The organism is Aquimarina agarivorans (assembly GCF_000218485.1).
GTDB classification, from domain to species: Bacteria; Bacteroidota; Bacteroidia; order Flavobacteriales; family Flavobacteriaceae; genus Aquimarina; species Aquimarina agarivorans.
Genome location: NZ_AFPB01000089.1, coordinates 57,672 through 115,342 on the forward strand (window position 1 = coordinate 57,672; position 57,671 = coordinate 115,342).

Annotated in this window: 51 protein-coding genes, 1 tRNA gene, 1 other RNA gene and 1 pseudogene (2 of these 54 cut by a window edge); 18 read left to right on the forward strand and 36 right to left on the reverse strand. The window is 31.7% G+C overall.

The window, feature by feature from the left end; genetic code table 11:
* The 6 genes and pseudogenes from GMC_RS0104880 to GMC_RS0104905 all read right to left on the reverse strand — a co-directional run.
* Positions 1-741 carry the beginning of a S8 family peptidase gene (locus GMC_RS0104880; protein ID WP_010521084.1) on the reverse strand. Its footprint begins 987 nt before the window's first position, so only the first 741 of its 1,728 coding nucleotides appear in the window; its start codon is at positions 739-741; its stop codon lies beyond the left edge, outside the window.
* Between the two features lie 450 nt (positions 742-1,191).
* Positions 1,192-2,079: a tetratricopeptide repeat protein gene (locus GMC_RS0104885; protein WP_010521085.1), complete on the reverse strand. Its 888-nt coding sequence runs from the start codon at positions 2,077-2,079 to the stop codon at positions 1,192-1,194.
* Between the two features lie 247 nt (positions 2,080-2,326).
* The gene (locus GMC_RS0104890) at positions 2,327-2,686 is read right to left on the reverse strand and encodes a hypothetical protein (RefSeq protein WP_010521086.1); all 360 of its coding nucleotides are present in this window, start codon (positions 2,684-2,686) and stop codon (positions 2,327-2,329) included.
* Positions 2,687-3,039: 353 nt separating this feature from the next.
* A pseudogene (locus tag GMC_RS19090) lies at positions 3,040-3,666 on the reverse strand (carbonic anhydrase family protein).
* Positions 3,667-3,695: 29 nt separating this feature from the next.
* A complete protein-coding gene (locus GMC_RS0104900) occupies positions 3,696-5,267 on the reverse strand; it encodes a SulP family inorganic anion transporter (protein WP_010521089.1) in 1,572 nt (523 codons plus the stop codon).
* Between the two features lie 218 nt (positions 5,268-5,485).
* Positions 5,486-5,785: a hypothetical protein gene (locus tag GMC_RS0104905; protein WP_010521090.1), complete on the reverse strand. Its 300-nt coding sequence runs from the start codon at positions 5,783-5,785 to the stop codon at positions 5,486-5,488.
* A 400-nt stretch (positions 5,786-6,185) separates the two neighbouring features.
* Between GMC_RS0104905 and GMC_RS0104910 the strand changes: the two genes are divergently transcribed.
* The 3 genes from GMC_RS0104910 (at position 6,186) to GMC_RS0104920 (ending at position 8,396) form a co-directional block, all read left to right on the forward strand.
* Positions 6,186-7,349: a PQQ-dependent sugar dehydrogenase gene (locus GMC_RS0104910; protein ID WP_010521091.1), complete on the forward strand. Its 1,164-nt coding sequence runs from the start codon at positions 6,186-6,188 to the stop codon at positions 7,347-7,349.
* A 6-nt stretch (positions 7,350-7,355) separates the two neighbouring features.
* Entirely contained in the window at positions 7,356-7,781 is a 426-nt protein-coding gene (locus GMC_RS0104915) for a c-type cytochrome (protein ID WP_010521092.1), read from the forward strand.
* A 108-nt stretch (positions 7,782-7,889) separates the two neighbouring features.
* On the forward strand, positions 7,890-8,396 hold the full coding sequence (locus GMC_RS0104920) for a peroxiredoxin-like family protein (RefSeq protein WP_029489606.1): 507 nt from the start codon (positions 7,890-7,892) through the stop codon (positions 8,394-8,396).
* Positions 8,397-8,594: 198 nt separating this feature from the next.
* Here the strand turns inward: GMC_RS0104920 and GMC_RS0104925 are convergent, their stop codons facing one another.
* The 9 genes from GMC_RS0104925 to GMC_RS21625 form a co-directional block, all read right to left on the reverse strand.
* The gene (locus tag GMC_RS0104925; protein WP_010521094.1) at positions 8,595-9,131 is read right to left on the reverse strand and encodes a GNAT family N-acetyltransferase; all 537 of its coding nucleotides are present in this window, start codon (positions 9,129-9,131) and stop codon (positions 8,595-8,597) included.
* 118 nt (positions 9,132-9,249) lie between these two features.
* Positions 9,250-11,169: an acetate--CoA ligase gene (gene acs / locus GMC_RS0104930; protein ID WP_010521095.1), complete on the reverse strand. Its 1,920-nt coding sequence runs from the start codon at positions 11,167-11,169 to the stop codon at positions 9,250-9,252.
* A gap of 110 nt (positions 11,170-11,279) precedes the next feature.
* The gene (locus tag GMC_RS0104935; protein WP_010521096.1) at positions 11,280-13,835 is read right to left on the reverse strand and encodes a TonB-dependent receptor domain-containing protein; all 2,556 of its coding nucleotides are present in this window, start codon (positions 13,833-13,835) and stop codon (positions 11,280-11,282) included.
* Between the two features lie 291 nt (positions 13,836-14,126).
* Positions 14,127-16,712 carry a TonB-dependent receptor gene (locus tag GMC_RS0104940; RefSeq protein ID WP_010521097.1) on the reverse strand — a complete coding sequence of 862 codons (2,586 nt, stop codon included), beginning with the start codon at positions 16,710-16,712 and terminating at the stop codon, positions 14,127-14,129.
* Between the two features lie 279 nt (positions 16,713-16,991).
* Entirely contained in the window at positions 16,992-17,654 is a 663-nt protein-coding gene (locus GMC_RS21095; RefSeq protein WP_238527930.1) for a FecR family protein, read from the reverse strand.
* Positions 17,540-17,914, reverse strand: coding sequence for a hypothetical protein (locus GMC_RS22115; RefSeq protein WP_010521099.1), 375 nt, complete (start codon positions 17,912-17,914; stop codon positions 17,540-17,542). Before GMC_RS22115 ends, GMC_RS21095 begins: the two co-directional genes overlap by 115 nt.
* Positions 17,915-17,925: 11 nt before the next feature.
* The gene (locus GMC_RS22120; RefSeq protein WP_238527931.1) at positions 17,926-18,093 is read right to left on the reverse strand and encodes an RNA polymerase sigma factor; all 168 of its coding nucleotides are present in this window, start codon (positions 18,091-18,093) and stop codon (positions 17,926-17,928) included.
* Positions 18,077-18,445, reverse strand: a complete 369-nt coding sequence (locus GMC_RS19100; protein ID WP_010521100.1) for an RNA polymerase sigma factor — start codon at positions 18,443-18,445, stop codon at positions 18,077-18,079. Before GMC_RS19100 ends, GMC_RS22120 begins: the two co-directional genes overlap by 17 nt.
* A 61-nt stretch (positions 18,446-18,506) precedes the next feature.
* A complete protein-coding gene (locus tag GMC_RS21625; RefSeq protein WP_010521101.1) occupies positions 18,507-19,763 on the reverse strand; it encodes a hypothetical protein in 1,257 nt (418 codons plus the stop codon).
* Positions 19,764-19,993: 230 nt separating this feature from the next.
* Between GMC_RS21625 and GMC_RS0104970 the strand changes: the two genes are divergently transcribed.
* The 3 genes from GMC_RS0104970 (at position 19,994) to GMC_RS0104980 (ending at position 21,744) form a co-directional block, all read left to right on the forward strand.
* Positions 19,994-20,533, forward strand: coding sequence for an RNA polymerase sigma factor (locus GMC_RS0104970; protein ID WP_010521102.1), 540 nt, complete (start codon positions 19,994-19,996; stop codon positions 20,531-20,533).
* A gap of 105 nt (positions 20,534-20,638) precedes the next feature.
* The gene (locus GMC_RS0104975) at positions 20,639-21,127 is read left to right on the forward strand and encodes a hypothetical protein (RefSeq protein WP_010521103.1); all 489 of its coding nucleotides are present in this window, start codon (positions 20,639-20,641) and stop codon (positions 21,125-21,127) included.
* Between the two features lie 182 nt (positions 21,128-21,309).
* Complete coding sequence (locus GMC_RS0104980; RefSeq protein ID WP_010521104.1) at positions 21,310-21,744, forward strand: hypothetical protein; 435 nt, start codon at positions 21,310-21,312, stop codon at positions 21,742-21,744.
* A 56-nt stretch (positions 21,745-21,800) separates the two neighbouring features.
* On the opposite strand, the gene GMC_RS0104985 is transcribed toward GMC_RS0104980, so the two are convergent.
* From GMC_RS0104985 to modA, 3 genes are read right to left on the reverse strand one after another with little or no spacing between them, the layout of a single operon-like run.
* A complete protein-coding gene (locus GMC_RS0104985; protein ID WP_010521105.1) occupies positions 21,801-22,490 on the reverse strand; it encodes an ATP-binding cassette domain-containing protein in 690 nt (229 codons plus the stop codon).
* Positions 22,491-22,521: 31 nt separating this feature from the next.
* The gene (modB, locus tag GMC_RS0104990; protein WP_010521106.1) at positions 22,522-23,214 is read right to left on the reverse strand and encodes a molybdate ABC transporter permease subunit; all 693 of its coding nucleotides are present in this window, start codon (positions 23,212-23,214) and stop codon (positions 22,522-22,524) included.
* Positions 23,201-23,920 (reverse strand): molybdate ABC transporter substrate-binding protein, encoded by a 720-nt coding sequence (gene modA / locus GMC_RS0104995; protein WP_157998136.1) that lies wholly within the window; start codon positions 23,918-23,920, stop codon positions 23,201-23,203. Before modA ends, modB begins: the two co-directional genes overlap by 14 nt.
* A gap of 340 nt (positions 23,921-24,260) precedes the next feature.
* Between modA and GMC_RS21800 the strand changes: the two genes are divergently transcribed.
* The 3 genes from GMC_RS21800 (at position 24,261) to thrC (ending at position 26,742) form a co-directional block, all read left to right on the forward strand.
* Positions 24,261-24,413, forward strand: a complete 153-nt coding sequence (locus GMC_RS21800) for a hypothetical protein (RefSeq protein WP_193361477.1) — start codon at positions 24,261-24,263, stop codon at positions 24,411-24,413.
* A 584-nt stretch (positions 24,414-24,997) separates the two neighbouring features.
* On the forward strand, positions 24,998-25,366 hold the full coding sequence (locus GMC_RS0105005) for a RidA family protein (protein WP_010521108.1): 369 nt from the start codon (positions 24,998-25,000) through the stop codon (positions 25,364-25,366).
* A 68-nt stretch (positions 25,367-25,434) separates the two neighbouring features.
* Positions 25,435-26,742: a threonine synthase gene (thrC, locus tag GMC_RS0105010; protein WP_010521109.1), complete on the forward strand. Its 1,308-nt coding sequence runs from the start codon at positions 25,435-25,437 to the stop codon at positions 26,740-26,742.
* Between the two features lie 314 nt (positions 26,743-27,056).
* On the opposite strand, the gene capB is transcribed toward thrC, so the two are convergent.
* The 8 genes from capB to GMC_RS19105 form a co-directional block, all read right to left on the reverse strand.
* A complete protein-coding gene (gene capB, locus GMC_RS0105015) occupies positions 27,057-28,316 on the reverse strand; it encodes a cysteate-C-fatty acyltransferase (RefSeq protein WP_010521110.1) in 1,260 nt (419 codons plus the stop codon).
* A gap of 111 nt (positions 28,317-28,427) precedes the next feature.
* Complete coding sequence (locus GMC_RS0105020; RefSeq protein WP_010521111.1) at positions 28,428-29,003, reverse strand: hypothetical protein; 576 nt, start codon at positions 29,001-29,003, stop codon at positions 28,428-28,430.
* On the reverse strand, positions 28,996-30,186 hold the full coding sequence (locus GMC_RS0105025) for a THUMP-like domain-containing protein (RefSeq protein ID WP_010521112.1): 1,191 nt from the start codon (positions 30,184-30,186) through the stop codon (positions 28,996-28,998). Before GMC_RS0105025 ends, GMC_RS0105020 begins: the two co-directional genes overlap by 8 nt.
* 140 nt (positions 30,187-30,326) lie before the next feature.
* Positions 30,327-31,415 (reverse strand): AI-2E family transporter, encoded by a 1,089-nt coding sequence (locus GMC_RS0105030; RefSeq protein WP_010521113.1) that lies wholly within the window; start codon positions 31,413-31,415, stop codon positions 30,327-30,329.
* Positions 31,408-31,920 (reverse strand): TrmH family RNA methyltransferase, encoded by a 513-nt coding sequence (locus GMC_RS0105035; protein WP_010521114.1) that lies wholly within the window; start codon positions 31,918-31,920, stop codon positions 31,408-31,410. The genes GMC_RS0105030 and GMC_RS0105035 overlap by 8 nt, the downstream gene beginning before the upstream one ends.
* Positions 31,920-32,570: a DUF4159 domain-containing protein gene (locus GMC_RS0105040; RefSeq protein ID WP_010521115.1), complete on the reverse strand. Its 651-nt coding sequence runs from the start codon at positions 32,568-32,570 to the stop codon at positions 31,920-31,922. Before GMC_RS0105040 ends, GMC_RS0105035 begins: the two co-directional genes overlap by 1 nt.
* 99 nt (positions 32,571-32,669) lie before the next feature.
* Positions 32,670-33,473 (reverse strand): lysophospholipid acyltransferase family protein, encoded by an 804-nt coding sequence (locus GMC_RS0105045; protein WP_010521116.1) that lies wholly within the window; start codon positions 33,471-33,473, stop codon positions 32,670-32,672.
* A gap of 39 nt (positions 33,474-33,512) precedes the next feature.
* On the reverse strand, positions 33,513-34,079 hold the full coding sequence (locus GMC_RS19105; protein WP_010521117.1) for an NUDIX hydrolase: 567 nt from the start codon (positions 34,077-34,079) through the stop codon (positions 33,513-33,515).
* Between the two features lie 73 nt (positions 34,080-34,152).
* Between GMC_RS19105 and GMC_RS0105055 the strand changes: the two genes are divergently transcribed.
* Both GMC_RS0105055 and GMC_RS0105060 read left to right on the forward strand, forming a co-directional pair.
* Positions 34,153-34,842 (forward strand): peptidylprolyl isomerase, encoded by a 690-nt coding sequence (locus GMC_RS0105055; protein WP_010521118.1) that lies wholly within the window; start codon positions 34,153-34,155, stop codon positions 34,840-34,842.
* A 206-nt stretch (positions 34,843-35,048) separates the two neighbouring features.
* Positions 35,049-35,510: a hypothetical protein gene (locus tag GMC_RS0105060; RefSeq protein WP_010521119.1), complete on the forward strand. Its 462-nt coding sequence runs from the start codon at positions 35,049-35,051 to the stop codon at positions 35,508-35,510.
* A 597-nt stretch (positions 35,511-36,107) separates the two neighbouring features.
* Here the strand turns inward: GMC_RS0105060 and rny are convergent.
* The 4 genes from rny to GMC_RS0105075 all read right to left on the reverse strand — a co-directional run bounded on the left by rny (position 36,108) and on the right by GMC_RS0105075 (position 38,469).
* On the reverse strand, positions 36,108-37,670 hold the full coding sequence (gene rny / locus GMC_RS0105065) for a ribonuclease Y (RefSeq protein ID WP_010521120.1): 1,563 nt from the start codon (positions 37,668-37,670) through the stop codon (positions 36,108-36,110).
* Between the two features lie 52 nt (positions 37,671-37,722).
* Positions 37,723-37,831: non-coding RNA, 6S RNA (gene ssrS / locus GMC_RS20960), on the reverse strand.
* Between the two features lie 39 nt (positions 37,832-37,870).
* Complete coding sequence (locus GMC_RS0105070) at positions 37,871-38,170, reverse strand: cell division protein ZapA (protein ID WP_010521121.1); 300 nt, start codon at positions 38,168-38,170, stop codon at positions 37,871-37,873.
* Between the two features lie 8 nt (positions 38,171-38,178).
* Positions 38,179-38,469 (reverse strand): hypothetical protein, encoded by a 291-nt coding sequence (locus GMC_RS0105075; protein ID WP_010521122.1) that lies wholly within the window; start codon positions 38,467-38,469, stop codon positions 38,179-38,181.
* Between the two features lie 243 nt (positions 38,470-38,712).
* On the opposite strand from GMC_RS0105075, the gene GMC_RS0105080 reads away from it, so the two are divergent.
* Positions 38,713-40,401 carry a M23 family metallopeptidase gene (locus tag GMC_RS0105080; protein WP_010521123.1) on the forward strand — a complete coding sequence of 563 codons (1,689 nt, stop codon included), beginning with the start codon at positions 38,713-38,715 and terminating at the stop codon, positions 40,399-40,401.
* Positions 40,402-40,415: 14 nt separating this feature from the next.
* Positions 40,416-42,914 (forward strand): TonB-dependent receptor, encoded by a 2,499-nt coding sequence (locus GMC_RS0105085; RefSeq protein WP_010521124.1) that lies wholly within the window; start codon positions 40,416-40,418, stop codon positions 42,912-42,914.
* 843 nt (positions 42,915-43,757) lie between these two features.
* Here the strand turns inward: GMC_RS0105085 and GMC_RS0105090 are convergent.
* Entirely contained in the window at positions 43,758-44,993 is a 1,236-nt protein-coding gene (locus GMC_RS0105090) for a M12 family metallopeptidase (RefSeq protein ID WP_010521125.1), read from the reverse strand.
* 303 nt (positions 44,994-45,296) lie between these two features.
* Complete coding sequence (locus tag GMC_RS0105095) at positions 45,297-46,343, reverse strand: M28 family metallopeptidase (protein WP_010521126.1); 1,047 nt, start codon at positions 46,341-46,343, stop codon at positions 45,297-45,299.
* A 160-nt stretch (positions 46,344-46,503) separates the two neighbouring features.
* Between GMC_RS0105095 and GMC_RS0105100 the strand changes: the two genes are divergently transcribed.
* Positions 46,504-46,588 (forward strand) — tRNA-Ser (locus tag GMC_RS0105100).
* A gap of 197 nt (positions 46,589-46,785) precedes the next feature.
* On the opposite strand, the gene GMC_RS0105105 is transcribed toward GMC_RS0105100, so the two are convergent.
* From GMC_RS0105105 to GMC_RS0105115, 3 genes are all read right to left on the reverse strand, one after another.
* Positions 46,786-48,054, reverse strand: a complete 1,269-nt coding sequence (locus GMC_RS0105105; protein WP_010521127.1) for a type II toxin-antitoxin system HipA family toxin — start codon at positions 48,052-48,054, stop codon at positions 46,786-46,788.
* A 3-nt stretch (positions 48,055-48,057) separates the two neighbouring features.
* On the reverse strand, positions 48,058-48,321 hold the full coding sequence (locus tag GMC_RS0105110; protein WP_010521128.1) for a helix-turn-helix domain-containing protein: 264 nt from the start codon (positions 48,319-48,321) through the stop codon (positions 48,058-48,060).
* 320 nt (positions 48,322-48,641) lie between these two features.
* Complete coding sequence (locus GMC_RS0105115; RefSeq protein ID WP_010521129.1) at positions 48,642-49,217, reverse strand: YceI family protein; 576 nt, start codon at positions 49,215-49,217, stop codon at positions 48,642-48,644.
* A gap of 655 nt (positions 49,218-49,872) precedes the next feature.
* Here GMC_RS0105115 and GMC_RS20530 point away from each other — a divergent pair.
* Positions 49,873-52,344, forward strand: a complete 2,472-nt coding sequence (locus tag GMC_RS20530; RefSeq protein WP_010521130.1) for a T9SS type A sorting domain-containing protein — start codon at positions 49,873-49,875, stop codon at positions 52,342-52,344.
* Positions 52,345-52,511: 167 nt separating this feature from the next.
* Here GMC_RS20530 and dnaK read toward each other — a convergent pair whose 3' ends face one another.
* On the reverse strand, positions 52,512-54,428 hold the full coding sequence (gene dnaK, locus GMC_RS0105130) for a molecular chaperone DnaK (RefSeq protein WP_010521131.1): 1,917 nt from the start codon (positions 54,426-54,428) through the stop codon (positions 52,512-52,514).
* A 497-nt stretch (positions 54,429-54,925) separates the two neighbouring features.
* On the opposite strand from dnaK, the gene GMC_RS0105135 reads away from it, so the two are divergent.
* The 3 genes from GMC_RS0105135 to GMC_RS0105145 form a co-directional block, all read left to right on the forward strand.
* Positions 54,926-55,603: a hypothetical protein gene (locus GMC_RS0105135; protein WP_238527926.1), complete on the forward strand. Its 678-nt coding sequence runs from the start codon at positions 54,926-54,928 to the stop codon at positions 55,601-55,603.
* A gap of 30 nt (positions 55,604-55,633) precedes the next feature.
* Positions 55,634-57,127: a zinc-dependent metalloprotease gene (locus tag GMC_RS0105140; protein ID WP_010521133.1), complete on the forward strand. Its 1,494-nt coding sequence runs from the start codon at positions 55,634-55,636 to the stop codon at positions 57,125-57,127.
* Positions 57,128-57,264: 137 nt separating this feature from the next.
* Positions 57,265-57,671 carry the 5' end (the start) of a sugar nucleotide-binding protein gene (locus GMC_RS0105145; protein WP_010521134.1) on the forward strand. The gene runs 412 nt beyond the window's last position, so 407 of the gene's 819 nt are visible here — the first part of the coding sequence; the start codon lies at positions 57,265-57,267; its stop codon lies off the right edge, out of view.

Sequence of the window (57,671 nt, forward strand, 5' to 3'; positions counted from 1 at the left end):
ACCATCAAAAAAACCTGCCATAACACTTAAAACTCCTATTCCATGTATAAAATCTATTTCATCAATTTTATTAATAAAATTATCTGATCGTTTATTGAAGTCATAACCTCCCAAAAACAATCCTTTACCTCTCATTCTTTGAGTAAGAATATCATTATTAAATTCTGTAAAATCAGAATCCATAATAGCTATAGTAATTCCCTTACCTGTAAAACCTTCGTTATGGAGAGCCTGAACATTAATTTGCTTATTTTGATCCTCAGAAAAACCATAATCAAAAGTTTCAGTAGATTTATTTTTTTCGACATCAATTTTAGTAGGCTCACCTAACCCCATTCTATATTTAAACTTTGGTATTTCATTTTTAACATCTTTGGGATTTAAGCTACGATCCATAAAAAATAGACTTTTGACAAAAGAAAGAGATAATAAAGTTTCGATATCAGATTTTTTACCCTCAACAAATATTCCGTTAAACCACTTAGAAGATGCTAAAAAAGTAATTCCTGACTGGTTTTTTATTTTAGTTATGTACTCTTGCTCTAACGGTAAATCTCTGTCATCAACTTTGATTTTATGCCTTCGTTTTCTTTCGATAGCTTTTAGTGTTAAAAATTTTTCTGGGGTATTAATTCTGCTTTCAGCATCTGGTTTTTCATTAAAAAAAACCCATGCTAATTCACTTTGAGCTGCTACTATTTCACCTAACAATATACAGCCAAATAAAAATATTTTTTTCATATTATTTTTTTGTGCAATATATAAATTAAGTAATATTTTTTACTATAATGTACTGTAGTCCAAATATATCCTTAATCTATAATACCCGAAATACTTAGAATATTTTAAAAGGTTTTTTTAATTTTGAGTATTTTCCCTAAAGACAAAACTAAATTTAAACATAACTAAAACACTAATTTTTAATGATTTGAAAAAAAAAGAAGAATTTGTGTAATTTGATATAAGATCCTAACAAACGTTTTTTTTTAGTAAGAATAAACTTTTAATAAAATAAATTGACACTTTATTAACTTATTATTAAGCAGTTACATTTAAATAATCGATAATGATATATACAATATGAATAGGATTTTTTCACAGGTACTAAATTATACCCTCCAGACCCCCTATTTCAATATCATTAACATCTTATTTTTTAATATTCTGTCCTAAACATACCTACACTCTTCATTAATTAATGCCTCTCAATTTTTTAAGTTGCTTTTTTATTTCAATATTACCACCATCTAATATTAACGCTTTCTTGTAGTTTTTAATTGCTTTTTTAATTTGACCTGAAGCAGTCAGTGCCTTAGCATAGTTTGCATATATTTTAGATTCATTTTCAAACAATTGGGTGTTAAAATAAAAAACAACCAAGGCTTTATCTATTCGGTTTGATTCTAAATACACCCTTGCTAATGTATTCAACTCACTTGAATTTTTTACTATCTTGCGCAGCTGTTCTATGCTATTGCTATCACTCATTAGACTTTCTATTGGGGTGGTTTTTAATAACTGAATCATTCGGTTAGCAGTGCGGTAGTTTGGCTCCGAAGGAACTCCTAATGCAATTTGAGCTACATCGGTTCTTAAACTGTTAATTGGTGACTCAATTATTCTTCCCAATTCCTGATCATCTTTATTAAAAATTATAGTTGGTAATCTGTGCACTTCCCAATCTTTTTCTTGTCCATTTGGGCTTTGTTTGTATTTGCCTTCAATAGAATCATACAAGGCAACAAAATTTAATTGTGTCCGCTTTAAGCCCAATTCATCCCAAAGTTTTACGAATTTTGGTACCCACTTTTTACTATCACTACACCAAGTTCCCATAAAAATTTGTACAGTAACATCTTTAAAGCGATTTGCCCAATCCTCTTTTATTTCAGAGGTCTTATATGCTGTATAATTTTTTACAAACCATTTTTTAAATTCAGGATCTTTTTCTAAATCTTCAATTTTAAAATTACCGCTCAAATGACTTTCCCCGTTGTTATTTGTGTAACGCACTAAATCTTGTGAAAAAGTGGCACTAAAAATTAGTAAGCTTAGTAAAAAGGATAATGTTAACTTCATTGTATATAATTATCGTGATGCCTGTTTTCACAGGACAAATTTAGCTATTTAATGCACTCACTTCCTGCGTAAGCGAAATACATCATAAAATGAATTACCACCCATATTATGAACTGAAAAGGCTATAATATTCATGTTTCAAATTTACTTATTTTGATGCGTGAATGATATAAATACTCATTGGAATAAAACGTAAATACGCTACATATTTACCACATCTTTTAATTCTATAATTTGCCAGTCAGGATTAAGACTTATCATATTTTCGGGTTGATCCAGAAGTTGAATACAAATTATACAAAGAATCTAACTGGGGTTGGTATGAAAGTGGCCTTTCCACAAAAATCTTATCGGGCTGAAATTGTGCTATTTTTTCTGATATTAACTCAAGTTCTTTCTGATATCTATCGGATATAATATCAATCTCGTTGGTTTGAGTAACATCTATTCCTCCTGTCTCATAATTATCCCAATGTGATGATCCAATAAGTAATACTTTCAATTTATGCCTATTATCTTTGCTTGTATCGTTTTCACCACTTTCTATTGTTATCCACGAAATCAACGATACAACTATTGCAAAAGGTAGTAAATAGTATTTTCCCATTAACATTTTTTATTAAAGTTAGTTTGTATTAAAAATACATACTCCTAAATCTATAGTATTACATAATAAGCACCATTTTAATTAAAATAAATTTAACCCATTGTTTTAATTTGATAGTAAACTTACTATCCTCTAAGTATTTAAAGCACTCCCTAAGATCTTCAAATTTAGCTTGTCTTATAATGCTTGTTTCACCAATTTATTTGATATGTAGTTGATGTTGAATTTCAGGCGAAACGATTCATCTATTAATGGACTGGATGACTTTTAAAAAGTATTTATTACTTCATTGATTGTTAAGTGTTAATCGTATAGCAAAATTTAATGTATAATCGGTGTAGTGCTATGTATTACTAACAAAAAGCAACCACACCAGTACTAATGTCATACATGCCACCAATAATTTGTAATTCGGCAATGGCTTCCAACTCTTTTAAAACTGGACTCTTTTTTCTGATAGCTTCCAGTGTCATTTCCACATTTTTTTGGGCAACTTTATTAACAAAATCTATATTTTTTGAAGTTCGCGAGGCTTCGTTCTTAGGTTCTTTTACTGCTTCAACATCAGGTTCTATCCTATTAATAAGTTCGGTCAAGTTACCTAACCGAACATGATCACAGGCTCCTTTTACGGCTCCACAAGCAGTATGCCCTAAAACCACTAAAATTTTAGTCCCTGCCAATTTACAGGCAAATTCCATGCTTCCTAAAATATCTTGATTAACAAAATTTCCTGCAATACGGATGCTAAATAAATCGCCAATACCTTGGTCAAAAATTAGCTCTGCGGACACTCTGGAATCAATGCAATGCAATACGGTTGCAAATGGATATTGACCCGAAGCCGTTTGTGCTACCTGATCATTTAAATTTCAATGCAGCATTTTATTAATTACAAAGCGCTTATTACCTTCTTTTAAAGCAGTCAGTGCACTCGATGGCGTCATCAGTGCTTGTGATTCTTTTGTATGTGCTTTCATAATTTTTTTATTAAATTATTATCACCAGACTAAGATTTGCTTTTAAAAATTTCAATAAAACTACTTGGGTTATCCAATACACCTTGATCTGATATCAATTTTATTTGAATATTTCTGTTTTTTGCTTTTTCAATAAAGTCTTCCAAAACCTCAATAATATCATTATCTAAATACCGTGTTTTTACAGCGTCTATTTCTAAATATGTATCTTTTGGAAGTGCTTCTAACTCCCTCATAATTGCCCCTTTATTGAAAAAGGTAAGCTCTTCAGCCAAATCCATTTTTACTTTATGAAATTTAGTATCCGTTTCCTTAATGTGCAAAAAATGAGAGTTTTGGTAACTCTTTACTAGCACAATAATAATTCCCACGGCAAGCCCTACTCCAATTCCCAAAAGTAAATCGGTAGCTACAATAAGAATAACAGTAATTAAAAATGGCACCCACTGTTTCCACCCCAAAGAAAACATCTTTTTAAATTTTGAAGGATGTGCCAGTTTATAACCTACAATAAGTAAAATAGCGGCTAATACTGAATAAGGGATTAGGTTTAATAAATTAGGAATGGTTATGACAGAAATTAGTAACAAAAATCCGTGAATTATTGCAGATAATTTAGTTTGTCCTCCAGATTGAATATTTGCTGAACTCCTTACTATTACCTGAGTTATGGGCAATCCACCAACAAGACCAGACAATATATTTCCTGCTCCTTGCGCCAGCAACTCCCTATTAGTTGGTGTAACACGCTTTCGAGGGTCAATTTTGTCTGTAGCCTCAACACATAGTAATGTTTCTAAACTAGCTACTAAAGCAATAGTAAAGCCGGTAACCCATATTTCCGTTTTAGTAATTACACTAAAATTTGGAAATCTGAATTGTCCCAAGAACGAATCAAAACTATCTGGAATAGGAACTTTAACCAAATGATTGCTTAAAATGCCCCAAGTTTCATTGCCCATGGTTATTACAGTATAAAGGACACCTAATACCACAGCTGCAAAAGGACCTTGTATCAAGGTAAAAATTTTGGCTTTTTTTGCCAATACGTTGTCCCAAAAAATAATTAATAACAAAGCAAAGACACCAATAAACAATGGACCCAATGAAGGGTTTCCTATTGAATTTATGATGGGCGTAAATAACGATTCAAATTCTACTTTAAAAAATGAAAATTGCCCCCCGGTCGCCTTGTCGTATCCAAAAAAGTAAGGAATTTCTTTTAGAATTATAATAATACCAATTCCAACCAACATTCCTTTTATCACGGAATTTGGAAAATAATATCCAATAACCCCTGCCTTTAAAATACCAAAAACTATTTGAATTACGCCACCTATTACTACTGCTACCAAAAAATTTTCGTATCCTCCTAAACTTGTAATTGCTGTTAAAACAATAGCTGCTAAACCTGCCGCTGGCCCACTAACACCTATTTGAGAACCACTTAAAGTTCCAACAACTATACCACCAATAATACCTGCTATCATTCCTGCAAAAGGCGGCGCACCACTGGCTAATGCGATACCTAAACACAAAGGCAATGCCACAAAAAATACAACAATACTTGCTGGTATATCGTTTTTTAAATACTTGAACATAGACTTACTTTTTCTGAGAATTTATACTGAATTTAACTTTTACTAACTGTATTACTTTAATTTTACAATACTTTTAAAACCACTGCTATTCCTAAAAGAATAGTAATTTGCTTGTCTGAAAATTTTAAAATTAAACCGTTGAAGTTACACATTAACACGACTTACAACAAGTTTTTTTTAACAGAAACAGAAATATATTAAGTAAAAAATTAATTATTCTAAATATAAAATTTAGGCGGAGGAGGTATAATTTCACTTGCAAAAAGTGAATGTCTAAAAAGATAATGGTCTATAATATTAATCTGAAGATGAACTATTTGTATGTGTTCAGGAGCTACTTTATTTCTAAAAAAAACATCGTTTATCTCTAATTCCGTCTTGGTTTCATTTTGATCTTCTTCTCCTACCTCATATAAAACAACAGTGTCCTTTGTAAATTCAAGTAAATTCAACACCAATGGCGTAAAAACAGCCAAAAATAGCACTATTGAGGCAATATGTAGGAGTTTTTTTTTCAATTTACCAAAGTTTATTTCTTGTAAATTTAGTATTTGTTTAAGAATTATTATGTTAAATATACATTAAAAATAACTTTTATTTATGTTACTCATAATAATATTTTATGTAAAAACTTACATTATACACAATATTGCTCATTACAACATAACAAAATTATAAGGGGCATAACTCTTAAAGTTTTTGTGAGCATTGTTACACTTTATCTAATTGTAAACTTAAAACTTAACCTCTATAAATTTTCAATTAAAAAATTACATAATAGCTTGTTAACTTACATAAGTTATTTAACGATCAGATTTGGAGTAAGCATTAATGATCGATAATTTCTGAGAATTTAAAGTTGAATAGTACTTTATATACCAGTAGCTAACTAATAAAAATTACCGTATTTTTATCCCTATGTATAGCTTTAGAACTTTAAAAAACAACAACTATCAGCTGAATGAAACGCTATTTTTCGGGCTGTTTATTTTACCATTTTTGTTTTGCAATAATGTATTTGCTCAAATTGAAACTCAATCAGTTGCATTAGTACATTCTAACGAAAGTTTTACTACGGAAATCGTTTTTGAAAATGAAAACATTATTTGGGGGTTTACTTGGTTGCCCGATAATAGTATACTTGCTTGCGAAAAAGAGGGGCGTCTTTTGCGCTATACTGATGGCAAAGTTAGTACCATTAAAAACGTACCAGAAATTACAAATCGCGGTCAGGGCGGATTGTTAGATATTAAATTACATCCTGAGTATAAAAATAACGGATGGCTTTATTTTACATACGCTTCCCCTGCTGAAGAAGGGGGTTCTAATACTGCTTTAGCCAGAGCTAAACTTGAAGGAGATCGGTTAAAAAACTTAGAACTATTGTATAAAGCAACTCCGAATTCACCAAAAAGTCATCATTTTGGATCCCGTATTGCTTTTGACGCCCTAAATAATGTTTATTTTTCCATTGGCGATCGCGGAAACAGAGATGCTAATCCGCAAGATATTACGCGAGATTGCGGAAAGGTTTATCGCCTTAGTGACCGTGGTAGTATTCCTGAAGATAATCCTTTTGTAAACGTAAAAAACGCAAAAAAGGCCATCTATTCATACGGTCATCGTAATCCACAAGGAATGACCACTCACCCAAAAACAGGTAAACTCTGGATACATGAACACGGCCCTAAAGGAGGTGATGAAATTAATATACTTAATAAAGGGAGTAATTACGGTTGGCCAATAATTACTTACGGTTTAAATTATGATGGTAGTACGATTACCACTAAAACGCATAAAAAAGGAATGGAACAGCCTTTCTATTACTGGACACCTTCAATAGCGCCAAGTGGAATGAGTTTTGTTACTAGTGATTACTACCCTAATTGGAAAAATCATTTATTAGTAGGTTCATTAAAGTTTGAATATCTTGAGCTTTTAAAAATTAACGACAATCGGGTGTATCAAAGAATTAAATTATTAGAAGATTTTGGTCGTGTTCGTGATATCCAACAAGGTCCTGACGGCTATATCTACCTTTCGGTAGAAGGAATAGGAATTGTTAAAATCATAAAAAAATAATATATCATGCATTTCATTATAAAAATCGTAATAGTATTACTATTAAATTGGCAGTACACAAGGACTAACACTACTTACACCTCTGTTGCTGATCAAAATGATAAATTACAGACCAGTATTGCTAATGGATCTATAATTTACAAAGATTTTTGTTTACAATGCCACAAAACTAACGGTAGTGGATCCAAAAATTACCCCCCTTTAGCGAAGTCCGATTGGTTGATAAACAGTATTCCACAAAGTATACACGCTGTAAAATATGGTTTAAAAGGAAAAATTACAGTAAATGGAAAAATTTATAAACGTACCATGCCTAAATCAGGATTAGAGGATGCTGAAATCGCCGACGTTATGAATTACATTATGAATAGCTGGGGCAATACACAAAAGACCATGATTACTCCAAAAGAGGTAAGTGCTATAAAAAAATAAGATGCTTCTATTTTATTGATTTTTTTAAAACAGCGCACATTAAACGGTTTCACAATCCTTTTATTTTGGTACTGGTTTTACTTTTATTTAATAAATAAAAAAAGTAATATGTTAAAACCAAGAACAAAAGTACCAGATATTGAAGTGAATTTAGTAAATGATACCCAATGGGAATTGAGTGATCAAAATCCTAAAAATTTTACAATGGTTATTTTTTACCGCGGTATTCATTGTCCTGTTTGTAAAATTTATTTGGAAGAATTACAGCAAAAAATATCAAAGTTTACCGAACGAGGAGTAAATATTATAGCTATAAGCAGTGATACTGAAAGTACTGCCAAAGAAACTTATGAAAAATGGGATATAGCGGACATACCAATTGGTTTTGAATTTCCCATTGATAAAGCTAAAGATTGGAATTTGTTTACCTCAACAGGAATTAAAGATGAACCTGAAATGTTTATTGAGCCTGGTTTATTTTTAATTAAACCAGACCAAACATTGTATTGTTGTTCAGTACAAAGCATGCCATTTGCAAGACCAAAATTTAACGATGTCCTTGAAGCAATTGATTTTGTTTTGGAAGAAGACTACCCTGCCAGAGGCGAAGCTTAGTGCCGTTTTAATAGTTAAACTTACCGCTTTTAATTAGAATATAGCGTCTAATTTTTTGATAGCGTTAGAATTATTAGCCATCAAAAGTTATTGTATGCACAGCATTATAATTACGATTCAAATTGTAATTACAATGTTGTGCTATTACGGAAAAAACTTGAAAATTGGCCTTTTTAAATTTAAAATCGATCGTAAATTTTATTTATTACTTGGTGTTTTTGAAAATAATGCAATATCAACAGGTAATCCATTTTTACATTCTTGATTTACTAGCGTTTTTTCATATTTAAAACTAAGCTTTTTTAGCAGCGCATAACAGTTTTTATTTTCTGTTTCAACAAAGGCTTCAATTTTAAATAATTTCAATGTTTCAAAACCATAAGTAAATACTTTCATTGCACATGCTTTAATAATGCCTCTACCCCAAAATTCAGGAAGTAACCAAAAGCCAATTTCAACTTTTTTAAGCAATAAATCAATATCATTAAAACCGATTCCACCACAAAACACGTTGTTTTGATCGTAAATTGCCCACCAGATTCCGGTTTTTGTTGTTTCTAAATTTTTAAACCACTCCATTTGAGTTTTTGTTTCTTCCAAACTTGAAAAACTAACGCCATAATACCTTACAACCTCTGGATTTGAAAGTGCTTTAAATACATCATTTAAATTTGCATTTTGAAATTGCCTAAGTTCAAATCCATTTGTTTGAAGGACTGGAAATACTTTGTTCATTGGTAACTTTTTACTGGTCTGTTGGTAAAGGTAATTTTTAAGAACCTTTACCATTGTATGATACCTATTAAAATATTTCAATTTGAGAACAGTACCAATATAACACCATTACCTGATGTCAAGCATTGGCAAATGCTAAAATTATTTGATCGACCGCATCGGGATTAAGTAATGTAGAAGTATCTCCTAAACTATCTGTTTCCTTTGATGCAATTTTACGTAAAATACGACGCATAATTTTGCCACTTCGCGTTTTTGGTAACCCTCCTACAAACACCACTATATCTGGTTTAGCAATTGGGCCAATGGTACTGGCTATTTGCGCTTTAATTTCATCAATTAGTTGTGGTGAAGCTTTGTAATTATCATGTAAAGTTACATAAGCGCACAAAGCTGTTCCTTTAATTTCATGCGGAAAGCCTACAATGGCAGATTCTGCTACCGCTGAATGTTCATTTATGGAATTTTCAATAGGAGCGGTTCCCAAATTATGCCCGGATACAATAACCACATCATCTACCCTTCCGGTTATGCGATAATTTCCGCTAGCATCTCTATAAGCACCATCACCTGTAAAATACTTTCCAGGAAACTGAGAAAAATACACAGCTTTGTAACGTTTATGATCTCCATAAACGGTTCTGGCCATGGAAGGCCACGGAAACTGGATAGCCAAACGTCCTTCAGCTTTTTCGGCCTTTAATGCTATTGATTCGCCGTTTTGATCCATTAACACAGGCTGTATTCCAGGTAATGGTAAGGTAGCAAATGTAGGTCTGGTAGGTGTTATCCCTGCCAATGGAGAAATCATTATCGCTCCCGTTTCTGTTTGCCACCAGGTATCTACTATTGGACAATTTCCTTTGCCAACATAGTCGTTATACCAATGCCAGGCTTCTTCATTTATAGGCTCTCCAACACTTCCCAAAACTTTTAAGCTAGACAGGTCATGTTTTTTTACAAAATCTAGTGACTGTTTTGCCAAAGCCCTTATGGCAGTTGGCGCTGTATAAAAATGAGAAACTTTTAATTTGTTACAAATTTCCCAGAAACGTCCGTAGTCAGGATAGCTGGGTACACCTTCAAACATCACTGTAGTTGCCCCAGCAGCCAAAGGACCATAAATAATATAAGAATGCCCCGTAATCCAGCCGATATCAGCTGTACACCAGTACACATCGTTTGCCTCTAGTTGAAACACGTTTTGAAACGTAAAAGTACTCCCAACCATGTAGCCCCCCGTGGTATGCACCATACCCTTTGGCTTACCCGTAGATCCTGATGTATATAATATAAACAACGCGTCCTCGGAATCCATTTCCTCAGCCTCGCACTCTTTGGCTACTTTCTGTAACTCATCAAACCAAAATTTATCCCTTCCTGGTTTCATTGGTGTAGGCTCAACGGTTCGGCGATATACAATTACCGTTTCAATGCAAGGCGTTTTTTGTAATGCTTCATCGCAAATACTCTTTAAGGCTACTGGCTTAGTTCCTCGGTAAACCTCGTTAGCCGTAATCAGCATTTTGCATTCCGAATCATTTATTCTGCTTGCAATTGCGGTACTGGAAAAACCTGCAAATACTATGGAGTGTATGGCTCCAATTCTGGCGCAAGCCAACATTGCTATAGCTAACTCAGGTATCATAGGCATGTAAATACACACGCGATCTCCTTTTTTTATGCCATTGTTTTTTAACACGTTTGCAAAGTGCGATACTTTTACAAATAATTGCCTGTATGTAATATGCCTAGTTTCTTCATCTGGATCATTTGGCTCCCAAATTATGGCTGTTTTGTTGCCTTGGGTTTCTAAATGACGATCCAAACAATTTTCAGTAATATTTAGTTTTCCTCCTTTAAACCATTCCACTCTGGGGACGTCAAAGTCGTAATCTAAAGTGCTATCCCATTTCTTTTTCCAATAAAATGTATTGGCAACAGCATCCCAAAATTTCGTAGGATCATCAATACTTTGTTGATACCATTTTTTATATGCTGCAAAACTTTTAATTTGAAGATTATTAGGAATTTCCATGAATAGCGTACTTTACTAAAACGTTTGTGTTAATCGATTAAATATCCGCAATTTTTAAGAAAAATAAAACTATCCCATAAATAAAGTTGAATTGTTACAATTAAATATGTTCAAAAATTAAGACGTAAAAAAAAATTTGGAGTGATTCCTAACGAAGTAGTTTTTATTTCCTTCACCTGATCTAATTGGATTTTTGAATCATCTATATTAATTTGCCTATCTGTAAAATTAATATTTTGAATATTTCTACGATCGTACAAATTTTGAATTGAAAGACCTATTTTTACAGATTGATTGTTTTCTCTTTTTGATAATGGAATGGAATAATTAGCTGAAAAATCTAACCTATGAAAATCGGGTAAACGCTCTCCATTTAATGTTTCAATAGTTGGCGCTAATATATCGTCAAAATCTTTAATAACAGTAAATGGTGTTCCTGTCCTGTATTTCCAACCTAATGAAAATTGAATCCTTTTCCATTCTAAAAAATTAGAAACTGTAAATGAATGAGTAACGTCATTGCTTGAATTAAATGGTTTACCGTTATTAAGACTTTCAAAAATTTGTTCATTTTCTGAAAAAGTATAGCCCAACCAAATTGAAAATTTATTTATTTTCTTTTTTAATAAAAAATCTACTCCTTTTATCTTTCCTTCCCCTTCATTGGGCTGATTAAAAACATTTACAAAACTCCCATTAAAAGCCGTTATGCCTTTTAATTTTTTGTAATACGCATCAATATCAACAATCCAATTTTTGTTTTTAAATACAGCACCTAACGAAACTTGCTTGCTATTTACTAAAGGTATACTATCATTTGAAGGAAACCATACTTCTGTTTCCTCTCCCGTATCGTTCCCCGATAAAATTTCAATTCTATTTATATCTTGGTTTTTTTGTTCAGCACTGCCCTTTATTCGTAATTTTTTATGGATTTTTTTTTCTACAAATAACCTAGGTTCAAATCTTAATCGTTCAAAATTGGCAAATTTATTTACTCTTATTCCAAAGTCCACATGCAAATTTTCAGATTTATTATATGTAAGTTGGCTGTAAAAAGAGTGACCTGGTTTATTATTATAGCGTTGATTAAAATCGCCAAATATACCTTCTAAAATTCTATAGTTTATACGCTTACTTGTCAATTCGTACCCCGAGCTTATTCCTACTGAACTATTCCATTGGTAATTCACATTAAAATAGCCTGACGCATCATCAATTTCATTAAACCTTTCTAGCTCAACAGGTGCAAAAAATAATGGATTAAAACTTAACCCTACATAATTTAAAGAATAGTTTGAATAATTGCCTCCAATTTTTGTTTTTATTCTATTTGTCCACTTACTTTCTAAAAAAAATGATGTTCCTAAATTTTCAATACTCAAAAAATCAAAAAAATTATCAGTCAAAAGGTCACCATCGAAGGTTTCGCCAGTGACAGCATTAAAAACATCGCGCAAATCATTATTAGTATAAAGCAGTGTACTCTTTAATTTGTGTGCTTCTGATAATTGAAAAATTAATTTAGCAGAATAATCTTCAAAGACTATTGACCTGCTACTTTCATCTGATGCTGTATTAAGTGGAAAAGCTTCTCGATTAATCTTTAATCTTGAATTTTGAAAAATCCTAAAAAAATTATTATCGAAAGCTTGTGTTTTTAATACATCAATTAAGGATCTACGTCCAGATACAATAAGTCCTAACTTTTTATGTATTGGAATTTTAAGGGCAAAGTCACTAGAAAGTGAGTTGAAACCAAATGAGGTAATTATTTTTTTAGGAATATTTTCATCCAACCTAATGTCTACCACACCAGAAACACTATTCCCATATTTAGCACTAGTACCACTTTTGTATACTGTAACATTGTTAATGATATTACTATTTAAATTAGTCAAAGTTCCAAAAAAATGATCGGTATTATACAATTTAATATCATCCCATAATATAAGATTTTGGTCTGTTGTTCCTCCTCTAATTAAGATATCGGATGCATTTTCAGAAACATTATCAACCCCTGGTAACAATTGAATACTTTGTAGTACGTCTGGTTCTGCTTGACCTGCTAGAATATCTGTTTTTTTAAGATCAAAAAGTACGGTGCCATCATTTTTTAATGAAATACCCGAAGACAAATACTCTTTTATAACTACTTCATTTAAAGTATATAACTTTTCTTCTAAATAAAGGTCATTACACTTTTTATAAAATGACTTTACAGCTAGCTTTTTTGATTTAAAACCTAATGAACTGATTAAAATAGAATCATTTATAGGCACATTACTCAACTGAAAATAGCCTTTAGTACTAGTTGTAGCATATTTGCTACCAGAAAAAGTATTTACATTGGCATTCTCAATAGGTTTTTTATTAATACTATTTTTTAAATAACCACAAATATACACTTCACTGATAGGCTTAATAACTATGTAGCGATCATCTATTTTTTCAAAACTAAAATGCAATTGACGTTGAAATTCAACTAAAAATTGGTTTAACGTAGGGTTGACTATGTTTAAATTGATTTTAATCTCTTCAATCCATTCCGGATTGTATGAAAATTTGACGCCGAACTTTTGCTCTAATTGTTTTAAAACTATGGATAATTCAGTATTAGAGTAGTTATAAGTATTCTCCTGGTTTTGAGCTAAGTTCAGTTGCACTACTAGAAAGAAAAGTAACGTTAACCTTTTTTTTATAATATTTGATGATAAAAGTCTAATGATGATAAACGAGCTGGAGGTAATTAACTTACACAATTAAACAATAAACAGTACTTTCAAAATCTCTTGTTAATTAGCAAAATTTATATAGACAATCTAGTGATAATTTAACGTTTTTTAAAGATAAAAATTGCACATGTATATAATACCACACTATTCGTCTTTAAAGGTGTTTTAAGATTAAGAATAAAATAAATAAACACCTAGTTTTAAAGAAATTTTTTGTTTGATTTAAAAAAATAAACGTATATAAAAATTGGGGGTTATCCCTAATGATTTAGTTTTAAATTCCAAGGGAGTAGCATCAATATTAATAGTTTGCGAAGTTATTCTTCTTCCAAAACGGATATCTAAAATATTCTCTTTGTTATAAACATTTTGAAGTGATACTCCAAATTTTAATTTTTGATCACTGTTTATTTTTGATAATTTCGTAACGTATGTCAATGAAGCATCTAGCCTATGGTAATCAGGCAAACGTTTTTCATTAAGAGCATCAAAACTATCAGGTTCTAAGCCATTTAAACTCAATTGATTTATTTTGGTAAAAGGAATACCGGTTCGATACCTCCACCCTAAGGAAACTTGAAAATTTTTCCATTCAAAAAAATGTGACCATGTTAGGGAGTGTCTTATATCATTGTTGGCATCAAATACCCTATTGTTATTTATGTTTTGAAATTGTTGCTCATTTTTTGAATAAGAATATCCCAACCAGGTAGTATAATTTTTAAATTTCTTTTTTAATAAAAAATCAACTCCTTTAGCTTCTCCTCTTCCTTCTTCAGGTATTATATTTAATAAATTAACAGTACTTATTGGGAACATTGTTAATCCCTCTGATTTTTTATAATACATATCAACATCAAAAACCCAATTTCTTTTTTTATAAATAATACCAGCAGACACTTGAGTGCTTTTTAACAACGGAATACTATCCTGTATTGAGGGCAACCATATTTCATTTTCTTCCCCTGTATCAAAACCTGAAAGTACCTGCACCCTATTGATTGATTGATGTCTTATTTCGGCACTAGCCCTGGCCCTTAATTTTTTTGTAACATTTTTTCCAAGGCTTAATCTTGGTTCCCATTTTAAATCATCAAAATTTGCTACCTTATTTACCCTCAAACCCAAGGATACATTTGTTTTTTTAGGCTTATTGTAAATGACTTGTCCATAAAAAGAATGGGCAGGTTTATTTTTTTGATCGATATTAAAAAACTCATCCGTAAGAACGAAAATTCCTGTTTTTATGCGTGTACTAAATATCTCGTAACCTGTAGCTAGCGTTATTTTTTTCGATAATTGATAGTTCGCATTAGCATAGGAACTTACTTCGTCAATTTCATTAAATCGTTCCAGTTCAAATGGAAAATTAAAAACCGGATTAAAACTAAAACCTACATAGTTCAAACTATAATTTGAATACCTGATGCCAATGGTTGTATCAAATTTTTTATTCCAATTACTATCCAATACGCCTACTGCTCCTAAATTCTTAATTTTTAAATCGTCAAAAAAAGTAACGTCAACGTTACCTGTAGCTTCTGATGCTAAAAAGCCAATTTGATCTTCGTACTTATTATTTGTTACTAGCACCGTACTCGAAAAACTATGTTTGGATAAAAAATTGTAAATTAATTTAGCCGAATGATCTTCATAAATTAAATTTTGCTTTTGCTGCACCTGAACATCAGTATTAAAAGCTTGTCTATTCAATTGAACTCTAGAATTTTGAAAGATGCGATTGAAATTATTATTAAATGCCTCAGTCTTATAAAAATCTGTTAAAGACCTCCGGGTAGAAAAAATTAAACCCAATTTTTTAGCAATAGGCAGTTTCAATGAAAAATCTATATGTAAAGGATTCAAACCTATATTTGATGCTATTTTTTTGGGCAAATCGCTATCTAAATTAATATCAATAACCCCTGAAACTCTATCACCAAACTTGGAATCCACACCGCTTTTTTGAATAGATACATTGTTTACAATGGACGTATTTAAATTTGTTAGTGTTCCAAAAAAATGATCCGTATTGTATAACTTGATTCCGTCCCATAATATCAAATTCTTATCGGGACTACTTCCCCTGATTACCAGGTCAGTCGCATTTTCAGTTACGCTGTCAATCCCTGGTAAAAGCTGAACGCTTTGCAATACATCGGGTTCGGCTTGACCTGCTAAAATATCTGGTTTACTCAAATCAAAATTAACAACACCACCATTCATTAATGATATACTGGAAGATAAGTATTCCTTTACTACTACTTCATTTAATAAATATAATTTATCTTCTAAAAATAGGTCATTACACTTTTTATAAAAATTTACCGCAGGAATTTTTCTTGATTCAAAACCCAATGATTTAATTACTATGGTATCGTTTATATTTACGTCACTTATTTGAAAATAACCATTTGTACTAGTAATTGTTTTCAATTTTTGTTTTAAAACAGTTATGGTTGCATTTTCAATTGGTTTTTTTAATGCAGTGTCTTTTAAGTAACCACAAACGTAAACTTTGTTTGTTGGCTTAATACTAATATAACGTTCATCTATTCTAATAAAAATAAAGTGTAATTGCCTTTGCAATTCGGCTAATATTTGGTTTATGGTGGGGTTTTGTAATTGAAGGGATACTTTCTCTTTACTAATCCATTCAGGATTGTAAGAAAATTTTACTTCAAATTTTTGCTCTATTTCTTTTAAAATAGGTAATAAACTTGCATCAATAGCCCTAAACGAACTATTTTTTTGTTGTGCAAAACTTAAATTTAAAATAAAGAAAAAATAAAAAGTTATTTTTTTCATAAAAACAAAAATGCAAAATACACTTTTTCGAAGTAATGTTATTCTATTTTTGAATAAAAAATTGCTGCGAATTATATGATTTTAAAAGCATAATCAATATAGCTGTAATTTTAAAATATAAGAGCATTACGGCTAGTTTTAAATTATTAAAAATTTTAGTTTAAGCAAACCAAATCCTCACATATGAAAAATTTTCATATGTGAGGATTTGGTCGTAGTTATTTTTAAAATAACCCATTTCAAAAAATGGTATTTACTGGATTTCTAACTTTTAAATAATTATTTATTTTTTAATTTGATAATCTTTTCATCCAAAAATTCATAATCGACTTCCAAAGATTCAAATACAATTTTTAATGCCTTTTCAAGGTTATCATGCATAAACACACCTGTAAAACGTAAAGAATCATTTATTTTACCGCTTTGAATTTTAACATTATACTGATTTTCCAAGGCTTTGACCACTTGTTTTACAGGAGAATTATAAAAGGAACTTTCTTTTGAAATCCATAAAGGAGCGGATTCATTAAATTGCCATTTTTCTAATTTATCATTTACAAACCTTACAGATTCACCTTTTCTAATAATTTCAGATGTTTCACCTTTATCGACCCTTACCACACCCTCAAAACAATTTACCTCAAAAACCGAAGTTTTTGAATTGGTGTCCACATTAAATTGAGTTCCTAAAACACTCACATTTCCATTTTTAGATTGCACAGTAAACTTAGATCCTTTAGTAACTTTAAAATAAGCTTCGCCTTCTAAATTTAATATACGATTGTTTTCCCAATCATTTTTATTATAAGTTATTTTAGAATTTGCATTTAAAATAACCTCAGAATTATCAGGAAGTTTAAAGCTAATTTGTTCTCCGTAATTTGATGTATATGATGTCCTTTTGAAAATAAAAAAGTAAGTCCAAAAACAAGAATCACTGATGCTGCAACACCATAAACCCACTTAGGAATCATTGAAACCACCTTTCCTTGATCTTGTTTTTTAGCAACTTCATTTGACTTGCTATCCAACTTATCTTTCAATTTTTTATAGGAAGCTTCGGCGTCATATGCTGGTATATCTAATTTTTCTACACCACTTAATATGTCTTGATAAAGTTTATTATCATCAGTTGCCTCAAATACCTTTTTATCGCTTTCGGACAATTCATTATTAGCCCATTTTGCCAAAAAATTTTCCATTTGATATCTTTTTAAAGGTTAGTACCTAATTTTTCTTTTAATTTTTTTAATGCTAAATGCATTCTTCTTTCTACTCCTTTTTGCGTCAATCCAACTATTTCGGCAATTTCTCTATACGTCTTTTTATCCTTTCGACTTAGTAAAAAAACTTCTCTTTCCTTTTCAGGAAGTTCGGCAATACTCCGTTGTAATTTTTCTAAAAAACTCTTTTTCTTCTAAAATATATTCTGGACTTTGAAGATCGCAATTTGATTTACTGTCATTTTTAGTATATTCTAAAACAACTTTTTGATGCCTAACATTATTAAAAAACGAGTTTTGTGCTACTTTCATAACAAAAGACTTCGCTTTTGCAAATGGAATTTTTTTACAATTATCCCATAATTTAATAAAAGCATCTTGTGTTAAGTCTTCTGCTTGATCAATATCACCACATTTGTAAAAGATAAAATTCCTAATAATCTCCGAATTTTGCGTAAAAATTTCTTTAAAATTTTTTTCTTCGCAAATTGATATATCTCTACTATTCATTTATTCAATTTTATTTAAAATTGGTTTTCAATTGACTTAATGATCTAAATAATTTATTTAATTATATTTTCTCAAATTTAAATTCTTTACCATTAGATAATTGCTTTAAATACAATTCGTTATTTTCAACACTAATCCTTAAAACAAATATTGATAGTTGTCCTTCCCTAATTTCTACATTAAATGAGTCCCTTCTAAAATTCAATCTAAATTCATTTTTTAAAGAACCTGCATCAAATAATCTCAAAATGGATAGCGACGATATTTCAATCATATCAAAATCATTTGTAAAACCTGCTACTTCAGGTGTAATTCCTTCTATCAACTGCATTCTCGTGGACGACGGGAACAATAATTGATTACCATCAAAGGTATTAGAAGGGTTTATTTCCAAAGTATCATCATTTATAACTTCACCTTTATATTGCCACTTACCAATAACATCCATGAAATTTAAAACTATAAATCTATCATTGTTATCTATTGGAACTTCTCTTACGGGTTCTTCTTCTGTTGGAGTTTCCTCTGTTGGGTCACCTTCTCCTTCTTCTGGATTTCCTTCTCCTTCTTCAGGGTCTCCTTCTCCTTCTTCTGGATTTCCTTCTCCTTCTTCTGGATCAACTTCTCCTTCTTCAGGATTTCCTTCTCCTTCTGGATCACCTTCTCCTTCTTCAGGATCTTCTTCTTCTTCTTCTTCTGGATTAGTTTTTGGTCTTTCTAACAAATAAAGAAGCATGTTAATCCTATTAAACATCTGTCCGATAATTAATACATCATCAGATTTGGAATAAAGAATAATTTTGGATGAAGTAATTTTATCTAAAATACTATTTTCACCTAAATCAAAATTAAAAAGTCCCTCATCCCTATCTCCATCAGTTTCTAATGGAGCAATAGTTATCGTATACAATGCATTATCAATGTTTTTTCTAAAAAGTTGAACGTTATTCCCAGTAAAATTCAAACTATGAATTTGTTTTATATTCGGCGGTGCCGCAGGAAAAAATAATCGACTTGTGTTAATTGAATCTATTTCTTTAAAACTCTCCTCGTTTCTAAGATTAACACCTGTCGCTATCCATTCGCCTTGAATTGATTCAATATCAGTAACTAAAGATGAATTTAAGGCTTCTTCCCGAACTTCATCATCTTTAATTTCTATAGTTAAAATGTCAATTTTACTCAAAAAATTTTCAATTCCTTGTTCATTTGTTATTCTTAAAGTTCTCCTTAACTCTTCTATTTCATCATCATCATCACAAGAAAAAAACAGAATTCCAATCAACAGAAATAACTTTATAAAAGTGCTTTTTCTCATATACCTAGTAATTCTTCAATGCCTTTTTTTTGGCGTCATTTGTAATAACAACACCAAAATTGCTGTTTACCCTATTTTTTTTCTGAAATTTATTATGTTTTTTATTAGCGATCATTTTCTTTTAAAATTTAATTTTCAAAAGGAATTAAACTTTTAGCTTTTATCATTGTCTAAACTTAAAAGTTTATAATTAAAGCAAGCTCTTTAAGAGCAAAAAAAAAGTAAAATAGTTGAATACAGACCAATTACTTATCAAATCTTTAAAAGACAAAAAGCAAAGGGATGCTGCTTTTAAAATACTTTTAAATACGTACCAGCAGCGCTTATACTGGCATGTACGAAAACTAGTTTTAATCCATGATGACGCTAATGACGTACTGCAAAATACGTTTATAAAAATTCACAAAAATATAGCTACCTTTAAAGGAAACAGCACATTGCATACCTGGATGTATCGCATTGCCTACAATGAAGCTATTAATTTTTTAAAAGCCAAACAAAAGCGTTTACTATTAAATTCAGATGATTTAAGTACAAAAATCTTGAATGAACTTAAAGAAGACCCCTATTTTGACGGTAATGATATTCAATTTAAATTACAAGAAGCATTGCTAAAACTGCCTAAAAAACAGAGACAAGTTTTTATAATGAAATATTACGACGACTTAAAGTTTAAGGAAATTTCCGAGATTATTGGCACTAGTGAAGGTGCTTTAAAAGCATCATACCACCTTGCTGTTAAAAAAATTGAACGTTTTTTAACTAATTAATGAGGTTTAAAGACTTTTTTATAAACTTAAATTAGTCTGCGGCTTGCTTATAATATTAAAATAGATAAACTTTACCTACCATGGTATTGTCAATTGCTGATTATTATGAAAAAACACAGTTCAAAAACACCTGACGAAAATGGTTTTTCCATTCCTAAATTTTACTTTGAAAATTTTCAATCCAATTTAACTGATAAGCTTAAAAAAAATCCAAACTTGACAAATGATAAGGAGTTAGGTTTTAATGTTCCTAAGGACTTTCACAAAGATTTTTCTGCTCAAATACTTAAAAAAACGAAGCCTAAAGAATCATTTGTCAAAATTTTAATATTACAAAAAATAAAATATGCGCTATTTGCAGCAGCTTCTATCATTTTTTGCTTTTTACTATTTACCAATACCAATAAAAATACAATAACAAAATTAATAGTTCCCACTGTAGTAGATACTACAAACGTTATGAAACAAAAGATTCAAGAACAATTTGAGATTAACGAAAAAGATACCAAAATGATGGCTCTATTTATTGATGATACGTTAGTTGATGAATATTTAGAAGCCTTGTTAATTGAAGAACTCGCTTTTGAAGATTGAATTCATTAAACTTTAACAACCGAGCCATTTGCTATACTTTATCATTGCTTCAATACTTAATTCTTAATAAAAAATAAAACTTAACATTTTAAACCTTTTATATTTTTCATTGTCTAAAAAGTAGAACGCGTTTTAAAATGTTTAACCATACCATATACAACTGGTATTAAAATTTGATAAATATGAAATTACATAAATTAATTTGGACTCTACTTACTAGCTTTTTGATTACAATAAATTTTTGTTTTGGACAAGAAATTAAAAACGAGTTCAATACAAATAAAAAATTTAGGGCTGAGGCTAGAAAAGAAGCCATCAAAACCTTAACTGAGGAACAAAAAACTGTTTTTAATGCACATAAAGCATTACTTAAGGAAAATAGAAAAAAATTAAAATCGTTACTTGATCAAAAACAACTTGCTATTTTAAAAGACAAAACCATTCCTAAACGTGAACGTATGAAAAGTTTACGCAACACCTTTACTGATGAACAAAAAGCTATTTTTAAAGCCAATCGGATAGCTGCTAAAAAAAGTAAAGAAAAATTTAGGGCTTCGCTTACTGAAGAACAAAAGGCGCTTTTTAAAAATGCGCGTAAAATTTCTAAAAAAGGATAGTAACATAAAAGTCTTGTTAGTAATAATATCTAGCAAGACTTTCTATTTTGTGAACACTATAATCTATACAAATCTAGTGGCAATACTTCCTTAGGAGTGCCTTTAGCTGAAATTGTTCCATTATTTAATTGCCAAACGTTACCCACTAGTTGATATAATTCCAAAGGATCATGACTAACAATAAGTATGGTGAGTTGATACTTTTTATGCACTTTGGCAATAAATTGTTGCAAACGCTGCCTCATTTCAATATCCAATGCCGAAAGAGGCTCATCCAACAGTAATAATTTTGGTTTTTGCACCAAAGCCCTGGCCAATGAAACACGCTGTTTTTGCCCACCTGATAGCTGCTGACTATTAAAATTTAGTAAAGCTTTCAATTCCATGACTTCAATCAATTCTTCCAAAAAATATTTTTTTTGATGCGCTGTTAATGCAAAACGTAAGTTTTGTAGAACCGTCATATTTGGAAATAACACGTCATTTTGAAAAACATAACCAATACTACGTTTTTGTACAGGTATATTAATTTTTTTTGAGCTATCAAACCAAATTTCACCATCAACCACAATACGGCCATTTGTTGGTTTTTCCAAACCCGAAAGCATCTGCAGTAATGTTGTTTTTCCAATTCCTGACTTTCCATAAATTCCAATGAAATCACCCTTTACAATATTTTCGTCAATATTCAAAGTAAAATCACCTTCGGCTCCTTTAAGTTTTTTTTCTATTGTTAGTAAAATCATAAGGCGAGTAAAATTCTTTCCAAGGGGAAGGTTAATTATTTCTTCTCAGGTAACAGTTATTATATTTTGATAATGAATATACTACCACTAAAACCAAGAAACTAATTGCCAACAAAATTGCGGAATAAGTATGTGCTGTACCATAATTAAGCGCCTCTACCTGTTCGTAGATAACACTAGAAACTACTTGAGTTTTATTTGGTATACTTCCGCCAACCATGAGCACCACACCAAACTCTCCAATTGTATGCGCAAAAGTGAGTACCATTCCCGTTAAAATTGAATTTTGACAATTGGGTAATAATACGCGCCAAAATGTTTGCCATTTTGATTTTCCTAAAACATAAGCTGCCTCAGGCAAATTTTTAGGTAAGTTTTGCAATCCATTTTGAATAGGCTGTACCATAAATGGCAGGCTATAAATTATTGAAGCTAAAACCAAACCACTAAATGAAAATACTAATTGTATATTAAAAATGTCATTAAGCCATTTCCCTAAACCATGGGATGGAGAGAAAGCTATTAAAAAATAAAAACCAATTACTGTGGGTGGCAATACCAAAGGCATTCCTACCAATGCTTCAAATACAGGTTTTAATTTATTTTTGGTAAATGCCAATGCATAAGCAATAGGAATACCAAAAATTACCAAAATTAAGGTAGTAGCAAAAGCTAATTTTGTAGTTAAAAATAAAGGCTGCCAATTGAAATTACTCAGGAACATCATAACCGTATTTTTTCAGGATAGTTTTTGCTTTTTCAGTACGCATAAAATTAGCATATTTACCTGCTTTTGTCTTTGTTGTTTCATTGTTACTTGTGATAACTAATTGATGCTCCAAAGGTTTATAAAACCTTTTATCAATTTCGCGATAGTGCTGTTTGTTAAAAGTATTATTATTTACAAATAATAATGACTTAGATGTAAAACCAACATCAGCTGCACCAGATAGTATAAATTGATTAGTCTGCCCTACGCTTTCTCCAAAAACTAATTTATACGCCACATGTTGATACACACCCCAATTGTGCAATAATTCCTCACTTGCCAAGCCATAAGGTGCTATCTTAGGATTTGGAATTGCAATTTTTTTTACTGCCGTAGAAGTTATAAAGTGTTGTACTGATGACTCTATTTTTTTATTGGAAATCATGATTAACTTTCCCGTAGCAACGGTAATTGGTTGTTCATACTTTTTGTTTGCTGAAATAAGATGTTTGGGATATTTTGCACTAGCCGAAATAAATACATCATACGGTGCTCCTGCCATCAATTGGGCGGTCAATTTACCTGAAGATGCTGTAATCAAACTTATTGCTATACCCGTTTGCTGTTCAAATTCATCGTTTAATTCGGTTAAAACATGACTCATGTTGGATGCAGCTGCAATGAGCAAAGGCTCTTTTTTTTGAGTATTACACGAATTCAAAGTTAAAATTAAGCATGCAAAATACCTTACTATACTAATTGAACTTGCACTATTATTTTGCATTAATTTTATAAATTATACTTTAAATACAAAGAAGTACTTGACTTAATCTTTATTTTATGTTGTTTGCTGTTTACACAACTACAATACCATATTTTTAATCAAAATAATCTTAAAATTAGCTTTAAACATTGAAGTATTACAGACCTTTGACATGTCAAAAATACTATTTTAAAGCACATGAAGCTTTAAATAGTGGTCTAGTTTTTGATCTATAATTATGAATTTATAAAATAGCTCAACAAAATACATCAATTAACGTCAATTAACATCAAAGCTTATGAAATTTTTAAATCCGCAAATTGAAAAGTTATCTAAAAAAAATGCCGAAAAAAACTTAATAAAAAAAGGCGTATCCTGTGGTATTTTTCAGGAATTAGGTGTAAGTACCGATACTAAGAAAACAAGAAATTTATATCACGATACGTATTAAACAATTTCCGATATTAAATTATTCCAGTAAAAACAGAACTTTTTAGTTTATTCAAAAACGAAAAGGAATCATTTTGAAAGGGAAATTTATTATAACAAACTGTATTCAATTATACAAAGATTCGCCCCTGAATAAATAGTTGATGACTTGTCAATATACTAAGCTTTGAAGGTATTCTTCAGAACTTATTAATATTGAATAAAAATGACTAGTTATGACCAGTTGTATTTTAACGGCTGGTCTTTTTTTATGTAATTTTTAATTACACTTACTATTTAACTTTAATTAAATAGTTTTCCTTTTGTATTATCTACATTGACCCTAATTTATCTGACAAATACAATGTACTACCTTTAAATACTTATAATATTTTAAGGAATAAAAAAGGCTAAATAGGAAAGATAGTAAACATTTAAAAATCAAAAATTCAGAAAGCTTTATAATGTAGTAATTACTTTAACAATAAATTAAAAATTATTATAACTAATTTTTAAAAAGTTGTAATTTTGAAAGCTTAAAAACTTGTTTAACGGAATGCATAATCCGCGCTAAATAAGTTTAATTTATGATAAGAAATCAAAAATATGTCAAAAAGAGAAAACATATCATCAGGCTCACCTTGGGAAGATAAAATTGGATATTCCAGAGCTGTAAAAATTGGTAACACTATTGAACTTTCGGGAACAACAGCTCCTGGAGATACACTTGAAGCGCAAACCAAAGGAATTATAGAATTAGCCAAAAAAGTGTTAGAGGAAAATGGTTCTGGATTGCAAGATGTTGTGCGTACACGTATTTTTACTACTGATATTTCACAATGGGAAAAAATTGGTAAAGTACACGGATCTTTCTTTGGTACTATTAAACCTGTAACTACCATGGTTGAAATTTCAAAATTGATTGACCCCGATATAGTTATTGAAATTGAATTCACCGCTGTAATCACTGACTAACACTTTTGAATAACACATAGTCAGCCAATTTCAAACATCCCCATTTAAAGTCCAACACAATTAAAATTATGGAATTTTATAGTTTAAATAAAAATGCACCCAATGTATCTTTTGCAGAAGCCGTAGTCAAAGGCCTAGCCCCAGATCGAGGATTGTATTTTCCTGAAAAAATCACTCCGCTTCCTGCTTCTTTTTTTGAGAATATAACATCCATGGATAACATTGAAATTGCTTATACTGCCATTAAGCAATTTGTAGGTGATGAAATTCCTGAAGCTGACTTAAAATCAATTTTAACCGATGTATTAAGCTTCGATTTTCCCGTTGTAAAAATTACCGAAAATATTGGCACGCTGGAATTATTCCATGGACCAACTATGGCTTTTAAAGATATTGGTGCGCGTTTTATGGCTCGTTGTTTAGAGTATTTTAATAAGGATAGTGATGAACATGTAACCGTATTAGTGGCCACTTCAGGAGATACAGGCGGTGCTGTTGCTCGTGGTTTTTTAGGGGTAAAAGGTGTTGATGTGGTTATTTTGTACCCTAACGGAAAAGTAAGTGATATACAAGAACGTCAATTAACTACATTAGGTAAAAATATAAAAGCCTTACGTGTGAATGGTGTTTTTGACGACTGTCAGGATATGGTGAAATCTGCCTTTTTAGATGAGGATATTACCAGTAAAAGAGCATTAACATCCGCTAATTCAATAAATGTAGCTCGTTGGCTACCGCAGCTATTTTACTTTTTATTTGCTTATAAAGAAACTAAAAAACTAGGAAAAGATCTTGTTTTTTCAGTTCCAAGTGGCAATTTTGGAAATATTTGTGCTGGTATAGTTGCCCATAAATTGGGCATGCCAGTTAAACATTTTGTGGCATCCGTTAATGTAAATGATACCGTAGTTAACTACCTTGAAACAGGAAAATACGAACCTAAAGCCTCTATTGCAACCATTTCAAATGCCATGGATGTAGGAAATCCAAGTAATTTTATTCGTATTCAACAATTGTTTGAAAACAATTTTGATGATCTTAAAAAGGATTTTTCATCCTTTAGCTTTAATGATTCCGAAACACGAACTGCCATGCAGGAAATTAATAGTGAATCAGGATATATTGCGGATCCACATGGCGCTGTAGGTTATTTGGGACTAAAAAAGTATCATTTAAAGAATAACGAATACGGTATTTTCCTTGAAACTGCCCACCCTGTAAAATTTTTAGATGTGGTGGAAGAAACCTTAAATACCAAAGTGGTGATTCCTGAACAAATTAAAGAGGTATTGGATAAAGAAAAAGTATTTACCGCTATTTCCAAGTATGAAGAGCTAAAGAATTATTTGTTGACAGATTCGAATTATAAAAATTAAACCAAATTTTTAGTTGTTTTATACTAGAATCGATTTGGCAAGGGTATACTATTACCTATATGAATTTACCGAATTAAAATGCGCCTTTAAAAATTCTACGTCAACACTAAAAAAGAACTGTAACACATGTTATGCTTTTTTCTGATTTGTATAATTTCTGAACCCATCATTTTTCTTCAAGGTAAATTCAAACAAGAAATGGTATTATTAATCATAGCGATAAAATTTTGATCGCAATTACAAAAATAAAAAAGCCAACTATGTTTTTAATATAGTTGGCTTTTTTATTTGCGCATCACAACCTAAGCATTTTTTTATTCCCCCATTTCTGCAGCCATAGCCGCTGTTAAGCGTTTGTAAACACCTGTTTCGAGTTTTTGTCTGATTGCTGAAAAAGCATCCAAAGTTTCTTCAACATCTTGCAATGTGTGAGAAGCTGTTGGGATTAAACGCAATAAAATTAATCCTTTTGGGATTACGGGGTATACCACTATGGAACAGAAAATACCGTGATTCTCACGCAAATCCTTCACTAATGCCATTGCTTCGGGAATACTTCCCTTTAAATATACTGGAGTAACACAACTTTGTGTAGTTCCAATATCAAATCCACGTTCCTTTAAACCATTTTGTAAGGCGTTTACATTCTCCCATAATTTTGCTTTAAGCTCAGGCATAGTACGTAACATATCCAAACGTTTTAAGGCTCCTTCAACCAATTGCATCTGTAACGACTTAGCAAACATTTGCGAACGTAAATTATACTTTAAATAATCAATAATCTCTTGGTCGGCAGCAATAAATGCCCCAGTACTGGCCATTGATTTGGCAAAAGTGGCAAAATACACATCTATTTGATCTTGCACACCTTGCTCCTCACCTGCGCCTGCGCCTGTTTTACCAAGGGTTCCAAAACCGTGCGCATCATCAACAAATAATCGGAATTTATATTTTTCTTTTAAAGCTACAATTTCTTTCAACTTACCTTGTTCACCGCGCATTCCAAAAACACCTTCAGAAATCAATAAAATTCCTCCACCAGTTTTTTCAGCCAATTTTGTAGCACGCATCAAATTCTTTTCAATGCTTTCCATATCATTATGTCGGTACGTAAAGCGTTTTCCAGCATGCAAACGTACACCATCAATAATACAAGCATGAGCATCCACGTCATATACAATAATGTCATTTTTTGAAACTAATGCATCAATAGTGGATACCATTCCTTGATAACCAAAATTCAATAAATAAGCAGCTTCTTTTTGTACAAAAGCTGCTAATTCATTTTGCAATTGCTCATGCATATCCGTATGTCCACTCATCATTCGAGCTCCCATTGGATATGCTGATCCGTATTTACTTCCTGCCTCAGCATCAATTTTTCGTACTTCGGGATGGTTTGCCAAACCTAAATAATCATTAATACTCCAGGTAATCACATCCTTGCCCTGAAACTTCATACGATTTGAAATTGGACCTTCCAACTTTGGGAAAACAAAATAACCTTCTGCTTTATCCGCCCATCTACCTAATGGTCCTTTATCGGCATATATCTTATCAAATAAATCTTTCATGTAGTAATTTACTTTTTAAAAAGTGGTACAAAAATAACCTTTTTATTGGCATCTGCATAACTAAAATTCGGTGTATTCTTACAAGTATGTGGTATAACAAATAATAAAAAGTTACTTTAAGCAGTCCAAATTATTCATAAAAAATAAAGCTGGGAATGCCGTATCATTTATTTGAACATCTTCTATCCTTTTAGTAATGTCAAAAGGAAACTTTTGATTATTGCCTGTAATCAGGCTTACTTTAGTTATTTTTTGTTTTTTTAAATTTAAATAAGCAGCCTTGTCAATCAAAAATAGTGTTTCCGTTTTTAAGGTATTGAATGCCTTTTTTGTTGGATGTTTTTTTTGCTCTTGGCATATATCATAACCATTGTAAGATAGCGTAACTTTTGAAGCATCTTTTAATGTAAAAACAAGTTTAGCTTTATTGGTAAAACAAACCTTTTGTAACTGTTCAGGAGCTACTTGTGAAAACGTAGTGAGCACCTTATTGACTTCACCATCAGTAAATAATGAAAATAAAAGGTAAGACGCTTTGTTTGATTTTTCATTTTCCTGAGTAGCAATCATTGTTTTAGGTGTGGCAATCATTTTTTTTTGCTGAAAATCGATAATTTGAAAATTGCATTGTGCTTTTGCCACAAAAGCTATTAGTAATACATATAATGTAACGTAAATTTTATTCATGGTGTACTAATTTTATACAATCAATTACTATTTGTTTATTATGCATATCTGTGGTAAAGAACAAATACCGTTCCGCTCCTTCTTTCAATTTGTACTTTTTTCGTAATTGAGCTACAGTTTCCTTAAAATTACGCGTTACTACATTTACATTTTCGCCAATAAGGGTTTTCATCGTTTTTTTATTGTAATGATTTACGTTATTCACTTTAAAAACTCTACCAGCAAATTCAATTTTTTTGTTTGAGGTATACAAATGTGAATTTGTTGCTAACTTACTAAGTTGATAATGCTCCGATATCCAATTAAATGCCCCTGTTTTCATTAGTGAAGCATAAGGTTCATATAAAAAAGAGGCTGTTTCTCCGTAAATAACTTGTGATTTTTTTTCTGCGTTAAGCGTTAAATTGACTGTTACTTTTTTGTTTGATTTTAAAATATTAGTAGCAATAATTTTGGGCATACCACAAAACCCATTTTCCATAAGCCACAACAACTCCTTAACTTCATTTTTTACAGCTACTACGTGAATTTCTTTTACAAATTTTAATGACTTCATCCCAACTGCGATGTCCAAAATAGGGGCAGTTTTCACCAATATATGACTCGTTTTTTTAAAAATAGCTTCCTGAATTTCAGGTACATTTGGCAAACAATCTTCTAAAAAAAAGACTTTTCCTTTTACATCATTTCTTCGAGATGGATCAATATACACCCAATCTAAATCAGATTGTGCCAGCACTGTCTGGATACCATCGGCGTGCATTGATTGTACGTTATTGATCCCAAATTGCTTAAAATTATGAGCAGCTAATTGCTGTAATGACTCATTCAATTCGCAATGAATTACTGACGTTATTTTTTTAGAAAAATAGTAGCTATCAATTCCAAAACCACCAGTTACATCAACTAAACTGTTCCCAGAAACTAACTCGCTTTTATAGTTAGCTGTTTTTTCCGATGACGTTTGTTCTAAATTTAGAACTGGAGGATATAAAACAAGTGAATTAGCAAACCAGGAAGGTAATTTGTGTTTTGCCTTTTGCCTACCCGCTAATTGTTGTGCCAATTCTTTGGATGTAATACCTGAAAAAGGCGACGCTTTTAATGCAAAACTGCTTACTGCCGTTTGTTCATTTGCTTTTAAATATTCCTGAACCTTTTTATGTAATAAATTTTCATTCAAAAGAACTATAAAATGTTTTTGCTTAACGCGAATTAATCTTTGTAAAAAAGCTCGCCCTATAAAGCAAGCATATCATTGTTGGAATAGAATTCCTTCAAATTACAAATACAGTTAAAAAAGTAAAATTATAAATTACTGTATCAAATTTCGCTGGTGAGTGATTGTACAATTTTGTATTCCGATAAAAATTCTTTCGAAATCACTTTGACTGCCGTGTAAAATGGCACGGCAGCAATTAGACCTGGAATTCCGAACAATACTCCCATAATTAAAATAGCTAAAAAAATTTCTAGCGGATGCGAACGAACGCTATTTCCAAAAATAAAAGGTTGATTTACAAAATTATCAATCAATTGAATAATAATGTATCCTATTGAAATGTAAATCATTTTAGGAAAAACCACTGTTGAAAAATCCATTTCTAAATTACCTGTTACTGTCAATGCCATCATTAATCCAAAACCTATGACGGGTCCTAGGTAAGGTATTAAATTTAAAATTGCAGCAATTAAGGCAAGCGCAATAGCATTATCAATTTTAAAAATTAATAATAAAATTGAATACATAATAAAAAGTATAAATACCTGTAAAAGTAAACCAACAAAATACCTTGATAGTAATTCTTTAATTTTACTAAACGCATTCATAAATTTTCTTTCATCTTCGTTTTTTGCAAAAACAAGCAAGCTGTTTTCCAATAATTTACTATCCTTTAACGCAAAAAAAGCAATAAAAACCACTGAAAATAAACCAATCATAAAGCCCCCAAAACCACCTAGCACTGCATTTAATAATTTAGGCACCCATTTAAAACTAAAATATTTGCTGATATCAGTTTGTTGAAGTGCTTCAACTAAATTAAATTTTTCAATCCGAAAATACGCTGCAGATTCATTAGCTAAACGTGTTAAATCATCGCCTAATTTTTGAATATCAACTTGTCCAATTATTTGCGTTTGTTCAATAATTATAGGTACAAATAATGTAAAAATGCTTAAAAATGTTAATAAGAAAATGATTAGGCAAATAACTACTGCAAAGCTATTTCTCATTTTTAATTTTCTAGTTAAAAATAGCATTAACGGCCTGCCCATTAATGATATGGCTGCTCCTATTAAAATGTAAAGTAATATGGAACTTATTTTATATAAAAAAAATAATAGAAGTGCTACACCTAAAATGATACTTACTGCGCGTAAAATCCCATTACTTATTGATTTGCTATCCATAACTATTTAATTGTTTTGTAATTTCATAAAGTGCTATTGAAGCTGCTTGAACTACATTCATACTTGAGTTTTTGCCATACATTGGTATATGAACGTGTGTGCCACATATTTCTAAAACCTGAGGAGATATTCCCATTTGTTCATCACCTAAAACTACTACTATTTTAATATTTTTGGGAATTTTTAGGTCATTTAAAGCCAAGCTATTCTTTGTAATCTCTAAAGCAATGGGCATATATCCTTCCGCTATTATTTTTTTTAATTCCACCACTAAATCAAGATCATCTTCCATTGAAATCCAATTTTGGGTGGCTCTTGCCGTTCTTTTCAAACGTGCGCTGTTAACATTAACCAGTGTGCCTCCAAAAAGTAATTTTTGGATGCCAAAGCTATCTGCTAATCGAAATAAACCTCCAATGTTTGCTGGGGAATTTACAGCATCACATGCTAGAATAACAGCATGTTTTTTTTCTGGAAAACTTGTGTTAAAGTGGTTTAACTGCATTAATTTAAAAATGCGTAATTAATAATATTAGCCCCCATTTTTAGTGCTTTTTCTCTAACTTCGGGTGGATCATTATGAACTTCAGGACTTTCCCATCCATCTCCCAAATCACACTCGTAAGTAAAAAGCAATAGTAACCTACCATTTTTAAAAATACCCATGGCTTGCGGTTGTTTGCCATCATGCTCATGTATTTTAGGCAACCCTTTCGGGAAGCTATATTTATTTTTAAAAATAGGATGATCCGTTCCAACTGGTACTAACTTAGTATCTGGAAAAAGTTTGGTGATTTCTCTTTTTGCATATTTTTCCATTCCATAATTATCATCAATGTGCAAAAAACCACCACTTAATAAATAGGTACGTAAATTTTCTACTTCAGAATCATTAAATAAAATATTACCATGTCCTGTGGCATGAATGTAAGGATAGTCAAATAAATCAGAACTTTCAGGAGTAACTTCTGCAATTTTTGTATCTATAGTTGTTTTTAAATGAGTATTGCAATACCCTATTAAATTAGGTAATGCTGTGGGATTACTATACCAATCACCCCCACCGTTGTAATGAAGTACCGCTATTTTTTGAGCATTTGATACCATAGAAAATACAGCAAATACTAAAAAACAGAATTTATAAAAATTATTCATTTTACTGTTTATAACTTAATAACACAAAATACAAAATCCCTAGTTAACAACACAACCAAGGATTTTCTATTTATATAAAAAATTGATAGTTCCAAAAGACTAATAATCCCACTCTCGTTGTTTGTTCAAAGCCTCTTCAGCTTCAATTTCTTCTTGCGGAATTACTTTTAAAAACGATGGATGTTGCTCAATAGCAAATTCTAGCTGTTCAACAATTTTATCAATACTATCATTTTCATAATCAATTTCCAAGGGCTCTTTTATAATAAAAGACTGCAAAATACCTCTCTTTTTTATTCGTAACCCTTTTTTATCGAAAGAACGCCTAAAACCATCAATCACAATAGGTACTACAATTGGCTTATGATGTTTAATAATATGTGCCGTTCCTTTTCGAATTGGTTTAAATGGTTTTGTAGTTCCTTGCGGGAAGGTAATAACCCAACCATCATTAAGTGCACGAGTAATATTTGTAATATCACTCATTTTTACTTGTCTATTAATTTCTTTTCCTGCTGAACGCCAAGTTCGCTCAACGGTTATAGCTCCTGCGTAAGCAAAAATACGAGCCAAAGGCCCAGAACGCATCGTTTCTTTTGCTGCCACATAATAAAAATTCATTTTAGGTTGCCATAGGTATCCCACATTTTTTATGGAATCTACACGTCCGCTCAAACTGGCGTTAAAAACGTGAAACATAGCAACTACATCAGCAAAGTATGTTTGATGATTGGAAACAAATAATACATTATTATCTGGTAATTTAGTAATTACCTCACTCCCTTCAATAACTAGTTCATTAAAGCCCCTGTAACGACGATGAGTTAGCGCTCCTAATATACGTATGAGCCACTTTTTAACTAATAAATACTGTCCAAATGGATTTTTTTTCAATAATCCCATTATATAGTTTGTGTTAAATCTATAGACAAATATACCAATTTAAACGTCGAAACTATCTATTAATAATTGTTTAAGTTCATTTAAAATCATGGCTGTAGCACCCCATATAATTTGCTGCTTAAATTCAAAAGCAGGCACCTCCAAAAATTTCTTTTTTGCTACTTCAATAACCACATCATCAATCTTTTTATGCTCAATTAAATAAGACAATGGCATTTCGATTAACTCTGCAACCTCCGTTTCCTGTAAAGTAAATTGTAGTACCGCTGTGGATGTGGCCAAAAAAGGATACACCCTAAAATCAGAAGTTGGAACATACAGACTGGTGAGTGGTTTTATTAGTGTAATATCACTATTACGTATTCCAATTTCTTCTTCAACTTCTCGCAAAGCAGTTTCCCATAAGTTATAGTCACTCTTTTCGCGCTTACCACCAGGCAAGGCTACCTGCCCTGAATGAGCTCCATCATAAGTGGTTCTTAAAATTAAGACTAAATAAGTAACTCCCTTTTTGGGATACAATAATGCCATGACCCCAGCCTCTCGGGTTTTTAAAGTAGTATAGTTTTTAGAAAATTCAACACGCTCCTTTGGTGATAATTGCATTTGCGCTGCACTGCCTGGGAGTTTATTTTTTTTATTTTTGGAATACTTTTAAGCAACCTTTCAAATTTCATTTATGCGGCTATTTTTATTGCTATTGATAACTTTAACTGGTCTAACTACTGCCTGTCAAGATACTAAATCAACCCTACAAAATGAACCTTTAAAAATAAAGCAGAAAAAAAAAGCGGCAACTCCATTAAAACCAAAATACACAAAACGAATTACTAATAAAAATGTTGTGGAAATGCTTACCGCTTATGGTGAAAACAATAAAGAACGTTTTGTGAAATTAACTACCGATTTTGGAGAAATTGAAATTGAGCTTTATAACCAAACCCCTTTACACCGAGCTAATTTTATACAATTGGTAAAACGTAAATTTTTAGATGAGACTTGCTTTTACCGAGTTGCTAAAGGTTTTGTCATTCAGGGTGGTAACAGCGACAGAATGGAAATGGCAAAAATTAAAAGAAAAATCGGGCAATTTACCATACCTCAAGAAATAAAAAAAAATTTAAAACATCATTACGGTAGTGTGGCAATGGCCAGAGTATATAAAAATAATCCAAACAAAAGATCCAGCCCATTTGAGTTTTATATTGATGTTGATCCTAAAGGTTCGCATCATTTGGATGGAGAACACACTGTTATTGGACACGTTATTAAGGGAATGGAGGTAGCAAAACAAATTAACTTGGTTGAAGTTGATTTCAGCGAATGGCCAAAAAAAGATGTTTACATGAAGGCAACAATCATTAAATAATTTTTTTAACATTAATACTGTAGGAAAACCTCATACTTAAACCTTTTAAAAATCTAATTTACAGTGTTTTGCAAATAATTCCTACAATAAAGAAACATATTATCGAGTATAAAATAGTAGATAACGATTTTGATTCCTACATAATATTTTTTTATAAAAAGTCACAGTAATTTTACATTGTATTAACTGTTGCACTTAAACTCATTATGAATAAAACTTTTATAGTAGTACTCGCTTTGTTCTTACATTTTACATCTGTAAATGCACAACGTTTTAAAGAGGTTTTGAAATGGCAAGTAGAAACTATTTCTGGCGGATTGGTTTTTGGTATTTCTGAAAATAAAGAAAAGGCTAATCAATTATTAAATGACTTTCAAAACCGAAATTTAGAAACCAAATATGATATTTCTGGCGAAAAACGCATATTTACGTATGCAACATTACCTATTGAAAATAAACACGACAATCCGATTGAACTTTTTAAAGATATTACCAAAAAAGGCTATAAAGTAATTTCAGCAGAAGATATAAAAGCATTATCAATTATTGAAAAGAAAAATTTTAAAGCTGGAGTTGATTACTATATAAACGCACGGAACGCCGATAAAGACTACACAATTGCACGTTTTAATGATTTACAACTCAATTACTCAAAATATTTTAAGTGATTATCTAAAATCCGAAAGGAATTTTATATGTTTTAGATTATCCTTTAGTTAAGTTTTTAATTAAAATTCATCTGCTGCTATAAATTGTAGATTTTTTTTAATATACAAATTTCCTTAAAACTCTCTGGCTATTGTATGTAAGCCTGTTTTTAAATAATTTTTTCCAACTAAGAAAAATTTAACCAATTACCAATTTTTGATTACTAGTTTTAAATGATACTATACGTTAGCTTCCATTTTGAATTACTTTTGCAACAATAGTAACCAACCAAAATAAAAATTTCTTAAGCCTTGATTTAGATTCAATTCCCAAAATAAGTTCACTAAAAATTTTTACTATCCACTTATAGATTAAGGTGGAGCAATACCATTTCCTGTTTGAATTTACCTTAAAGAAAAATGGTGGGATTAGGAATAATTATACAAATCAAAAAAAAGCATAGTAAGTATTATGGTTTTTTTATGTTGACGTAGAATTTCTAAAGGCGCATTTTGATTCGGTAAATCCATATGGATAATGGTATAATTAAAAAAACCACCTGCAAAATGCAAATGGTTCTTTGAAATATTTTTAGACTAAAAAAATATTAGCTATGCTTATTTAGCGATATTTACAGCTCTAGTTTCTCTTATTACAGTAATTTTCACTTGTCCTGGATAAGTCATGTCTGTTTGGATTTTCTGAGAAATTTCAAACGATAAAGCTGCTGCTTTTTCATCACTTACTTTTTCGCTTTCAACTATAACTCGTAATTCCCTACCTGCTTGTATGGCATAAGCTTTTTTAACTCCCTGAAAACCAAAAGCAATTGCTTCCAAGTCTTTTAAACGTTGAATATATGAGTCCAATACTTGTCTTCGGGCACCTGGCCTTGCGCCGCTTATGGCATCACAAACTTGAATAATCGGAGAGAGTAAGGATGTCATTTCAATTTCGTCATGGTGTGCTCCAATTGCATTACAAACCTCCGCTTTTTCTCCGTATTTTTCTGCCCACTGCATTCCCAAAATAGCATGAGGTATTTCTGTTTCAGTTTCAGGCACTTTTCCAATATCATGTAACAAGCCTGCTCGTTTTGCTAACTTAGGGTTTAAGCCTAGTTCTGAAGCCATTACACCGCATAACTTAGCCACTTCTCTGGAATGTTGTAACAAATTTTGTCCGTAAGATGAACGGTATTTCATGCGCCCAACGGTTTTTATTAATTCTGGGTGTAATCCATGGATTCCTAAATCAATAACAGTACGCTTACCCACTTCAGCTATTTCTTCGTCTATTTGCTTGCGCGTTTTACGCACTACTTCCTCAATACGAGCTGGGTGAATACGTCCGTCGGTCACCAATTTATGTAAGGACAAACGAGCTACTTCTCGCCTAACTGAATCAAAACATGACAAAATAATAGCTTCAGGCGTATCATCAACAATAATTTCAACACCTGTTGCCGCCTCTATAGCTCTAATGTTCCTACCTTCTCTACCAATAATCCTACCTTTTACATCATCATTTTCGATGTTGAAAACAGAAACACAATTTTCAACTGCTTCCTCTGTTCCAATACGCTGAATGGTATTAATTACCACTTTTTTAGCCTCTTGCTGTGCAATAAGTTTTGCTTCTTCAATAGTGTCTTGGATAAAAGACATAGCATCCGTTTTGGCTTTATCTTTTAAAGATTCCACCAATTGTTCTTTTGCTTCATCAGCTGAAAGGTTTGAAATTGTTTCCAATTCCTTTACTTTCTTGTCAAGAACATTGGCCAGTTTTTCCTCCTTTGCAGTAAGTTTTTCTTTGAGTAGGTTATTATCTTTTAGTTTAGACTCTAATGATTGGTTTAGTTTTTTATTTTTTGAAAGTTCACTTGTAACTTGTGATTCTTTATCTCGAGTACGCTTTTCAGCCTCTGCCATTTTTTTGTCTCTCGATAAAATTACTTTTTCATGTTCAGCTTTTAGCTCAATAAATTTTTCTTTTGCTTGTAGAATCTTATCCTTTTTAAGGGATTCCGCTTCTATCCTAGCTTCTTTAAGCATAGATTTAGCTGTTTTTTCAGCTTCAGTAATCTTTCCTGCTCCTTTCTTTTTTTCTAGAATTTTTGAAATCACAAATCCTAGTACAACGCCTACAACCAGTGCAGGTACGAGTATAATTAAATCCATAGTTTAGTTAAATGTATATATAAAAAAAGCCTGCATTAGTTTGGTTTTGTATAAACTCTGTAAAAACAGGTTTAGGGCTAACTGGTTGCTCGACAATCCATTCAAGATGGCACGCTCTTACAACACAAAACTCACCCTTTTCAAATAAATTCTTGTTGAGTTTATCAAAAAAGTACTAATACAGGCAGTAACTTTAATTTTTATGAACGTTCTGATAACACCAAATCCACTCTATCGATTAAGTTCCTTAATCTATCTACAGATTTCGTGATATCCTTTTCTTTATTAATTGACTTCTGCTCAGTCAATGATGCAAATTGTAATGCACACATAGCCAAAACATCTTGCTTATCCCTAACCGCATAATTTTGCTCAAATTGTTTAATCAATTGATTAATCTTTTTGGCCGCAATTCGCAATCCTTCTTCTTCTTCAGGCATAGCAGTCATTGGGTAAACCCTATCAGCTATTGACAATTTTATTTTTAGTCTATCCGCCATATACAAAATTACGAAAGTTGCGCAATACACTGATCAATTTCCTTAACCAATGCATTTATTTTAAGCTTAGTCTCTCTTTTATATTCGTCACTACCTAGTAAAGCATTTGCATTTTTAAGCAAATCATTTTGGTGTTTTAATTCAGTTAGTTTTTTCTTCAAATCTTCATTTTCGGCTTCTTTTTCTGCCAAAGCTAACTGTAAAGATTGATTCTTTTTTTCACTATCGGTATACGTTTTTAGTAATACCAACAACTTATTTTCAAGAGTATCAATCAATTGTTCAAAACGCTTATTCATATACAAAATGCGTTACTAATACTTACAAAGTTAACATACCCTAGCTATCTTGCAAGTTCAAATTAAGTTTTTATTAAATCTTTTCCTAATCCATGATAATTTCTATAGTTTCGTTTTGGTATTTTTTTTGACATCCTATTTATTTGAAATGAACTAAAAAATTTATACAAATAAAATATTTATCTTTTGGTTAATTAATTTACATTAGATCAGGCATCAAATAAAAACAAGTGCATTTTTTTTATGAAATATTTTTTACTACTTTTTTTTAATACTTTAATATTTACATGTATTTGGAGTCAAATTCCTAAAGACTATTTTTCTACCCCTATGAAAATACCGTTAGTACTTTCAGGTACTTTTGGTGAATTGCGAAGCAACCATTTTCATTCAGGCATGGATATCAAAACACAAGGAAAAAAAGGAATTAATATCCATACCGTTGCACAAGGCTATGTCAGCCGAATAAAAATATCCGAGGGAGGGTACGGTAAAGCCATTTATATTCAACACCCTAATGGATACACAAGCGTTTATGCACATTTAAATAAATTTGCTCCAAAAATTGAAGCATACGTAAAAAAGAAACAATATGCCAAAGAATCTTACACTATAGAGCTTTACCCTAAAGCAAGTGAGCTTCCTGTGAGCAAGGATGAAATTATTGCATATTCTGGAAATAGCGGTGGTAGCGGTGGTCCGCACTTACACTTTGAAATTAGAGATGCAAAATCAAGACCTATGAATCCTATGCTGTTTGGTATTGAAATTGCCGATACTAAAAAACCTTTAGTAAATACAGTGTGGTTATATCCGCTTTCGCAAGATGCGCACATTAATGGACAACACAAACCTTACCGCTTAAAAATTTCTTCTCATAAAGATGGTACTTTAACAACTTTACCCGTAAAAGCTTGTGGCGAAATTGGTGTAGGTGTCAGTACTTACGATCAACAAAATGCCGCTCATAATAAAAATGGAGTGTACAAAATTCAAACAAAAGTAAATGGAACGCCAAACTTTGAGCTGGAAATGAAACGCTTTTCTTTTTCAGAAACACGCTACATCAATCAATTATTAGATTACAATTATTGGACAGAAAATAAAAGTAGAATTACTAAACTTTTTATTGAAGAAAATAATCCATTGAGTATCTACAATAATGAACATGGTAATGGTTTTATTTCGGTACAAAATGCACTCTCTTACACTGTGGATTTAAGTATTTCTGACTTTAAAGGAAATATAAAATCAATATTTATCCCCATTACTGGAGAAGTTTTACCTGCTACTCCTACTAATTTGACTGATCATAGCTCACCTTATTTAGCTTTGCCCGAACAATCATTTTCATATAAAAATGACTATGTATCATTTACTATTCCAAAAAAAGCAGTGTATGACCCCGTGGCTTTGCAAATTATTGATTTACCCAAAAACAAAATTCAAATTCATAAAGATAATGTACCCTTACACAAATACATGAATGTATCATTTTCGTTACAAAATCAATTGTACCCACACCAGTGCTATGTTGGCACATATACTGATGAGAGAAAACCTAGTTTTGTGGGTGCTAAAAGAATTAAAAACCGAATTACAGCCAGAACCCGCACTTTTGGTAAATTTGGTGTTTTTACGGATAGTATTTCGCCAAAAATAAAGCCTATCAACTTCACAAATAAAAAATGGATATCCAATAACAAAACATTAAAAATAAAAATTGAAGACAAACAAACAGGAATAAAAAATTACAAGGCAACTATTAACGGTAATTTTGCGTTAATGGAGTACGATTATAAAACTGATTTACTTGTTTACGACTTTAACGATGGTGTAAGTACTATAGGTGAAAACAACATTAAACTTTATGTTGAAGATAATGTCGGAAATAATACTATTTTTGAAGCTGTATTTTACAGGAAACAATAGACAAACCAACTAATTTGAAAACTACTCTTTTTTTATTTTTAAGCTTATTTACATTAAGTTTATATGCACAAACTGCCGAAGTAAAAGGTATTGTCCTTGATGAATTTAATAACCCAGTCACTGGCGCCGAAGTAGTTTCGGATATCAATACGGGTACACAAACTGATGGTAATGGGGTGTATTTACTTAATATTCCCGCAAACAAGCAAATAAATATAACTATTACTTATACTGGCTTTAAAAAAGTAGCTTTCCAAATACAACTAAAACCAAATCAGCAATATGAATTTAATCCCGTATTAAAAACTGATGTAGAACAAATATCCGAAGTTGTAATTACGGGTACTAGCCGAAAAGATGTTGAAGGTATTGTCAATTTAGACCCCAAAACAATTAGAAATACACCATCGGCTAACGCTGGTGTTGAAGGATTGTTAAAAACATTGCCCGGTGTAAGCAACAACAATGAATTAAGTACACAATACAATGTACGCGGGGGTAATTTTGATGAAAATTTAGTTTACGTTAATGAAATTGAGGTATACCGTCCTTTTTTAATACGATCGGGCCAGCAGGAAGGCTTAAGCTTTGTAAACACCGACTTGGTAAGCAACGTTGATTTTTCAGCTGGGGGTTTTCAAGCCAAATATGGAGATAAATTATCTTCAGTTTTGGACGTTACTTATAAAACACCAAAAAAATTAGGAGCAAGAGCTGAATTGAGTTTACTAGGCGGTAGCCTTGCCTTACAAGGCATATCAAAAGATGCTAATACCACAGCTATGCTAGGAATCCGTTATCGCGATAACAGCCTTTTAGTTGATGCTCGCGACACCGATAGTAATTTCCGTCCGCGTTTTGGCGATATACAAACATATGTTACGCATAACTTTTCTTCCAAATTTGCCTTAAGCTTCCTAGGTAATGTAGCTATCAATTTGTATGATTTAGAACCTATAAGCCGAAGAACTAATTTTGGAACATTAGATAGCCCACGTGCACTTACAGTGGTATATGATGGTCAGGAAAGTGATCGTTATCAAACACTATTTGGCGCTTTCAAGGGTACATATAAACCAACAAAAGATTTAAGTTTACGTTTTATTGCTTCTGGTTACCACACACAGGAACAGGAATACTTCGATTTTTTAGCACAATACCGAGTTGGTAAAGTAAATGCCGCAATTGGTAGTGACTCTTTTGGCGAGATTGAATCGGTGGAGGGCATTGGTGCCCAAATATCACATGCAAGAAATGATTTGGATGCTTTAATATTTAATTTTGAACACCGCGGTACGTATACTAAAAATGACAATCAATTTGATTGGGGACTTAAATATACTAATGAAAATGTACGAGACCGGGTTAGAGAATATGAGTTTGTTGATAATTCTGGTTTTTTTGTTCCCTCCCCTTTTATCGAACAACAAATTGATCCAACTCCTGATGATCCATTAGATGGAGACCCTAGAGATAGTAGAACCGATCCGCGTATCATTCCATTTAGCAACGTTAACGCACAAAATGAAATTACAATACATCGCATTTCCGACTATGTGCAATGGAGCAAAAAAACCTTTATTGGCGATCACAAAGCCTGGATAAATGCCGGCGTACGTTCACAATTATGGCAAATTGCTGATAATAACGGAAACGCTATTAGCGATCGACAAATTACCATTAGTCCAAGAGCACAATTTACCCTCAAACCCAATTGGGAAAAGGATATGCTATTCCGTTTTTCTACAGGACTGTACCATCAACCCCCATTTTATAGAGAGTTACGTAATCAATTAGGTGCAGTAGTACCTAATGTAAATGCTCAACAATCATTTCATGTTTCCCTAAGCAATGATTATAGTTTTAAAATGTGGGATCGAGCTTTTAAACTTACTTCTGAAATTTACTACAAAAAACTTTCGGATGTAAATACGTATACGCTGGAAAATGTGCGAATACGTTACCGAGCGAACAACAACGCTGAAGCTTTTGCTCAAGGACTAGATTTACGAATTAATGGAGAATTTGTTCCTGGAACAGAATCATGGTTTAGTTTTGGTTACTTGCGTACCGAAGAAAATTTGGACAACCGCGGATTTATCCCCAGACCAACTGACCAACGCCTAAAATTTGGGGTGCTTTTTCAGGACTACGTTAAAAGTATTCCTAATTTAAAAATGTATTTAAATTTAGTCTACCAAACAGGTTTACCTGGCGGTTCTCCTAGTTTTGCTGATCCTTACGAGTTTCAATCGCGTTTAAATGATTACCGACGGGTAGATATTGGAACATCATACGTTATTGTTGATGGAGAAAATAAAAAAGCCAAAACATTCAAATTTTTGAATAATTTTGAAACTTTTGAAATTGGTGTCGAAGTTTTTAATTTATTCAATTTGCAAAACTCCATAACAAATACGTTTGTTCGAGATGCAAATAGTTTACGACAATTTGCTGTTCCTAATTTTTTAACTCCTCGAATATTAAACGTAAAACTAAGAATGAGCCTGTAAGAGATCAAATAGAGCAAATACATTTAAAATTTCCGATAGCTTTCCCTTATAATTTTTATTGATCAACGCTTTTAGTCGCTTCTGGAATAATGATTAGTTTATTTTTTGTCTTTTTTTATAGGCTTATACGATTTACGGATGAGAATTTCGTAAAATAATGGCAAGGATTTTTCGCTAGATTGATGAATCAAATTTAAGAATAGCCGTAGCTATTGTTTCATTTTATGAAGAAAATATAGTAGAAAAAGAATGTCATTAGATGTAAAATTTTTGTTCGTAAATCGTATTAATCCAGATTCAAAAATGAGATTGAAATTTTAAACGGAATTATATACTCATTTTTTTAGCATACCCTTCATTTCAAAAAAAATATAATACCTAATTTATCTAGCAGCTAAAAACATTAGGAAAAAATGGTAAAACCAGATTTAATTGGGAAGCAAATTCACAATCAATTGTATATTGTTTTAAAGATCGAATGTAAACATCACTCATGAGAAGTAAATTAGTTTTTCAAATACAAATTTTTTGATATAATTTATAGTAAACTACCTCGGAGCAAGCCCACGAGGCATTCGTTTGAAACAAGCCTTCAATTTCGAGGCAAGCCTCGGGGTATTATACCCTTTGGCGGTGCCAATAAAACCTCAATTTATAAAGAATGAAGACACAGTTATACAAATATATACTAAAAGTAGGTATTTGGTTTTCAAACCAAAAAACAAATAGACTGCGAAACTTTACTTATGACTCTTCAACTCCGAAACTAAAATAAAATTTATTCTATTATATAATAAAAAGGATAGTTAAAACACCTTTTTTTTATCATAAATAAGCTTCAACTTATCTTCCGCACTGACCTTCTCTGATCCATCCACCTTGTACCCTTCGGTATAAGCTTCCTCGGAAAACAACTTTATCGCCTACATTATATCTACCTCCATTATATCGGTCAACTCCAGCACAAATGTCATTTCTTTTTTGAGTACCACATCTTTGTAATAAATTCCAAGTTGAAAAATCTCTTTCAAACAAGTATCCTCTAAACGTTACTTTATCACCTACTCTATATCTTGTGCTTCTACTCCATGCCGATACACCGCTACAAGCATCTGTAGGATCTGGCTTCACTGTTGGGTTATCGGTATCCTCATCCTCTTCTTCGTCATCATTATCATTGTCTTCTTCTTCGTCGTCATCATCACCATTATCATTGTCTTCTTCTTCTGTTGTACTACTTGGATATGCTCTATTAGTACCTTCTATATCTCCTGCTGAAATTGTACCTGATCTACGATAAGTATTTCCATTTAAATCAGTAATTGTAGGTTGTCTATTTTTTGAAAATGTAAAAGGCCCGTACATCATTATTGATGTGATATCCAATTTAGATGTCAAATTAATAGAATTATCACTTTTAAAAAATTGATCTCTTCCTCCGTCAGAAATATTTTCAAACAACACTCTAACATAATCATCTCTATCAGATCTATTTTGTTCGTGTAAATACCCTAACGTATGTCCTATTTCGTGTAGTACAACAGACAAAGGTGCTCGTGTACCAAATGCTAAAACTCCTCTATTTCTGCTTTGACCTAAAGTGGCATAACCACAAAAACAATCACTCCCTGTTGATTTAACCGTTACAAAATCAGCTTCATTTGTACGTTCTTTGAAACGAATGTTAGTTTTTGATGACCATTCGTCCATTGATTCTTGAAAAATTGACTTCATTTGTGCTGTTACTGTATTGTCATATCTATAGACTACAGTATTATTCGGCCATTTCCTAACAAATCCATTACCCAAGGCCAAAGCGCCTGTTTCTGGAGTTTTAGGTTCAATAATATCTGATGCATTAGGATCATCAAATTGTGATTCTTCTAAAACAATATCTCCATGAAGATAAGTTCCATCTGCTTGTTTAACGACTGGGAAATTTTTAATTCCCATTAAACTTCTGATTTCTGTTTGACCAGGAGCATCTGCTTCTGGATTTAAAATTTCGGCTTCATCCTTTTGACAAGACCAAAGTGAACATAGAGCAGCCGTAATTACGACCAATTTATTTAATTTCATACCTAAAATTTTATGATTAGTGTTTAGGTATATTAACCAATATACCTAGGCCTTTATTATAAACGAAAAGCTTTTCTTACATATAAAGTTTCCTAGTAGTATTTGATCTTGTAATGACGCCAGTCAACCCTATTTAACCTAATTTTTTGCCATAAGCCTAAAAATAGTTCGAAATAAGTAACTAAAATAGAGCTTAAGTATAATAAAACAAAGAATTCCATAAGCTTGTTGCTATCCAAAATTCTTACAAATACAGAAACTAAAAATAAGTAGCTCACTACTAGCTCATTTTTTTCCTACATGTTAGTAATCAGCATTGAGTAGAATACGATTTTTACGATTGGCCAGTTCCCATGCCGTGTAGAAAATTAATTTTGATCGCTTTGTTAATAAATCATAATTAATTTTATCAACTTCATCAGTTATCTTATGATAGTCATCGTGTACTCCGTTAAAATAAAAGATAATTGGGATGTCATTTTTCGCAAAATTATAATGATCGCTCCTGTAATAAAATCGATTAGGATCGGATTTTTTATTGTATTTATAGTCTAAATTAAATAAAGTATACTTATTATTTATAGCTTCGTTAATCAAATGTAATTCATTACTTAATCGATCACTCCCTATAATATAAATATAATTTGGAGCATTTGAATGCTCGTCATCTATCCTACCAATCATATCAATATTTAAGTCGCAAACGGTATTTTTTAATGGGAATAGCGGATTTTCGGTATAGTACCTAGAACCGTATAGCCCTTTTTCCTCCCCTGTAAAATGCAAGAATAATATGCTTCTTTTAGGACCTGCCCCCTCTTTTTTTGCTTTAGCAAAAGCTTCAGCAATTTGTAAAATACTAGTAGTCCCTGATCCATTATCATCTGCGCCATTATAAATACCACCATTAGCATTAATCCCCAAATGATCATAATGTGCTGAAATTACAATAAGCTCATCTGGATATTCAGTACCCTCCAAAAAAGCAATTACATTTTCTGATTTTTTAATAGAACCATTAAAAAATTCTTTTGGAATGTACTGAAAATAGTCTATTGTAGCTGGACTGGGAATGTTTAAGTTTTGATAATATGATTTCAAATATGCTGCCGCCTTTTTTTGTCCAGATTCTCCAGTTTCTCTGCCTTCCATATCATCACTAGCAAAATCAGTTAATAATTTTTCAAACTCTTTTTCAGTTATTGTATTTGCATAAGAAGTAGGGTCACTAGCCTCCAATTTTATAGCAGAAATGAATTCCTTTGCGTTATTTTCACTATCGGTGTTTAAAGTTTTACAGCCAACCAATAAAATAATTAAGCTTATTTTAATTAAAAAAATCTTTTTCATATTTACATTAAAATTTCAATTAATTGAATTTCATTTATATAACTCAAATAACAAAAAATATTCGCATATACTGTGAAATTAATGAAAATAATGTTTTGTCAAACTAAAAAAGCTTTTTATATTTGCACTCGCATTTAGGGAATACCTAATGAGGCACACTGGAGAAATGGCAGAGTGGTCGAATGCGGCAGTCTTGAAAACTGTTGAGGGTCACACCTCCGGGGGTTCGAATCCCTCTTTCTCCGCAAATACCCCGTTATCAATTTGATAATGGGGTTTTGTTTTTTTGTTGACAGTTTTCTAAATTTATGAATCAACCCAGATCAAGGATCAACTCGTAAAAATTTAGCGCTAAGGGAACTTAATAACTCTTTAAAGCCATAAGATTTATAGCAAAAGCAATAATCCAGAATATTATATCTCAAATGGGTGTGCTTGCTATTTACAATTTTTCTATTCTCTTTATTTCTTTTTGGATTGCTTTGATTATGTTTTCAGGTATCTCTAATTCACCAGCAATCTCCATCCACCTGGGAATCAACGCCTGAATACCCCCAATAATCCCTTTAGGATTTTTAATGACAAATTCTTCGGCAATTGTTAACAAGTCTTTTAAAATAATCTCAGTACGCTTTCCATTAATAGACAAAGCTCTTGAGGTAGTTTTAAATGTAAATAGAGGATTGAGTGCATAAGTTAAATCGTATGCTGGTCCTAAATTCCAACTATCTGTTTCTTTGCTGTAAGTAAAACTGTGATTTTTTAAATGGTCATCTACATTTCTGAAAACAACATTAAAAACCATACGTCTAAAGAGTTGTTGTAAATCTTTATGTGGGACTTCCAATCCCAAGGCTACTTTAAAAACATTTTCATAAGATGAATTTTCGGGCTGGCTTTTAAAGTCCCAACCTGTTAAACCTGTAACAGTTAGTACATGCTGTTTTTCTCCATATTGTCTATCGAACCTTAATGTTGCAAAATGTTTGTTTTCAATGAGTTTAGATGGCATCATATCAATACCTGCTTCTTGCGCTATCAAATAATAGGCATATTCTACCTTTTCTTTGTTATAGCCATCGCTATCATCAAGGTGTAGCTTTACTAGATAGTGATTGTAATCCTCACTTGTTTCTCTATCTCCAGCTATGATTTTACCAGTTTCTTTATGTTCAGATATTAAGATTTTAGGTCTAGCTCCTCCTGCTGAAGTTCCTATTTTGAAAATGTTAAGTAAAGACAATTCATCAAGGGTAGCCCCAGATGTATCTTGTTTTAGTTTCAATACCTTTTCTAAAATGTTAATGATTTCATCGATGTTTATAGATGTGGTATTTGATAGTTCTTTCACAGGTTTGTATTCCAAAGCACCCATACCACGGTCAGCCACGTAAGCCAACTGTTCCAACGGTGTCACTTTTTGGATGCCTCTTGCTGTTAGCCATTCTTGAAAAATGATATTTCCAAAGGTGTCTGGCAGGGAATCTGCTATCATTGGTGGCAAACCCTGAAATGTATCCTGTTGGTATTCCGTGAATACCTGCGCTGGTTTGGTACGTTTAAAAATAAACGGAAAGAGCTTTGAGTACTTGCCAGATTCCAAAAACTCAGGATTATATTGAAAAAAAGATTTACCCTGATCTATATCAAAACCTAATTTGCCAATCTCTTGGCCAAAAGCAATTATAGCTAATGTTTTATCTCTAGCCATCTATTAATACAATGAAATGTCATTTTGATCAACAATGACCTTATCTATTTGATTGACTATAGATTGTAGTAATCCAAAATGATTTGCTACTTTTAAAATAGTATCGAGTGTAGCATTTTTACCATTCTCGATGTTTTGAATGGTGGTGCTAGAGACATCAAGCACTTCCGCAAGTTCATCTCTAGATAGCTCATTTGATTTTCGAAGTGCCTTACACACCGCGCCGATCTTGACTTTTACATCTTTTATTGTAGTAATCTCCAACATATTATACCAATATAATGGTTAAATATAGGTATTTAAATTTATATTTACCATTATAATACCAAATAAATTATTTATAGAAATACTATTCTGAGCTTTATCGTATGAAAGTAGAGAGATTTAACTTCAATAAACTTTCAAAGCGATATTATGTAAATTAGGCAAACTATTTAAAAATTTTTCTAAATCCCTACTACCTTGTTGAATTACAATAATTTGTAGATGGCTTCGACATAACTAAAAAAGAAGAGTTATCATACCGATTATGATAACTCTTCTTTTAAAATTCAATTTTAATTTTCCCCTTGTAAATCAAAAAAAAATTAAAACTTTAAGTCCACTAAAATATCAAATTCATCATAAATTGCCTTGTCTTTTAAACCATCAAAAAAGCTTGCTGATCCGTACTTTACATTATACTCAGTGCGATCTATTTTTAAGGAAGCAGTTGCTTTAGTCCCGTAAACTGAAAAATCAAATGTTACGGGTTTCGTTACATCCTTAATGGTCAAATCGGCGGTAACTGAATATGTATTTTTTCCTTTAGGCGATACTGATTTAAAAGTTAATGTTGAAGTTGAAAATTTTTCTACGCCAAAAAAATCATCTGATTTTAAATGCCCCTCTAGCTTTCCTTTGTATTCTCCTTCTAAATCTGTTGATACCAAACTGGTCATATCTATAACGAATGATCCTCCGACCAATTTATCTCCATTAAATTCTAAAGCTCCAGATTTTATTGCAATAGTTCCTTCATGAAAACCAGTTACTTTATAACCTTTCCACTCTACTTTACTTTCTGAAGTGTTAATTTCTTTCTTTTCGCCATCAATTGAAGTAAACGATAATGCAAAAACAGCTACTGCTGCTATTGCCAATTTTTTGATTACATTTTTCATAATTTGTGTAATTAATAGTTAATAAAAATATTACTATTCATTAGACTTAAAAAAGTAATATAGTTTACAAAAAAAATGACAATCTAACTTAAAATTTTAGTCTCATTAATTATTGCACGATAAAAAACCCTGTATATCAAGGCTTTTTTCCATTTAATAATTAACGCAAAAATCAAATAATCAAGCTGTGAATAAATTATTGTAAATTAAAAATTCATAGTTTTAAAAAATTAAAATAATTTTCAACATTATTCAAGTACCCAGTTACCTTTCCTTTAAATTTTGACTCTTTTTTTTTGATAACCAAAATATTATCAAACCATTTCATCTATCATTTTATCTTTACCCTAAGCCCATAATTATTAGCCCAAAATTATCGTTCCCAATATTTCATGTTTAACTTGGGAAATGCTTATTGTTTTGATAACTAAAAATATATTTTGAACCCTTTAAATATGTCTCATTCTTGTTTAAATTTTAGCACAAACGACATACCAATAATTTGTAAAAAAATTATAGTCTAATTAACAAAAAAGAGCTCTCTGTAAAGGTGTAATGTTAAGGTTTTACTATTGTTTGCTATTAAACGTATAGTGTTTTACAGAATATTATAGTTTAGTTTTTTATAACTAACAACTTCAAAAAAATTAAACTTATGATTAAAAAAATTTCTATATTCTGCTTGCTCTTTTTATATGTTATAAGCACTTTAAATGCTCAAATTGTTACCGAATGTAAAGGTGTAGTTAATCCATCAAACAGATTGTGGCAAGACTACACTCAAAATTTAAATGCCCCTAAAAACTTACCAAATCCGATTCCTAAAAATATTAGTTACCCTGGATTAGTTAAAAAAATAATTAATCCCAATTTTGATGAATTAAAAAAAGCCATGGAGGAGCTTGCTGCAGATAAAGGTGGCGTAATTTCATTTAAAAACGTTGGCAACAAAAAAAACATCTCGTTCAAAGAAGCTATTGACATTTCAAATGCTCCTTCTAAACCTTGTGTAAGCATTTTAATTGAAGGGGATAATAAAATTACTTTTGATGGCAACAATACATCAAGCATGTTTGTGATTCGTAAAAGTGTCAAATTCATTGTTCAAAATGCTACTTTTCAAAATGGTAGACTTAAAAGAGCCATCATTCAAGATCGAAAAAATTTTAGAACTGGCGGAGGTGCTATCGAATCTAATTCAGGCGCTGCTGTACGTGTTTACAACTGTAAGTTTTTTAACAATGCTGTAGATGAATGGGACGATACCCCTGGTGGCAGATATGATGGTGTTGGCGAAAATCAAAATGGAGCCGCTATACGATTGAACTTTCATTCAACGGGGGAAGTCTATAAATGTACTTTTAGAGGGAACCAAGCTGTTACAGGAGGAGCTATTGGAGCAACATCCATCAATAAATTAACTATTATGGACAGTAGTTTCGAAAAGAATATTTCTACCGCTTACAATACCAAAAGCTCTACAAGACGAAGAATTGCCGAAGGTGCTGGGGCATTACGCGTGGACAGAACCGCAAAACCACTTGAAATTTACCGAACTAACTTTGAGGAAAATGCAGCTAACATTAAAGCATCTGTAATGGAGGTGTTTATACGTCCACTAAGAGCAAGAGGTGGTAGCGAAACTGGTCCTTTTCCTGGAGGTTCACAATATTCTTTAATCATTGACGGGTGTATTTTTAAAAACAACAAATATTACAATTTCAAAAATGCTAGAGATCCTGAAAGAGGGGATTTTTTCTCTGGATGCATTCTTTTTCACTCCGGTAATTTTAAAGGCCCGAAGATGAAAATTATCAATTCTCAATTTGTTGGAAATGAAGTAGCCGAATCAACTATTAGAACATTTTTAGAGTTTGAATTATCAAATAGCATATTTGCTAATACAAATTTTATTCGTTTAAAAGATAAAAACGGAAAATTTAGAACCACAGGGAAAGGCGCACTTATGCTTAGAGGTGAACCTAGAAAAGGTTTAATACAAAACTGTACCTTTTATAGTAATGAACCTAATCCTAATGATCCTACCAGATCTATTGCCAGTGACATCTTCTTTTTTAAAGGTACTGAGGATAAATACACCTTAAACAACAGCATTTTTTATCGAAAAAATAAACAAAATGCCATTCAGCAAGTAAGCCGTCCAATAAAAGGTAGAAATAACGTACAGTTTATTCCAGGGGCTAACATGTCTTCCTTTGGCAGCGTTTCAAAATCTAGAGTAAATACTAATAACCCGAATATTATACCAAACTCGATAATAGATATGTGTTTAGGCACAAATTCATTACCTGCAAATAGTGGCGGTTTGAAAGATTGTGGAAGTGAAACTACAACTCCGCCAGTTCCAACCGTTCCTGTTGTTATCACCCCTGTTGAAACTCCTACACCCACTGTTCCTACTACTCCTACCCCTGCAAACCCTATAAACAATTCCAATGCTCCAATAGGAAAAACAATTTGGTTAAAAGCTAATAATGGAAGTGCTGGATATGTAACTGCTGATTTGTCAGCTGCAAGAACTCCTTTAAGAGCTAACAGAAATCGAGTTGCCAGATGGGAACAATTCCGAGTTGAAGATGCTGGAAACGGCAAAGTACATTTGAGGGCATTAGCCAATAATAAATACGTACAAGCTCGAATAAATGAAGAAGGACAACTTATTACTAATTCCAATAACAAATTGGGTTGGGAAACATTTACCTGGGAAAACAGAGGAAATGGCAAAGTAGCCTTCAAAGCATTTAACAACAAATACGTACGAGCTCGATTGGCTATTGATACTAAAGAATTGGGAGCTGTTGCTAACGATGTTAAAGGATGGGAAACTTTTAGCTGGGCTGTAGTTGGCGGAGCAAAAAGCTCGGATATAACGACAATTAATTCAAAAGTTTTTGCCACTCCAAATCCAACTTATACCGCAAACAAAGTAATTTTAAACGGAGTTAAACAAACTGATACTGTTTCAATTTACAGTATAAATGGTCAACAATTTACCAACCTTAATCAACTGCAAGGCACAACTAATGAAGTTGATATTAGTAAATTACCTAATGGAATTTATTTTATAAAAGTTGGCGAAAAAACAATTAAATTGATAGTTAACTAAAGCTATTGCTGTATTTGAATTATTTAATTATGATTTTTAAAAAATTAAACAAAAAAGAACCGCTTTAAACGTATAATTCAAAAAATGTTAATTGTACAAACTTACTAGTTCTGCAAAAAAAGACTATCATAATTGATAGCTTTTTTTATAAATTTTATGAATAAGAATTACTTCACCTCTTCAAAATCTACATCTTCTACATCATTTGATGACCCATCTGCAGCTCCTGACGCATCAGCTTGAGGCTCTCCTGTTGGTGCGCCTTGTGCCCCACCTGCTTCAGCTTGAGCTTTATACATTTCTTCGCTAGCTGCTTTCCATGCCTCATTTATTTTATCTAAAGCTGGTGAAATTACTGCTAAATCTTTAGATTCATAAGCTTTTTTCAACTCTTCCAAAGCTGCTTCAATTGGTGCTTTTTTATCATCAGATAATTTTTCACCAAACTCTTTCAATTGCTTTTCTGTTTGGAAAATCATTCCATCAGCTTCATTCAATTTATCCGCAGTTTCTTTAGCTTGCTTGTCCGCTTCGGCATTTGCTTCAGCTTCTTGCTTCATTTTAGCAATTTCCTCTTCGGTTAAACCAGAAGATGCTTCAATTCGTATATCCTGAGATTTACCCGTAGCTTTATCTGTTGCAGAAACTTTAATAATACCATTCGCATCAATATCAAAAGTTACTTCAATTTGTGGAGTTCCTCTTTGTGCTGGTGGAATACCATCTAAATGGAAACGACCAATTGTTTTGTTATCCTGAGCCATTGGACGCTCTCCTTGCAGTACATGAATTTCAACACTTGGTTGATTATCTGCTGCTGTAGAGAATACCTGAGACTTTTTAGTAGGAATCGTAGTATTTGCTTCAATAAGCTTAGTCATTACATTACCCATAGTTTCAATTCCTAACGAAAGTGGGGTAACGTCTAATAATAATACATCCTTAACATCACCAGTTAAAACACCACCTTGGATTGCTGCTCCAATAGCCACAACCTCGTCTGGATTTACTCCTTTACTTGGTGCTTTTCCAAAGAATTTTTCAACAGCTTCTTGTACTGCTGGTATACGTGTTGATCCTCCTACTAATATAATTTCATCAATATCGCTTGTTGATAATCCTGCTGACTTTAAAGCAGACTGACAAGGCTCAATAGTGCGTTTTACTAAATCGTCAATTAACTGATCAAACTTAGCTTTTGTTAAACTACGTACTAAGTGTTTTGGTCCAGCAGCTGTTGCCGTAATGTAAGGCAAATTTATTTCAGTTGAAGCTGAAGATGATAATTCAATTTTAGCTTTTTCAGCCGCTTCTTTTAAACGTTGTAACGCCATTGGATCCTGACGTAAGTCCATATTTTCTTCGGACTTAAATTCATCAGCCAACCAGTCAATAATTTTTTGATCAACATCATCACCTCCTAAATGCGTGTCACCATCAGTAGCTAATACTTCAAATACACCGTCACCTAATTCCAAAATAGACACATCATGCGTTCCACCTCCAAAATCAAAAACAACTATTTTTTGATCTGTATCTTTTTTATCCAATCCGTAAGCTAAAGCTGCTGCTGTAGGTTCGTTAATAATACGCTCTACAGTTAAGCCTGCAATTTCACCTGCTTCCTTAGTAGCTTGACGCTGGGCATCATTAAAGTATGCAGGAACCGTAATTACCGCTCTGGATACATCTTGTCCTAAATAATCTTCAGCAGTCTTTTTCATTTTCTGAAGTGTCATTGCTGAAAGCTCTTGTGGCGAGTATAAACGACCATCAATATCCACACGTGGTGTGTCATTATCTCCTTTTACTACTTTATATGCTGAACGTTCTGCCTCTTTACTAGATTCAGAGTATTTATTACCCATAAATCTTTTGATTGATGAAATAGTTTTGGTAGGATTAGTTACCGCCTGACGCTTTGCAGGGTCACCCACCTTAATCTCTCCTCCTTCAACAAAAGCAATCACCGATGGCGTTGTTCTTTTTCCTTCTGCATTAGGAATTACCACTGGCTCGTTTCCTTCCATTACAGATACACAAGAGTTTGTAGTTCCTAAATCAATTCCAATAATTTTAGACATAAACTTGTATTTTATTATTTACTTATTTGTTTCAAATTTTATATTTTACCATAAGTCAATCATTATGCCACGTAAAATTTACTGACATGATGTCATAAAAACACTCACAAACTAAACTTGTAAACATATTCGAAACACAATGAGGTCTTATAATTTTTCTGAAGATAAATTACTGTTTTGGAATAATTCTCTTTCACTAGTTACTTTTAGTGCCGTTCCAATAGTATACTAGGTATAAATAGATTCAATCAAATGTGTTTTTTCAAATATTCAAATAACACTTCTTTGTTTGTTGTTAATTGTTAGTTTTAGATTGGGTTTTAACAAAAAAATTGGTTTAGGTAGTAGGGTATTTTGTCCCTAATGCGTTTTATACCTAAACACATTTGTAATGAAAAAACTTCTTAATGCTACTACTCTAGTAGCCATGCTTTTTTGCAACTTCATTTTTGCCCAAAAAAAACAACTTAAAAAAACAACAAAATCATAAAAATTGTTTGTTAAGTCATCATCTAAACAATACTAATCAACTGTTAGCTAAAACAGCTAACGAACAACGCATATATTTTGAATCAAATGATAACTTAAATACTTCTATTGAAACTCCTGAATTAATTTCTAACTTTAGATCTAAACCCTCTTTAATAAATTCGGTAATTATTAACGGTCAATTAAAAGGACTTGATGACGTATCGGTTACTGAAATATTATTTGAGGAAGATTCAATTGAAGGGAATGATACTTTTGATACAGCACAAGTACTTTCCTTTAAAGAAAATTCGAATTTAATTCAATCGACTAATGATGGAATTATTGGTGATGGTCCCACTTTTCTTGGTTTTGAAGATGGACATTCTGATTTTGATTTTTACGAAATTACTTTAGAAGAAGATGCATCTATTGAGATTTCATTAGAAAGTACAGCTATAATCCCTGATGAAGCATTGGAAGGGTTTCCTGTTTTTTTTATAGTTTCCTTGGAAAACGAAGAAATTTTATTTGAATCGCCTTTAATAGATTCCGAATTTAGTTACATATTTACTCCTGAGGAAGCAGGTACATTTTACATTGTTGTAAGTGACGAAGGTGCACTGCCTGAATTTGAAGATTTAATTTCTCCTCCTGACGAAAGACTACTTCTTGAAGGTTACTCAACATATAAATTACAAATTTAAAAAAAGTTTTTTGATGTTGATCACTTTTCAATGAATTTTAATAAAGGTGACGTAATTTCATTAAGTTCCGATACCAGTAGTATAGAATCATTGTCATTATTTTTACCTAACGGAGATAAAGCTATTGAAACTAACAATTTAATGCGTTTTTCACCTGATAATGTAATTACAAATTCGCCAGTTACTTTTCCTACTAATAACTTTTTAACTTACAATATTCCTGAAAACGGAGAGTATATTATTCAAATTAATTTAGAAAATCAATCTACTGATACTAATGGCAACTATGATTTGAATGTAGTAGCTTCCAGACCTGGTTACGAAATTAAACCTGGCACAAAAAGTATTATTTATCTTGATTTTAGTGGTGAAAAAATAGATACTGAAATTTTTAAAATGTTGAGTCCTTCTGCTAGAGAATTATTTGACATTCCTACAGATACTTCATTTGAGTTTAAAGGATTGGAACATTTTTTACAAGAGTTTGAAATAGAAAATTCAAAAAATAATCTAACAAAATTAGCGTACAAAATTACAAATCAAGTAAAAAAGCAGTTCAATAATGCCAATTTAGCTGTACCTAATCCCGACTTTAATGTTACTTTCATTTCTGATTTTGGAAATCCTTTTTTAGGGAAATATATTCCAAAACTACTTGATAAATTTAATATTGACTACAATACTGTTTTTATCGGTGGAGTAGACAATGATATTCAGGTTAACGATGTGAGCCGCTTATTTAATTTTGCTCTGGGATTTACATTTGACTACGACCCAGGTAATTTTAGCAATACGGACACCGCATTTATTTCAATAAATGCATTGTTAAATAGAGATAGTATAGGAAATACTATCCAAGAAGTTGAATTGGCTGAAAATGCTATTTTTGAAGATTTTTTAGCATTAAATTTTGCTACCACAATATCTCATGAAATAGGACATTTCCTAGGGCTACTCCATACCCGACCTAACTCATCTACATTTAGTATCATGGATGTTTCCGCTAGTTTTAAAAGATCAGCTGGCGTAATTAACGAGCAACAATTTGGTGATCCAGCCAATGTTTTCCCAAGTTTCGAACCAGGAATTTTTGTTGCAAATGAAAGTACTCAAGGCACTAATTTGGTAGACTTCAACTTAACTTCGGTACTAGGTTTCAAAAAACCTAATACAGGCGCTAAATTGGTGCTGGATGAACAAGGCAATGCCATTCAAGAAATTGAACAAATGGAGCAAAAATTAGTAACTTCCCTTGATAACAGTTCACTTTCAAGCGATTTTACAATTTATACGGACATAAGAGCTTTAAATAAAACAATTAATATTAGTTTTAATCAAAATATTGAAGGTGATATTAATGTGGCATTTTATGATATGAAAGGTTCCAGAGTATTTCAAAAGGCCTACACTAACAGAAATACTATTTCAATAATTCCTTCTTCCTTTGGAATTATTGGAGGAGCTTATGTGTGTAGGGTAATTTCAGAAAATAAAATACGTACTGAAAAATTAATTATTGAATAGCTAATTTTATTTTAATAGTTATATAGCTGCACCCGTATTTTGCCAATTAATTTTAGCAAATACGGGTTTTTAATTATTAAATATAAAATTTAATATCTAAAAATAAAAAATTAAATTAGCCCTATAACTCAATATGAATGACAAAAAAAATACTGATTTTTGGCGGAAGCGGTTTTTTAGGAAATGCGCTCTACAAAGAATTAAATTCGTATTTTGACACCTACGCCACATTTAATACCCACAATAATTTTTTTGAAAAAAATCAAAAATTTTATGCTTTTAATTTTGAAACAGAACCCGTAGATATTCTTTTAAGCACTTTAAAGCCTGATGTCATAGTTTCCTGTATGCGTGGTAATTTTAATTCGCAAGTTCAATTTCATTTTGAACTTATCAATTGGATCAAATCTAATAAATGCAAGCTAATTTTTTTAAGCAGTTCCAATGTATTTGATAGCTTTCACCATTACCCTTCATATGAATACGATAAAACTTTTAGTGAAAGTTTGTACGGTCGATTTAAAATTAAAATTGAAAATGCACT

Bases quoted from the DNA above. Each gene is read 5' to 3' on its own strand.
- GMC_RS0104885 (WP_010521085.1), bottom strand. From the start codon at position 2,079: ATGAAGTTAACATTATCCTTTTTACTAAGCTTACTAATTTTTAGTGCC.
- GMC_RS0104890 (WP_010521086.1), bottom strand. From the start codon at position 2,686: ATGGGAAAATACTATTTACTACCTTTTGCAATAGTTGTATCGTTGATT.
- GMC_RS0104900 (WP_010521089.1), bottom strand. From the start codon at position 5,267: ATGTTCAAGTATTTAAAAAACGATATACCAGCAAGTATTGTTGTATTT.
- GMC_RS0104910 (WP_010521091.1), top strand. From the start codon at position 6,186: ATGTATAGCTTTAGAACTTTAAAAAACAACAACTATCAGCTGAATGAA.
- GMC_RS0104915 (WP_010521092.1), top strand. From the start codon at position 7,356: ATGCATTTCATTATAAAAATCGTAATAGTATTACTATTAAATTGGCAG.
- GMC_RS0104920 (WP_029489606.1), top strand. From the start codon at position 7,890: ATGTTAAAACCAAGAACAAAAGTACCAGATATTGAAGTGAATTTAGTA.
- GMC_RS0104925 (WP_010521094.1), bottom strand. From the start codon at position 9,131: ATGAACAAAGTATTTCCAGTCCTTCAAACAAATGGATTTGAACTTAGG.
- acs (WP_010521095.1), bottom strand. From the start codon at position 11,169: ATGGAAATTCCTAATAATCTTCAAATTAAAAGTTTTGCAGCATATAAA.
- GMC_RS0104940 (WP_010521097.1), bottom strand. From the start codon at position 16,712: ATGAAAAAAATAACTTTTTATTTTTTCTTTATTTTAAATTTAAGTTTT.
- GMC_RS22115 (WP_010521099.1), bottom strand. From the start codon at position 17,914: ATGGAAAATTTTTTGGCAAAATGGGCTAATAATGAATTGTCCGAAAGC.
- GMC_RS19100 (WP_010521100.1), bottom strand. From the start codon at position 18,445: ATGAATAGTAGAGATATATCAATTTGCGAAGAAAAAAATTTTAAAGAA.
- GMC_RS21625 (WP_010521101.1), bottom strand. From the start codon at position 19,763: ATGAGAAAAAGCACTTTTATAAAGTTATTTCTGTTGATTGGAATTCTG.
- GMC_RS0104975 (WP_010521103.1), top strand. From the start codon at position 20,639: ATGAAAAAACACAGTTCAAAAACACCTGACGAAAATGGTTTTTCCATT.
- GMC_RS0104980 (WP_010521104.1), top strand. From the start codon at position 21,310: ATGAAATTACATAAATTAATTTGGACTCTACTTACTAGCTTTTTGATT.
- GMC_RS0104985 (WP_010521105.1), bottom strand. From the start codon at position 22,490: ATGATTTTACTAACAATAGAAAAAAAACTTAAAGGAGCCGAAGGTGAT.
- modB (WP_010521106.1), bottom strand. From the start codon at position 23,214: ATGTTCCTGAGTAATTTCAATTGGCAGCCTTTATTTTTAACTACAAAA.
- GMC_RS21800 (WP_193361477.1), top strand. From the start codon at position 24,261: ATGAAATTTTTAAATCCGCAAATTGAAAAGTTATCTAAAAAAAATGCC.
- GMC_RS0105005 (WP_010521108.1), top strand. From the start codon at position 24,998: ATGTCAAAAAGAGAAAACATATCATCAGGCTCACCTTGGGAAGATAAA.
- thrC (WP_010521109.1), top strand. From the start codon at position 25,435: ATGGAATTTTATAGTTTAAATAAAAATGCACCCAATGTATCTTTTGCA.
- capB (WP_010521110.1), bottom strand. From the start codon at position 28,316: ATGAAAGATTTATTTGATAAGATATATGCCGATAAAGGACCATTAGGT.
- GMC_RS0105020 (WP_010521111.1), bottom strand. From the start codon at position 29,003: ATGAATAAAATTTACGTTACATTATATGTATTACTAATAGCTTTTGTG.
- GMC_RS0105030 (WP_010521113.1), bottom strand. From the start codon at position 31,415: ATGGATAGCAAATCAATAAGTAATGGGATTTTACGCGCAGTAAGTATC.
- GMC_RS0105035 (WP_010521114.1), bottom strand. From the start codon at position 31,920: ATGCAGTTAAACCACTTTAACACAAGTTTTCCAGAAAAAAAACATGCT.
- GMC_RS0105040 (WP_010521115.1), bottom strand. From the start codon at position 32,570: ATGAATAATTTTTATAAATTCTGTTTTTTAGTATTTGCTGTATTTTCT.
- GMC_RS0105045 (WP_010521116.1), bottom strand. From the start codon at position 33,473: ATGGGATTATTGAAAAAAAATCCATTTGGACAGTATTTATTAGTTAAA.
- GMC_RS19105 (WP_010521117.1), bottom strand. From the start codon at position 34,079: ATGCAATTATCACCAAAGGAGCGTGTTGAATTTTCTAAAAACTATACT.
- GMC_RS0105055 (WP_010521118.1), top strand. From the start codon at position 34,153: ATGCGGCTATTTTTATTGCTATTGATAACTTTAACTGGTCTAACTACT.
- GMC_RS0105060 (WP_010521119.1), top strand. From the start codon at position 35,049: ATGAATAAAACTTTTATAGTAGTACTCGCTTTGTTCTTACATTTTACA.
- rny (WP_010521120.1), bottom strand. From the start codon at position 37,670: ATGGATTTAATTATACTCGTACCTGCACTGGTTGTAGGCGTTGTACTA.
- GMC_RS0105070 (WP_010521121.1), bottom strand. From the start codon at position 38,170: ATGGCGGATAGACTAAAAATAAAATTGTCAATAGCTGATAGGGTTTAC.
- GMC_RS0105075 (WP_010521122.1), bottom strand. From the start codon at position 38,469: ATGAATAAGCGTTTTGAACAATTGATTGATACTCTTGAAAATAAGTTG.
- GMC_RS0105080 (WP_010521123.1), top strand. From the start codon at position 38,713: ATGAAATATTTTTTACTACTTTTTTTTAATACTTTAATATTTACATGT.
- GMC_RS0105090 (WP_010521125.1), bottom strand. From the start codon at position 44,993: ATGAAATTAAATAAATTGGTCGTAATTACGGCTGCTCTATGTTCACTT.
- GMC_RS0105095 (WP_010521126.1), bottom strand. From the start codon at position 46,343: ATGAAAAAGATTTTTTTAATTAAAATAAGCTTAATTATTTTATTGGTT.
- GMC_RS0105105 (WP_010521127.1), bottom strand. From the start codon at position 48,054: ATGGCTAGAGATAAAACATTAGCTATAATTGCTTTTGGCCAAGAGATT.
- GMC_RS0105110 (WP_010521128.1), bottom strand. From the start codon at position 48,321: ATGTTGGAGATTACTACAATAAAAGATGTAAAAGTCAAGATCGGCGCG.
- GMC_RS0105115 (WP_010521129.1), bottom strand. From the start codon at position 49,217: ATGAAAAATGTAATCAAAAAATTGGCAATAGCAGCAGTAGCTGTTTTT.
- GMC_RS20530 (WP_010521130.1), top strand. From the start codon at position 49,873: ATGATTAAAAAAATTTCTATATTCTGCTTGCTCTTTTTATATGTTATA.
- dnaK (WP_010521131.1), bottom strand. From the start codon at position 54,428: ATGTCTAAAATTATTGGAATTGATTTAGGAACTACAAACTCTTGTGTA.
- GMC_RS0105140 (WP_010521133.1), top strand. From the start codon at position 55,634: ATGAATTTTAATAAAGGTGACGTAATTTCATTAAGTTCCGATACCAGT.